The 43,652-nt window shown below is 69.7% G+C and carries 42 protein-coding genes and 1 pseudogene; 23 read left to right on the top strand and 20 right to left on the bottom strand.

Going from position 1 to position 43,652, the window contains the following annotated elements:
- Together CEY15_RS15765 and CEY15_RS15760 are read right to left on the bottom strand one after the other, a co-directional pair.
- A pseudogene (locus CEY15_RS15765) lies at positions 1-475 on the bottom strand (hypothetical protein); the annotation flags it as partial.
- Positions 476-585: 110 nt separating this feature from the next.
- Positions 586-984, bottom strand: a complete 399-nt coding sequence (locus CEY15_RS15760) for a DUF2784 domain-containing protein (protein WP_095719221.1) — start codon at positions 982-984, stop codon at positions 586-588.
- A 302-nt stretch (positions 985-1,286) separates the two neighbouring features.
- On the opposite strand from CEY15_RS15760, the gene CEY15_RS15755 reads away from it, so the two are divergent.
- The 3 genes from CEY15_RS15755 to CEY15_RS15745 are packed head-to-tail and all read left to right on the top strand — an operon-like array spanning position 1,287 to position 3,927.
- A complete protein-coding gene (locus CEY15_RS15755) occupies positions 1,287-2,360 on the top strand; it encodes a 3-deoxy-7-phosphoheptulonate synthase (protein ID WP_095719220.1) in 1,074 nt (357 codons plus the stop codon).
- A 59-nt stretch (positions 2,361-2,419) separates the two neighbouring features.
- A complete protein-coding gene (locus tag CEY15_RS15750; protein WP_017835504.1) occupies positions 2,420-3,187 on the top strand; it encodes an isoprenyl transferase in 768 nt (255 codons plus the stop codon).
- Entirely contained in the window at positions 3,187-3,927 is a 741-nt protein-coding gene (locus CEY15_RS15745) for an MOSC domain-containing protein (RefSeq protein ID WP_245847664.1), read from the top strand. Before CEY15_RS15750 ends, CEY15_RS15745 begins: the two co-directional genes overlap by 1 nt.
- A gap of 48 nt (positions 3,928-3,975) precedes the next feature.
- Here CEY15_RS15745 and CEY15_RS15740 read toward each other — a convergent pair whose 3' ends face one another.
- Together CEY15_RS15740 and CEY15_RS15735 are read right to left on the bottom strand one after the other, a co-directional pair.
- A complete protein-coding gene (locus CEY15_RS15740; protein WP_245847663.1) occupies positions 3,976-5,505 on the bottom strand; it encodes a PH domain-containing protein in 1,530 nt (509 codons plus the stop codon).
- A complete protein-coding gene (locus CEY15_RS15735) occupies positions 5,502-5,900 on the bottom strand; it encodes a PH domain-containing protein (RefSeq protein WP_176475148.1) in 399 nt (132 codons plus the stop codon). Before CEY15_RS15735 ends, CEY15_RS15740 begins: the two co-directional genes overlap by 4 nt.
- Positions 5,901-6,015: 115 nt before the next feature.
- On the opposite strand from CEY15_RS15735, the gene CEY15_RS15730 reads away from it, so the two are divergent.
- Positions 6,016-7,017: a tocopherol cyclase family protein gene (locus tag CEY15_RS15730; protein WP_245847665.1), complete on the top strand. Its 1,002-nt coding sequence runs from the start codon at positions 6,016-6,018 to the stop codon at positions 7,015-7,017.
- Between the two features lie 17 nt (positions 7,018-7,034).
- Here the strand turns inward: CEY15_RS15730 and coaA are convergent, their stop codons facing one another.
- Positions 7,035-7,967, bottom strand: coding sequence for a type I pantothenate kinase (gene coaA / locus CEY15_RS15725; RefSeq protein ID WP_095719219.1), 933 nt, complete (start codon positions 7,965-7,967; stop codon positions 7,035-7,037).
- Positions 7,968-8,102: 135 nt separating this feature from the next.
- On the opposite strand from coaA, the gene glyA reads away from it, so the two are divergent.
- Together glyA and CEY15_RS15715 are read left to right on the top strand one after the other, a co-directional pair.
- Positions 8,103-9,407 carry a serine hydroxymethyltransferase gene (gene glyA / locus CEY15_RS15720; RefSeq protein WP_095719218.1) on the top strand — a complete coding sequence of 435 codons (1,305 nt, stop codon included), beginning with the start codon at positions 8,103-8,105 and terminating at the stop codon, positions 9,405-9,407.
- A gap of 147 nt (positions 9,408-9,554) precedes the next feature.
- Entirely contained in the window at positions 9,555-10,166 is a 612-nt protein-coding gene (locus tag CEY15_RS15715; protein ID WP_017835497.1) for a TetR/AcrR family transcriptional regulator, read from the top strand.
- An 83-nt stretch (positions 10,167-10,249) separates the two neighbouring features.
- Here the strand turns inward: CEY15_RS15715 and CEY15_RS15710 are convergent, their stop codons facing one another.
- Entirely contained in the window at positions 10,250-10,717 is a 468-nt protein-coding gene (locus CEY15_RS15710) for a MaoC family dehydratase (RefSeq protein WP_095719217.1), read from the bottom strand.
- Between the two features lie 121 nt (positions 10,718-10,838).
- On the opposite strand from CEY15_RS15710, the gene CEY15_RS15705 reads away from it, so the two are divergent.
- Entirely contained in the window at positions 10,839-11,603 is a 765-nt protein-coding gene (locus tag CEY15_RS15705; protein WP_095719216.1) for a LysR family transcriptional regulator substrate-binding protein, read from the top strand.
- 23 nt (positions 11,604-11,626) lie between these two features.
- On the opposite strand, the gene CEY15_RS15700 is transcribed toward CEY15_RS15705, so the two are convergent.
- Positions 11,627-12,238: a TetR/AcrR family transcriptional regulator gene (locus CEY15_RS15700; protein WP_095719215.1), complete on the bottom strand. Its 612-nt coding sequence runs from the start codon at positions 12,236-12,238 to the stop codon at positions 11,627-11,629.
- A gap of 128 nt (positions 12,239-12,366) precedes the next feature.
- On the opposite strand from CEY15_RS15700, the gene CEY15_RS15695 reads away from it, so the two are divergent.
- The 6 genes from CEY15_RS15695 to CEY15_RS15670 all read left to right on the top strand — a co-directional run bounded on the left by CEY15_RS15695 (position 12,367) and on the right by CEY15_RS15670 (position 19,868).
- Complete coding sequence (locus CEY15_RS15695) at positions 12,367-14,028, top strand: class I adenylate-forming enzyme family protein (RefSeq protein ID WP_245847662.1); 1,662 nt, start codon at positions 12,367-12,369, stop codon at positions 14,026-14,028.
- A 65-nt stretch (positions 14,029-14,093) separates the two neighbouring features.
- Positions 14,094-15,437 (top strand): MFS transporter, encoded by a 1,344-nt coding sequence (locus CEY15_RS15690; RefSeq protein WP_017835492.1) that lies wholly within the window; start codon positions 14,094-14,096, stop codon positions 15,435-15,437.
- Between the two features lie 51 nt (positions 15,438-15,488).
- Entirely contained in the window at positions 15,489-16,559 is a 1,071-nt protein-coding gene (locus tag CEY15_RS15685) for a phosphotransferase family protein (RefSeq protein ID WP_176475147.1), read from the top strand.
- Positions 16,560-16,666: 107 nt separating this feature from the next.
- Positions 16,667-17,428: an SDR family NAD(P)-dependent oxidoreductase gene (locus tag CEY15_RS15680; protein ID WP_217987112.1), complete on the top strand. Its 762-nt coding sequence runs from the start codon at positions 16,667-16,669 to the stop codon at positions 17,426-17,428.
- 39 nt (positions 17,429-17,467) lie between these two features.
- Positions 17,468-18,673, top strand: coding sequence for an acyl-CoA dehydrogenase family protein (locus CEY15_RS15675; RefSeq protein ID WP_095719212.1), 1,206 nt, complete (start codon positions 17,468-17,470; stop codon positions 18,671-18,673).
- Positions 18,674-18,725: 52 nt separating this feature from the next.
- Positions 18,726-19,868: a thiolase family protein gene (locus CEY15_RS15670; protein ID WP_095719211.1), complete on the top strand. Its 1,143-nt coding sequence runs from the start codon at positions 18,726-18,728 to the stop codon at positions 19,866-19,868.
- 280 nt (positions 19,869-20,148) lie between these two features.
- On the opposite strand, the gene CEY15_RS15665 is transcribed toward CEY15_RS15670, so the two are convergent.
- Both CEY15_RS15665 and CEY15_RS15660 read right to left on the bottom strand, forming a co-directional pair.
- A complete protein-coding gene (locus CEY15_RS15665; protein ID WP_095719210.1) occupies positions 20,149-21,252 on the bottom strand; it encodes a zinc-binding dehydrogenase in 1,104 nt (367 codons plus the stop codon).
- 29 nt (positions 21,253-21,281) lie between these two features.
- Entirely contained in the window at positions 21,282-22,526 is a 1,245-nt protein-coding gene (locus tag CEY15_RS15660) for a CoA transferase (protein WP_095719209.1), read from the bottom strand.
- A 116-nt stretch (positions 22,527-22,642) separates the two neighbouring features.
- On the opposite strand from CEY15_RS15660, the gene CEY15_RS15655 reads away from it, so the two are divergent.
- Genes CEY15_RS15655 through fabG form a run of 3 tightly spaced genes read left to right on the top strand, consistent with a single transcriptional unit; the run spans position 22,643 to position 25,780 of the window.
- The gene (locus CEY15_RS15655; protein ID WP_245847661.1) at positions 22,643-23,875 is read left to right on the top strand and encodes an acyl-CoA dehydrogenase family protein; all 1,233 of its coding nucleotides are present in this window, start codon (positions 22,643-22,645) and stop codon (positions 23,873-23,875) included.
- Positions 23,872-25,059, top strand: a complete 1,188-nt coding sequence (locus CEY15_RS15650; protein ID WP_095719208.1) for a CaiB/BaiF CoA transferase family protein — start codon at positions 23,872-23,874, stop codon at positions 25,057-25,059. The genes CEY15_RS15655 and CEY15_RS15650 overlap by 4 nt, the downstream gene beginning before the upstream one ends.
- A complete protein-coding gene (gene fabG, locus CEY15_RS15645) occupies positions 25,040-25,780 on the top strand; it encodes a 3-oxoacyl-ACP reductase FabG (protein ID WP_095719207.1) in 741 nt (246 codons plus the stop codon). The genes CEY15_RS15650 and fabG overlap by 20 nt, the downstream gene beginning before the upstream one ends.
- A gap of 33 nt (positions 25,781-25,813) precedes the next feature.
- On the opposite strand, the gene CEY15_RS15640 is transcribed toward fabG, so the two are convergent.
- Positions 25,814-26,572, bottom strand: coding sequence for a FadR/GntR family transcriptional regulator (locus CEY15_RS15640; RefSeq protein ID WP_245847660.1), 759 nt, complete (start codon positions 26,570-26,572; stop codon positions 25,814-25,816).
- A 26-nt stretch (positions 26,573-26,598) separates the two neighbouring features.
- Positions 26,599-27,600 carry a MaoC family dehydratase gene (locus CEY15_RS15635; protein WP_095719224.1) on the bottom strand — a complete coding sequence of 334 codons (1,002 nt, stop codon included), beginning with the start codon at positions 27,598-27,600 and terminating at the stop codon, positions 26,599-26,601.
- A 117-nt stretch (positions 27,601-27,717) separates the two neighbouring features.
- Between CEY15_RS15635 and CEY15_RS15630 the strand changes: the two genes are divergently transcribed.
- The 3 genes from CEY15_RS15630 to CEY15_RS15620 all read left to right on the top strand — a co-directional run bounded on the left by CEY15_RS15630 (position 27,718) and on the right by CEY15_RS15620 (position 30,907).
- Entirely contained in the window at positions 27,718-28,872 is a 1,155-nt protein-coding gene (locus CEY15_RS15630) for an acyl-CoA dehydrogenase family protein (RefSeq protein ID WP_095719205.1), read from the top strand.
- Entirely contained in the window at positions 28,869-29,321 is a 453-nt protein-coding gene (locus CEY15_RS15625) for a MaoC family dehydratase (protein ID WP_095719204.1), read from the top strand. Before CEY15_RS15630 ends, CEY15_RS15625 begins: the two co-directional genes overlap by 4 nt.
- 230 nt (positions 29,322-29,551) lie before the next feature.
- Positions 29,552-30,907, top strand: a complete 1,356-nt coding sequence (locus CEY15_RS15620) for a PhoH family protein (protein ID WP_017835478.1) — start codon at positions 29,552-29,554, stop codon at positions 30,905-30,907.
- 67 nt (positions 30,908-30,974) lie between these two features.
- Here CEY15_RS15620 and CEY15_RS15615 read toward each other — a convergent pair whose 3' ends face one another.
- Together CEY15_RS15615 and glpX are read right to left on the bottom strand one after the other, a co-directional pair.
- On the bottom strand, positions 30,975-32,378 hold the full coding sequence (locus tag CEY15_RS15615; RefSeq protein WP_095719203.1) for a class II fumarate hydratase: 1,404 nt from the start codon (positions 32,376-32,378) through the stop codon (positions 30,975-30,977).
- 58 nt (positions 32,379-32,436) lie between these two features.
- Positions 32,437-33,447: a class II fructose-bisphosphatase gene (glpX, locus tag CEY15_RS15610; protein ID WP_017835476.1), complete on the bottom strand. Its 1,011-nt coding sequence runs from the start codon at positions 33,445-33,447 to the stop codon at positions 32,437-32,439.
- Positions 33,448-33,595: 148 nt separating this feature from the next.
- On the opposite strand from glpX, the gene CEY15_RS15605 reads away from it, so the two are divergent.
- Positions 33,596-34,159, top strand: coding sequence for a DUF4245 domain-containing protein (locus tag CEY15_RS15605; RefSeq protein ID WP_081615069.1), 564 nt, complete (start codon positions 33,596-33,598; stop codon positions 34,157-34,159).
- Between the two features lie 29 nt (positions 34,160-34,188).
- Here the strand turns inward: CEY15_RS15605 and CEY15_RS15600 are convergent, their stop codons facing one another.
- Genes CEY15_RS15600 through CEY15_RS15590 form a run of 3 tightly spaced genes read right to left on the bottom strand, consistent with a single transcriptional unit; the run spans position 34,189 to position 36,127 of the window.
- A complete protein-coding gene (locus CEY15_RS15600) occupies positions 34,189-34,416 on the bottom strand; it encodes an exodeoxyribonuclease VII small subunit (RefSeq protein WP_017835474.1) in 228 nt (75 codons plus the stop codon).
- Complete coding sequence (gene xseA / locus CEY15_RS15595) at positions 34,416-35,747, bottom strand: exodeoxyribonuclease VII large subunit (RefSeq protein ID WP_095719202.1); 1,332 nt, start codon at positions 35,745-35,747, stop codon at positions 34,416-34,418. Before xseA ends, CEY15_RS15600 begins: the two co-directional genes overlap by 1 nt.
- Positions 35,744-36,127, bottom strand: coding sequence for a hypothetical protein (locus tag CEY15_RS15590; protein WP_095719201.1), 384 nt, complete (start codon positions 36,125-36,127; stop codon positions 35,744-35,746). The genes xseA and CEY15_RS15590 overlap by 4 nt, the downstream gene beginning before the upstream one ends.
- A 72-nt stretch (positions 36,128-36,199) precedes the next feature.
- Here CEY15_RS15590 and CEY15_RS15585 point away from each other — a divergent pair, with 72 nt between their 5' ends.
- Positions 36,200-37,180, top strand: a complete 981-nt coding sequence (locus CEY15_RS15585; RefSeq protein WP_095719223.1) for a 4-hydroxy-3-methylbut-2-enyl diphosphate reductase — start codon at positions 36,200-36,202, stop codon at positions 37,178-37,180.
- Positions 37,181-37,193: 13 nt separating this feature from the next.
- On the opposite strand, the gene CEY15_RS15580 is transcribed toward CEY15_RS15585, so the two are convergent.
- Entirely contained in the window at positions 37,194-37,685 is a 492-nt protein-coding gene (locus CEY15_RS15580) for a DUF6542 domain-containing protein (RefSeq protein WP_017837175.1), read from the bottom strand.
- 11 nt (positions 37,686-37,696) lie between these two features.
- Positions 37,697-39,211: an AI-2E family transporter gene (locus CEY15_RS15575; protein WP_095719200.1), complete on the bottom strand. Its 1,515-nt coding sequence runs from the start codon at positions 39,209-39,211 to the stop codon at positions 37,697-37,699.
- A gap of 99 nt (positions 39,212-39,310) precedes the next feature.
- On the opposite strand from CEY15_RS15575, the gene ychF reads away from it, so the two are divergent.
- The gene (gene ychF / locus CEY15_RS15570) at positions 39,311-40,390 is read left to right on the top strand and encodes a redox-regulated ATPase YchF (protein ID WP_095719199.1); all 1,080 of its coding nucleotides are present in this window, start codon (positions 39,311-39,313) and stop codon (positions 40,388-40,390) included.
- Here the strand turns inward: ychF and CEY15_RS15565 are convergent.
- Complete coding sequence (locus CEY15_RS15565; protein ID WP_095719222.1) at positions 40,342-41,421, bottom strand: methionine synthase; 1,080 nt, start codon at positions 41,419-41,421, stop codon at positions 40,342-40,344. The genes ychF and CEY15_RS15565 overlap by 49 nt on opposite strands.
- A 20-nt stretch (positions 41,422-41,441) precedes the next feature.
- Positions 41,442-42,434, bottom strand: coding sequence for a putative oxygenase MesX (locus CEY15_RS15560; RefSeq protein ID WP_095719198.1), 993 nt, complete (start codon positions 42,432-42,434; stop codon positions 41,442-41,444).
- A gap of 125 nt (positions 42,435-42,559) precedes the next feature.
- Between CEY15_RS15560 and CEY15_RS15555 the strand changes: the two genes are divergently transcribed.
- Positions 42,560-43,507, top strand: coding sequence for a LysR family transcriptional regulator (locus tag CEY15_RS15555; RefSeq protein ID WP_095719197.1), 948 nt, complete (start codon positions 42,560-42,562; stop codon positions 43,505-43,507).
- The last annotated feature ends 145 nt before the right edge of the window (positions 43,508-43,652 follow it).

The following is a 43,652-nucleotide window of genomic DNA, read 5'->3' as shown; positions in this document are numbered from 1 at the left end:
GGTCCCGGGCCAGGGCGCCGACGACCTCCGATTCCACTGCCGCGATCAGCTCGTCGGGGATCTCGGCCAGTCGGCAGGCGGTGTCGATGGCCAGTTGTTCGGGCAGCAGGCCCCGGTCGACGGCCTTGCGCAGCAGGGGCAGGCGGGTGTGGATCTGGGTGCCGGCGGTGACCAGGCGTGCGGCGTGCCAGCAGGTCAGGGACATGGCCGCGGCCAGGTGGTCACGGGCCCGGTCGGCCGGGTCCAGGCGGGCGAACGCCGGCCGCGGGCTCGCCCCGTCATCGTGCGCCGCCTCATCCAGACGCGCCAACGCCTCGACGAGGTGATGCGCGGCCCGCAACCGGGTCGCCGCCGCGAGATTCTGCGCCAGCGTCGCCGACCGCGCCACCTCACTGAGCGCCTCGGCGCCCAGCGTGTCCAGAGCCTCCGGCACGGCGCGCAGCGCCCCGAACGCCGCCGAGCTCGTCGTCGTCATCGGAACCACTACCACCACACCCCCAGCCGTAAGTCGAACATACATGCGATTCTACAGTCGCCGGCAGTTTCGGACAAGAGTTCGAGCAATGGAGGCCGGTCCGTCCTCGTTCAGGACTGCTGCACCTGCGATGCGGGGCTGTCAGGCCGTGCGCGCGCTCGCCACTGCAGATACGCCAGACCCGCCCACGAGACGAGCACCGCGGCCGCGACGGCGACGTGGGCCGTCCACAGATGCTCCGCGGGGTAGATGACGCCGGTGAGGTAGTGGTCGATGAACCCTGAGGAGGGCAGCGTCTCCTCACCCGCGCGGGCGCGTCCCCAGTTCTCGACGTGGGTGAGTGGACAGACCCACCCCACCGTCGCGATCCCCAGTCCGTACGCGGCCGTCGCCAGGTGGGGCCAGAACGTCCACCGCCACCGCCACGCGAGGAAGCCGCCCACCACCATGTACACGAGGAACGCTGCATGGAGGATCATCGCGGCGTCAGCGACGAGTCGGTAACCCATGAGTCCAGGGTGCCAGCCGCAGCGCGGGGCGCGAGTGGCCTGACTCCCGCAGCCTCTGCTACGGTGACCGGCATGTCGATCGCTCGCGCATATTGGCGCTTTATGTGGGCTCCGGGTGGAGCCCGCGCCGCGAGCGCACGCGTCCGTTAACCGGACGTCCCGACACCCGGAGCCCAGAGGCGGTGACCACCATGGTCGCCGCCTCCCGCTATTTCCCACGGCGGATCCGGGTGCGACACAGGGCACCGACCAGGATCACGGCACCCGGCCCGCCACGACCACCGCATCAGGAGCACACTGCCGTGACCATCACCGCCGAGAACCCCACCCAGACCGCCGACCGGCGCGTCCTGTCCTACTCCCCGTTGCCGACGCCGACCGAGATCCTCGGAGAACTCCCGCTGGGCGAGGCCCGCGAGGCACTGGTCGACCGCAGCCGCAGCGAGATCGCCGATATCCTCGCCGGGCGCGACGACCGCCTGCTCGTGGTGGTGGGCCCCTGCTCGGTCCACGACCCCGAGGCCGCCCTCGACTACGCCGAGCGCCTCGCGGCCCTGGCCCGGGAGGTCTCGGAGGACCTGCTGATCGTCATGCGCGTCTACTTCGAGAAGCCGCGCACGACGGTCGGGTGGAAGGGCCTTATCAACGACCCCGCGCTCGACGGCAGCTACGACATCCCGCGCGGTCTGCGCACCGCCCGCAGGCTCCTACTGGACGTGCTGGACCTGGGACTTCCCGTCGGCTGTGAGTTCCTCGAGCCGACGAGCCCGCAGTACATCGCCGACGCCGTCTCCTGGGGGGCCATCGGGGCGCGGACCACCGAGAGCCAGGTGCATCGTCAGCTGGTCTCCGGTCTGTCCATGCCGGTGGGGTTCAAGAACGGCACCGACGGCGAGGTGCAGGTCGCGGTGGACGGATGCCGGTCCTCGGCGTCGCGCCACGTGTTCTTCGGCACCGACGCCGAGGGTCGGGCAGCCGTGGTGGAGACGGCCGGTAACACCGATTGCCACGTGATCCTGCGCGGTGGGACCCGCGGTCCGAACCACGACGCGGAGTCGGTGGCCTCCGCGGTGGCGTCGGTCGCCAAGGTGGGGCTGCCCGGCCTGGTGATGGTCGACGCGAGCCACGCCAACTCGGGCAAGTCCCACGAGCGCCAGGCCGTGGTGGTCGCCGAGCTCGCCGAGCGCATCGGAGCGGGGGAGCAGGGGATTTCCGGGCTAATGATCGAGAGCTTCCTCGAAGCCGGCTCCCAGTCGGTCGAGGCCGCGGAACTGGTCTACGGCAAGTCCGTCACCGACGCCTGCATCGACTGGGACACCACCGAGGACGGAGTGCGCGCGCTCGCCGCGGGGGTGCGCGACGGCCGACGCGGCTGAACCCCCACGGGTCAGGGGGACCCCCTGTGGAGGGGGCGTCGCGCGGTAACCTCTTCCGAGTGGACGCCTCCTCCCCGCTGTACTCGCTGTACGAGTCGCGACTCCGGTCGTCACTCGAGGGTGCCCGGCTCCCACGACATATCGCCGTGATGGCCGACGGCAACCGCCGCTGGGCCAAGGAGGCCGGGTTCGCGGACGTCTCGCACGGACACCGCGCGGGGGCGGTCAAGATCGCCGAGATGCTCGGCTGGTGTGACGAGCTGGGCGTGGACGTGGCCACCATCTACCTGCTCAGTACCGAGAACCTCGGTCGTGATGCCGACGAGCTCGACGAGCTCCTTCAGATCATCGCCGACGTGGTGGACGAGATCACCGGCCCGGACAAGAACTGGGATGTCCGGATAGTCGGCCGGCTCGAGGTGCTGCCCGAGTGGCTGGCCGAGAGGCTGCGGCATGCCGAGCGTGCGAGCTCCGGGCGCCGGGGGGTCAAGGTGAACGTCGCCGTGGGCTACGGCGGCCGGCAGGAGATCGCCGACGCGACCCGCGAGCTCGTCGCCCAGCTGATCGAGGACGGCCGGACCGGGCAGGACCTGGTCGACGGCATCACCGTCGAGGCCATCGGGGAGCACCTCTACACCTCGGGACAACCCGATCCCGACCTGGTGATCCGGACCTCCGGCGAGCAGCGGCTCTCCGGGTTCCTGCTCTGGCAGAGCGCGTACTCGGAGATCTGGTTCACCGAGGCGTACTGGCCCGCCTTCCGGCGCGTGGACTTCCTCCGCGCCCTGCGCGACTACGGTGCCCGCAACCGCAGGTTCGGCCACTGATGTCGGGCGCGGGAGACCCCGGGTCCGGGGCGTCGACGGCGGGATCCGGTGCGGCGGTGCCGGAGTCGTTCGCCGTACGGGCCGTCTGCGTGGTGGACCAGCTTCTCACGGTGCCGGGACGGGTCGGCGTGACGGCGATCGACAAGAGGCCTGTCGAGGGCCCCGTGCAGGTTCGTGAGTACGGCCTCCACGGTGACGTCCAGGCCGATCGCGAACATCACGGCGGCGTGTGGAAGGCCGTCTACCTGCTCTCCGACTCCGACGTCGCGCCGTGGGAACCCGAGTTCGGTGGGCCGATCCCGCCCGGATTTTTCGGCGAGAACCTACGCGTGACCGGCGTCGACACCTCTCAGCTGCAGATCGGCACGGTGCTGGAGGTCGGCCAGGCCCACGGCCGTCGGGCTCCGCTCCGCCTGGAGATCACCACCCCGCGCATCCCGTGCAAGACGTTCGGCGACCGCGTGGACAAGCCCAGGTGGGTGCGCCGGTTCACCGAGGCGGGGCGGCCGGGTGCCTATGCCCGCGTCCTGCGCGCGGGGCCTGTGGAGGCGGGCGACGAGATCCGTGTGGTCAGCGTGCCCACGCACGGTGTGACCATCGGGCGGGTGTTCGCCGGGGTCGACGACGACGAGGCCCGGCGCCTCCTCGATGAGTACGCGCTGGCCGACCTCGCGCCCAGTCTGGTCCGCAAGCTCGATCCCGCCACGGACGTCCGGCCCTCCGAGACGGACGCCGACTGAGCCGGACGCTGTCTGAACCGATCCAACCGGGTGCCCACCCGGCGGTGCTCACTCGGCGAGGTGGTCCCACACCGGTCCGGCGGTGCGCCACAGTGCGGGCGCCTGATCGCGACCCACGTCCGGCAACCGGAATGCCCCGCTGCCGCCCGCCGTGGTGGCCACGAGCGTCGCCAGGCCGGCTCGCCGCTGCAGTGGGGATCGCCGGATGTTCCAGCCGAGGATCCCGTCGCGCTCGAGAATGTCGGTGCGCCGCGTCAATGATCCCTTGCGGAGCGCGACCACCCCGTCGGTGACGGCGTGCCCGAGGCCCCGCACGTTGTCGAGCGCAGCCCAGATCGCGATGGCCGTGGACAGTCCGAGCGCGGCCAGCGGGACCCACCAGAGCCACGGCCACAGCACCGCGGGGACAAGCGTCACCCCCGTGGTCGCGACAACGGCCGCGCCCGCTCTCACGAGTCTCCGTCGACGCGCGGCGGACGGGTGGGCCAGGAGCGAGGTGGGCACCGGCTCACCGAGGATCGTCCCGGCCGCGCCGGTAGATACCGCCCGCGGCGAGGGGGGCACCAACGCCGGACTCTGCTTCTTCTTCCCCTCGTCGTCCTTACCGGTGCCGACCCCCGAGGCGACCACGTCGAGCCGCGCAGCTCCGAGAGCTCTGAACCCCGGGGGTTCGTGCAGCGTGACCCCGCGTATGCGACGCCCGTCGAAAGAGGTGTGCCGGCCCACGAGCAGTCCCCGCCGCAGCTCGAGCGAACCGTCCTCATGGCGCTCGAGCCGCAGGTTCCACCAGTTCTCCACGAAGAGCGCCACCGAGGCGACGGTGCCCACCACCAGGGCGAGAAGCACCACCCCGACGGCGATCACCGCGATCGGCAGGTCGCCGATCCGGGACCAGATCCAGTCGAGCATCTCGGGCACGGCCCTGAACCAGTCCGCGACCTGGAACACCACACCGATGCCCAGGAGGCCGAACAGGGGAGTCATGACGCTCGCGGGCGCGTAGCGGACCCACCGCGGGTCCAGGCGCACGAGTTCGGTGGTGTCGGCGGCGGCGCGCTCGGCGAGGAGCCGCCGCCGCAGCTCCTCGGCGACCTCGCGGTCCAGGGCGCCGAGGACGAGTCTGGACCCGTCGGTCTCGCCACTGGCCAGTCGCACCGTCGCGACGCCCATCCGGCGCTGCACCAGGTCCGCCCAGATCTCCACGGTGCGCACCCGGCCGGTCGACAGGCTGGTGGTGGAGCTGGAGAGGAAGCGGACGCGGCGTTCGATCCGGTGCGCGCCCACGCGATAGCTGGTCACGGCGAGCCGGGCGGTCTCGATGACCGCGGTGGCCGCGGCGCCGAGGATCGTGCCGCCGATGGTCCACAGCATCACCCATCCCAGGCCCACCCCGGCGAGAAGGAGCGCCGAGCCGGCGGGGACCGCGGTGACGGCGAGGGCCCCCGCGGCCACGATAGTGCTCGCGGCGACGGTCCGACGGTCGAGGCGTCGCCACCCGGGTGTGGGCACTCCGGGCTGGCCTGGCTGACCGGGTTCACCGTGCTCTTCCGGCGGATCGTGCTGCTCCGGCGTGGTCATGTCGCGTCCCGCTGGTCGTCCTGCGCCAGCAGCGTCAACCTGTCAGCCATCTCCTCGGCCTGCGCGGCGTCGAGGGCACTGATGCGGACCGCCCCCGACGAGGAGGCGGTGGTGACCACGACGGTGGCCAACCCGAAGTGCCGTTGCAGGGGACCACGGGTCTTGTCGACGGTCTGGACCCGGGACAGCGGCGCGGCCCGCCACTCCTCCCAGAACAGTCCACTACGGCTGTAGATGGCCGTGTTTGTGGCCTCCCACCGGTGGATCGCCCAGCGGATCCTCGGGACCGCGACCAGGGCCACGGCCGTCGCGACCGCCCATCCCGCCGCCGCGAGGAGGATCCACCGGGACAGGGCAAGGCCGAGGACGACGGCCACCACCAGCGGCCCGGCCATCCATAGCCCCACTTGGGCTGTCCACCAGCGGCGACACCGGGGGTCGACGCGGTGGCGTGGTGGTCTGAGCCCGATCGGTGAGGAGTACACGGTGTCCAACATAGGGCCCCTGGCCATGGAGGGGTACTTCCTGCGCGTGACCGACCGCGACCGGGGCCGCGCCCTCATCGCGCTCATCGGGATCAACCGGGGGCCGGACGGGCACTGGGCGACCCTCGGCCTGGCATCCGACGAGGTGCCACCCCGGTCCGGGGCGGCCGGTGATCCCCGGCCGGGTGACGGCGCGACGTCGTCGTCACTCCGCCTGTCCGCGGCTCCCGAGGGCTGGGCCGATCCCGACCGCCTGGGGGCCCGCTCGGGTGATCGGTTCGAGTACCGGCCCGACGGGGTCGACGTGGACATGGGCGAGGGGGCCCGCCTCCACGTGGAGATCAGCGATCCCGTGGAGTGGCCGCACCGGGCCGTCGGCGGGTCGAGCATCTTCCAGGCCGTCCCCGCCCTCAACCAGTACTGGCACCCGTGGTTGCTCGGAGGTCGGGCGCGGGGCTGGGCCGAGCTGGACGGCAGGCGCTGGGAATTCGACGGCGCCGACGTCTACGGGGAGAAGAACTGGGGCGCGGAGGGCTTCCCCGACTCTTGGTGGTGGGGACAGGCCCAGGGCTTCTCCGAGCCCGACACCTGCGTGGCGTTCGCCGGCGGGCAGATCCATTCGGGCCCGCTGCGCACCGAGGTCACCGCGGTGGTGGTGCGTCTGCCCGATGGTCGGGTGATCCGGTTGGGCAACCCCGTGGTCTCGCCGGTCCGCGCGGAGGTCGGTGACGACGTGTGGGCGCTCGAGGGGCGCGGGTACGGCTGGCTGGTCAAGGTGACCGGGCGGGCGCCGCTGGGTCGGGCGCACGTGCTGCCCGTGCCGTTGCCGTCGGAGAAGCGGAACTCGGCCGGCGCGATCGAACACCTGTCGGGCGAGCTCGAGGTGGAGGTGAGCCGCTTCGGGCGCCCTGTCTGGCGTGACTACAGTCCGCAGGCCGCGCTGGAGCACGGGGGACTGGACCGCGCGGAGGCCGAGTTGCGGCGCCGAGGGGTTCCGGTGGGGGAGACGGGCGCGGCGCCCGAGTGACTGAGTTCCCGAGCGCGTCAGATCTTGCGCAGACGCAGACGCTGAATGGAGTGGTCGGAGTTCTTGCGCAGCACCAGCGTGGCCCGGGGCCGGGTGGGCAGGATGTTCTCCACCAGGTTGGGTCGGTTGATGGAGTTCCAGATCTCGCGCGCCGCCAACCGGGCCGCCTGATCGGACAGATCGGCGTAGTGCGCGAAGTGTGAGTTGGGGTTGGAGAACGACGTACTGCGCAGTTCCAGGAACCGCTCGACGTACCACTTCTCGATGTCGTCGATCTTGGCGTCCACGTAGAGCGAGAAGTCGAACAGGTCCGAGACCATCAGCCGGGGGCCCGTCTGCAGGACGTTCAGTCCCTCGACGATGAGGATGTCCGGACGCTCGACCTCGATGAACTCGTGGGGCACGATGTCGTACTTGGTGTGCGAGTAGACCGGCGCGCGCACGACCGGGGCGCCCGACTTGACCTCCGTGACGAACCGCAGCAGCGCGCGACGGTCGTAGGACTCCGGGTAGCCCTTGCGGTGCATCAACCCGCGCCTCTGGAGCTCACGGTTGGGGTAGAGGAAACCGTCGGTCGTGATGAGGTCCACCCGGGGGTGGGAGTCCCAGCGGGTCAGCAGCGCGCGCAGCACACGCGCCGAGGTGGACTTGCCCACGGCCACCGACCCGGCCACGCCGATCACGAACGGCATGGGGGCGTCCACGGTCTCGCCGAGGAACAGGTTGGTGGACTGGAAGAGACGCTGCCGGGCCGAGACCTGGAGGTGGATGAGCCTGCTGAGTGGCAGGTAGATCTCGGCGATCTCGTCCAGGTCCAGGTGTTCACCCAGACCACGCAGTCCCTCGAGGTCCTGCTCGGTGAGCACCATCGGCATGGCTCGCCGCAGTCGGCGCCAGCTCCGGCGGTCGAACTCCACGTACGGCGTGTAGTCGCCGGCATGTCTGCTCACGATTGCTGATTGTGTCAGGTGCCCACGGGGAAGAGGCCTCCAGGTGCCCTGCCACTAGACTGACGACGACGACGAGACGAGCCGTGGCCGCACACGATTCGTACGAAGTGAGAAGCCCACGCGCGAGGAGCAACGATGACCGACCCGAACACCGATGTGTTCACCGCCTCCCTGTCCGATCTCGATCCGGAGGTCGCCGAGGCGATGGCCGGCGAGCTGGCTCGTCAGCGGGACACGCTCGAGATGATCGCGTCGGAGAACTTCGTCCCGCGCTCGGTCCTGCAGGCACAGGGGTCCGTCCTCACCAACAAGTACGCCGAGGGCTACCCGGGCCGTCGCTACTACGGCGGGTGCGAGCACGTCGACGTGGTGGAGAACCTCGCCCGTGACCGCGCCAAGGAGGTCTTCGGCGCCAAGTACGCCAACGTGCAGCCGCACGCGGGCGCCCAGGCCAACGCCGCGGTGCTCATGGCGCTCGCGACGCCGGGTTCCAAGATCATGGGCCTGTCACTGGCCCACGGTGGTCACCTCACCCACGGTATGAAGCTCAACTTCTCCGGCCAGTTGTACGAGGTCGCCGCCTACGAGGTGGACCCGGAGACCATGCTGGTCAACATGGACACCGTCCGTGAGATGGCGTTGGCGGAGCGGCCCGATGTGATCATCGCCGGGTGGTCGGCGTACCCGCGAACGCTGGACTTCGCGAGGTTCCGTGAGATCGCCGACGAGGTCGGCGCCAAGCTCTGGGTGGACATGGCCCACTTCGCGGGCCTCGTGGCCGCGGGCCTGCACCCGAGCCCCGTGCCCCATGCCGACGTCGTGTCCACCACGGTCCACAAGACCCTGGGCGGGCCGCGCTCCGGCATGATCCTCACCAACGATCTCGACCTGTTCAAGAAGCTCAACTCGTCGGTGTTCCCGGGTCAGCAGGGCGGCCCGCTCATGCACGCGATCGCCGCCAAGGCCACCGCCATGAAGATCGCCGGCACCGAGCAGTTCCGGGAGCGGCAGCAGCGCACGATCGAGGGCGCCAGGATCCTCGCCGAGCGCCTGACCGGCCAGGACTGCCAGGACGCCGGGGTGTCGGTGCTCACCGGGGGAACAGACGTGCACCTCGTGTTGGTGGACCTCCGTGAGTCCGAGCTCGACGGCCAGCAGGCCGAGGACCTCCTCCACGAGGTCGGGATCACCGTCAACCGCAACGCCGTGCCGTTCGACCCCCGTCCCCCGATGGTGACCTCGGGTCTGCGGATCGGTACGCCCGCGCTGGCCACCCGCGGTTTCGGGGCCGAGGACTTTCGCGAGGTCGCGGACATCATCGGCACCGCCCTCGCCGCGGGGAAGGGCGCCGACGTGATCGCCCTGCGTGAGCGGGTGTCCGCGCTGGCCGCGGCGAAGCCGTTGTACGAGGGCCTGGAGGACTGGACGATCCTGGGCTGAGGCCCCGCTCCGCGTAGAGCAGCAGACCCCCGCAGCGCCCGGCTGCGGGGGGCGCGGGGTCGGTGGTCGGTGGTCGGAATCGGTGTGAGCTGAACTCGATTTCGCTCTAGCCTGGATGCATCAGCTCTGCCAATGGGGGTACAGGCGATGGGGCCAACAACGACCGAGAGCCCGAGGTCCAAGAGGAACGTCATCCTCAAGGCGGCGGTGGAGAACTTCGGAAGCGTCGGTTACGAACACACCAAGTGGGCGACCATCGCGGGCGAGGTGGGGATCGGGCAGACCGCGTTGTACCACTACTTCGAGTCCAAGGCGCACTGCCTGCTCACCATCATGAGCGCCGAGCTCACCCGGTCCCACGAGCGCTTCACGGTGGCGGTCGAAGGGGTGGGCGACGCCGAGACCGCGCTCCGGGCGGCTATCGCCAGTGCTTACGGCATCACGGATACCGAAGCGCTCCAGGCGCGGATCCTGCGGAACCAGATCGGCATGCTCGCCACGCCGCGCTCATCCGAGCGGGAGGAGCAGGAGCGGGTCAGGGCCCGTGAACTCGTCCGGGTGGTGGAGAGCGACTGGACCGGCCTCCTCGAACGCGGGATGGATTCGGGGGAGTTCCCCCGGCGCGACCCGGTCGAACTCGGGCGCTTCGTGCTGGGGTTGATGAACTCCGTGTGGAATTGGTACCGACCCGGTGGCAGCCGAGCCTTATCCGAGGTCTCGGAGTCGGTCACGGGGGCGTGCGTCCGACTGGTCCACTGAGGCCCTGTGCCTGGCGGGCGGGTGACGGACGGATCGAAGCAGGTCTCCGTGCACTCCTCGGACACGGACGGACGCCGTCGGGGTCAACCCTCCGGCGGGAACGCCACCATGAGTGCCTCGGCGATACACGCAGGCTTCTCGCGGCCCTCGACCTCGATCACGTAGTGGACGCACGCCAGAACCCCGCCGGCCTGCGCCTCCCGGGTCCACGCCACCCGGCCGACAGCCCGGATCCTGTCGCCGGGTCGGACGAAGGAGGGGAACCGCACCTTGTCGAGCCCGTAGTTGATCGCGCGACCGATGCCCTGGAACGTGAACAACTCGGAGCTGAGGCGCGGGATCAGTGACAGCGTGAGGTAGCCGTGGGCGACGGTCGACCCGACGTCCGACGCCGCCGCCCGTTCCCGGTCCACGTGGATCCACTGCCAGTCCTCGGTGACATCGGCGAAGGAGTCGATGCGGTCCTGTGTGATCTCGAACCAGTCGCCGGCCCCGAGATCGAGGCCGGTGGCCGCTCGGAACTCGTCGACGCCGTGGAATACGTGGGTCATGGATTCTCCTTGATCAGGTAGGCGGCCGAGGGGCCGGCGTCTCGCACGGTATCGGGGAGGGGCGGGGCGTGGCGGCCGATTATCGAACTCGGTTCAGGGAGGTGGCGGCTACCGTTGAGGGGTGAACGACGAGAACGGTCCGGACCGACGTGGGCTGGCCATCGGTTATGTCCCCGGTGTGCAGCCCGACAAGTGGCTGACCCGGTGGCGCGAGCGGAATCCGGGCGTGCCGATCACGGCGCGACGGATGGGTGATCCTCTGGCCGGGCTGGTGCCGGTTCCGGGTGCGAGCGGCGTCGACGTGGTCTTCCTCCGAGAGGCCGAGGACGCCCCCCGCGCGGCCCCGACCGGCCTGCTGCGCATCCCGTTGTACACCGAGACCATGGCCGTGCTCGCTCCCCGGGACCACGAGCTCGGTGCCTACAACACCTTGTCCGCTGCGGACCTGGCGGGGGAGCGATGGCTCGACCCCGTCGACGTGATCTCCGCGTCGCCGGACGAGGTGTCCGCCGCCGTGGACCTGGTCGCTGCAGGGGCCGGGTTACTGGTCCTGCCCCAGCCGTACGCCCGATCGCTCAGCCGCCGGGACATCGTCGAACGGCCGCTGGAGGGGGTGCCCGCCACCCGTATGGGCGTCGCCTGGTCGTCGCGTCGCGAGGGGGACGTGGTGATCGACGAGTTCGTGGGTATCGTCCGCGGGCGGACCGCCGCCACCTCACGCAACGCCGGGGACGCGCCACGGGAGAAGCTGACCGCCCGGCAGAAGACGGCCGCGAAGGCACGCGCACGGGGTGGGCAGGCACGGGGTGGGCTGTCACGGGGTGAGCCTCCACGCGGCCGGCGTCAGGAGCCGAGGGGGAAGGGTCGGTCCGCGCGGGGCCGGTGACGGGTCGGCGATCCCCGCGTCCGTCAGCGTCCCCTGCGTCCCGGGCCCGCGCCGACCATTCCGCGGGCGAAGTGCAGATGACGTGCCACCACGTCGTCGGCGGTCAGTGGGCCGTCGGGGCGATACCAGGACGAGATCGAGACGCACAGCGACGAGATCGCGCGGGCCGCGTCCTCGGGGTGCTCGCAGGCGAAATCGCCCGAATCGACGCCGGCCCGGATGGTGTCCTCGAGCATGGCCTGCTGCGAGTCGCGCTGGGCGATGTGGTGGTCGCGGACACCCGGATCCATGCTCCTCATCTCCGTGGAAGCCACGAACGCCTGGTCGCTCCTCGCCATGTGGAACCGGGCCAGGGATTCGACGAGGTTCTCGAAGCGGGCGACTGGATCGCCCCCGGCGTCCTCGACGGCCGCTTCGGAGTGCTCGAACAGCTCGTCCATCGCGGTGTCCACCAGAGCCGCGAGGATCGCCTGCTTGGAGCGATAGTGGTGGTAGAGGCCCGGAACCGACAGTCCCGCCTCCTCGGCGATCATCCTGATCGAGGCGCCGTGATACCCGTGTCGCGCGAAGACGACCAGTGCGGCACGTAACGGGGGAGACAGGGTATCGGGCCCGAAATCTCGCCAATCGCTCATCGGTGGACTCTCCTCGGTCATCGAAAAACCCTAGCTGTCGCTCACTTGACACGTGATGTGGTGTGGGTAACACTACAGCTAACCGAGCGATCGATCGGTCGGTCGGGCCGGCAGAGACGGAGGCGATGATGAGCGGACCGAACCCCCGTCCGTGGCGGGAGAAGTACCGGACGGGCCTCGACGAGAGTCTCGTGGACTCGCGCTCGACGCTCGTCGACGCCTGGCGCAACCGGGTCGACTCCGCTCCCGAGCGCACCGCCGTCGCGTACTTCGACACCACCCTCTCCGCGGGCGAGGTCGATCGCATGTCGGACGCCCTCGGCGCGGCGCTGCAGGATCGAGGGGTGCAGGGCGGCGACCGCGTCGGGATCCACCTGCAGAACATCCCGCAGTACGCCCTCTCCCTGCTCGCCCTGTGGAAGATCGGGGCCGCCGCCGTGGTCCTCAACCCCATGTACTTCAATCGCGAACTCCAGCTGCCCGTCGAGGATTCCGGCGCGGTCGGGATCATCGCGACGGACAGGGACGTCGCCGCGATCCGCGAGAGCGTGGAGGGCACCGACGTCGGGTGGATCCTCAGCACCAGCGAACAGGACCTGCAGACCCGGAACGATCCCCGGGTGTTCGGCGACGCGGACCCCGTCGCGCCCTCGGAGGACGGCGATCTCCTGCGGGTGATGGCCGACTTCTCCGGCCGGACCCCCGCTCCCGTCGCGGTGTCCCCGGACGATCTGGCGCTGCTGACCTACACGTCCGGGACCACCGGCCCACCCAAGGGTGCGATGAACTCGCACGCGAACGTCGTGGCCGTGGCCCGGAGCTTCGCCGACTTCGTGGGTGTCGTGCCGGGGGACGTGGTGCTGGCGATCGCCCCGCTGTTCCACATCACCGGAGCGGTGATCAACGCGACCCTCGGTCTGCTGGGGGACACCACCCTGGTCTTCGCCGGGCGCTTCCGGCCCGAGGTCGTCCTGGACGCCTTCCGCGAACACCGCGTCACCTACACGATCGGGTCCATCACGGCGTTCAACGCCCTGATGCGCCTGGATGAGGCCGGCCCGGAGCACTTCGCGTCCGTCAAGACCCTCTACAGCGGGGGAGCGCCGATCCCGCCATCGACGGTCGAGCGCTTCCGAGAGCGGTTCGGGCACTACATCCACAACGCCTACGGCATGACAGAGACGACCTCGGGGGTCCTCGCCGTCCCGCCCGGGCTCCACGCCCCGGTCGACGAGTCCAGCGGCACGCTCTCCGTCGGGGTCCCGCTCCCGGGTGTCGACGCGAGCGTGGTGGGGGTCGACGACCGGCCCGTCGCGGCCGGGCAGCAGGGCGAGCTGGTCCTCAGCGGACCGCAGATCGTCTCCGGCTACTGGCGCAACGACGCGGCCACCGCCGTGACGATGCCCGGCGGCCGGTTGCACACCGGTGATGTGGCCGTCATGGACTCCGCCGGCTGGGTCTACCTCGTCGACAGGCTCAAGGACCAGATCAACGCCTCCGGGTACAAGGTGTGGCCGCGAGAGGTCGAGGACGTCCTGTACGAGCACGACGCGGTCTTCGAGGCCGCCGTCGTCGGCCTTCCTGACGAGTACCGCGGCGAGAAGGTGGTCGCGTTCGTCTCCCTCAAGGCGGGACGCACCGCTTCCGAGGCGGAGTTGATCTCATTCGCCGCCTCGCGCCTGGCCGCGTACAAGCGGCCCTCCGAGGTCCACGTGGTGGGCGAACTCCCCAAGACGCAGACCGGCAAGATCCGCCGCCGCGAACTCCGCGACGAGCACACCCCCTCCTGACGCTCCGTCCCCCTCAACCATCCCCCTCACACCATCCCCCTCACCCCGATCCGAAGGGACACGACATGGCCGAGGCCACGATCCACCCCGACCTCCCCTCAGAGGCCACCCCGACGCAGTCCGCCTCGGGCAACCGGAACGCCAAGAAGTCGCTCGCCGCGAGCACCACCGGTCAGTTGTTCGAGTGGTACGAGTGGACCGCCTACGCGGTGTTCGCCCCGTTCATCGCGGCGGCGATGTTCAACAACGAGAACCCCGTCTCGGCGCTGCTGGCCACGTTCGCCGTGTTCGCCGTGGGCTTCCTGGTCCGGCCGCTCGGCGGGATCGTCTTCGGCCGGATAGCCGACGTCAAGGGCCGCAAGTGGGTCCTCATCACCACCATGCTCATGATGGCGGGCGCGAGCCTGCTGATCGGCCTGCTGCCGAGCTACGAGACGCTGGGTGTCTTCGCCTCCGTGCTGCTCCTGCTGTGCCGGATCGTCCAGGGTTTCGCGCACGGTGGTGAGTCCGCGACCGCGTACAGCTACGTCGCCGAGATCGCGCCGCCCCACCGTCGCGGGATGTGGGGGAGCCTGGTCTTCGTCGCCATCATGGGCGGCACCGTGATCGCCTACGGCGTGGGCGGCACCATCACCGCCGTGCTGTCCGAGTCGGCCGTCGGCGAGTGGGGCTGGCGCATCCCGTTCCTGCTCGGCGCCGTGTTCGCCCTGTTCGTGCTGTACCTGCGGGCCGGTATGGAGGAGTCCGACGTCTTCGACAAGGCCGCCGAGGCGGCCGCGGCCGACCCGACCTCACCGGTCGTCACCTTTTCCAAGGGCCGTCTCGCCCGGGCGATCGCGCTGGTCGTGACCATGGTCTCCGGCGTCACCGTCGCCCACTACACCTGGAGCTCGTACGCCTCCACGTTCGCCATCACCCAGCGCGACATGGATGCGGGCGCCGCCTTCTGGATGATCTTCGGCAGCCAGCTGGTCGCCCTGTGCACCCTTCCGTTCTGGGGCCTGCTGTCGGACAAGATCGGCCGTCGTCCGGTGATCTTCATCTTCGCGGTCGGCACCATCGTCACCACCCCGTTCCTGATGGGGATGATCGACGACCGGCCGTGGACCCTGTTCCTCACCTCGCTCATCGCCATGACGCTGGTCGCCGCCGCCGGCTCCATCCTCTCGTCGTTCATGTCCGAGGCGTTCCCCACCAAGATGCGCACGGCCGGCATCGGGTTCGCCTACTCGCTGTCCGTCGCGGTCTTCGGCGGCAGCGCGCCGTACCTCAACGCGCAGTTCATCGAGTGGGACGTGTACTGGATGATCAACGCCTACATCATCGCCCTCTGCGTCTGCACCATCATCGCCACGGCGATCATGAAGGAGACCCGGGGTAACGACCTTCACACGGTCGGCCACGACTAGTCCGCCGGCGTTCCGTCCATGCGACCGCCCACCAACCGCGAGGATCACCCCATGACTCCACCAGCATCCACCGACGGCCTGCCGATCGACACACTGCTCCGCCCCGACGTCGTGGGGCCCAGGATCGCCGAGGCCTCGGGCGAGGACGCCTGGACGGATTTCTCCGCCGAGCTGATCGCGGGGGGCAAGTCCAACCTCACCTTCACCCTCCGCTCGGACGCGGGGGAGCTCATCCTGCGTCGACCGCCCACGGGTGAGCTACTTCCGAGTGCTCACGACATGGGACGCGAGGCGCGCATCCAGCTGGGGCTGGCCTCGACGGATGTCCCGGTGGCCGGGATCGTGCTCAACGAGACCACCGGCGAGGACCTGGGGGTCCCGTACTACGTGATGGAGAAGGTGGTCGGTCACGTGATCCGTGACGCGCTGCCGCCGGGTTACGCCGAATCCGACGACGACAAGGCGGCCATGGCCGACGCACAGATCGACGCGATGGTCGCTCTCCACGCAGTGGATCAGGACGCCGTCGGCCTGGGGGATCTGGGGCGGCCGGAGGGGTATCTGGAACGGCAGCTACGCCGGTGGCTGGGACAGTCCGAGAAGGCGAGCGCGAGCGTCCGCGCGGACCGCCTGCCCGAGCTGGCCGCGCGTCTCGGACAGGACCTGCCCACCTCGCCGTCGTCGCGCATCATCCACGGTGACTACCGCATGGACAACTGTGTGGTCGACGCCGACGATCCGGGGCGGATCAAGGCGATCCTCGACTGGGAGCTGTCGACCCTCGGCGACCCGGTGGCCGACCTCGCCCAGACCGTTCTGTACTGGGGCGACCCCGACGGACCCGAGGTCCCGCTGATCCCGAGCCTGACCACGGGCCCCGGATGGCCCGGACCGCAGCGGTTGCTGGACAGGTACTGCTCCGCGACCGGCACGGACCCCGCGCACATGCCCTGGTACCTGGCGTTCGCGACGTTCAAGTTCGCGGCGATCGCCCAGGGTGTGGCCACCCGCTCGGAGGCCGGTGACATGGCCGGGCAGGACTTCGGCGACATCGGCCCGCAGATCCGCGAGCTGGTGGAGTACGGCCACTCGATCCTCGACTCCCGGAAGGGCACCCGCTGATGGCTGATCGCGCGTCAACCTCACCCGCACCCGTCGACACCGCTTCTGACTCACCCGACCGGGCCGTGCGCGGTCCGGTCGACCCCCGCACGGGTCCGCAGACGGCACTGCCCGTGCTCGACCGATTCCGCCTGGACGGGCGCGTCGCGGTGATCACCGGAGCGTCGTCCGGTCTCGGCGCCGGGTTCGCCCGCGCCCTGTCCTCCGCCGGCGCGACGGTCGTCCTGGCCGCGCGCCGGCGGGAGCGCCTCGACGCCCTCGCCGAGGAGCTCCGCGCGGCCGGCGGCGTGGCGTCGACGGTGGCCTGCGACGTCGCGGACCCCGAGGCGTGTGCCGCTATGGTCCGCGACGCGATGGACTCTCACGGGCGGATCGACGTGCTGGTCAACAACGCCGGCATCGGCACCGCGGTTCCCGCGCTCAAGGAGACGCCCGAGCAGTTCCGGGGCGTGGTGGACGTGAACCTCCACGGCGCCTACTGGGCGGCCAAGGAGTGCGCGGCCGTCATGGAGCCCGGGTCGAGCATCGTCAACGTGGCCAGCGTGCTCGGCTTGACCGCGGGATTCGCCCCGCAGGCCGCCTACTCCGCCTCCAAAGCCGCCGTGCTGGGGCTCACCCGGGACCTGGCCGCGCAGTGGGGGAGTCGGCGGGGGATCCGCGTCAACGCCCTCGCCCCCGGGTACTTCGCCTCGGAGATGACCGACGAGATCCCCGAGACGATGCTCGCCGACATCACCGGACGCACGATCTTCGGTCGGCTCGGTCTGCAGCCGGAGCTCGACTCCGCTCTTATCTTCCTCGCCTCCGACGCCTCGTCGTTCATCACCGGGTCGACCCTCACCGTCGACGGCGGCATGACCCTTCACTAGTCCACTACCTCACTAGTTCTCGACCCAGGAGACATCACCATGGAATTCGCGCACAGCCAGCGCAGCGTCGAGCTGCAGGAGAACATGTGGGAGTTCATGCGCGAGCATGTGTTCCCCGCCGAGCCGGTGTGGGCCGAGTACCTGCGGACGCACGGCGACCACGAGCACCCGCCCGTCATGGAGGACCTCAAGGCGGAGGCGCGGCGTCGCGGGCTGTGGAACCTCTTCCTGCCCGAGTGGTCCGGCATCTCCAATCTCGAGTTCGCCGCGGTCTCGGAGATTTCCGGTTGGTCGCCGGTGATCGCCCCTGAAGCCATCAACTCGCAGGCGCCCGACACCGGGAACATGGAGACCTTCCACCTGTTCGGGACCGACGAGCAGAAGGCTGCGTACCTCGAGCCGCTCAAGGAGGGCAGGATCCGGTCGGCCTACGCCATGACCGAGCCCGACGTGGCCTCCTCCGACGCGACGAACATCCAGACCGTCATCCGCCGCGAAGGCGACGAGTACGTGATCAACGGTCGCAAGTGGTGGATCACTGGCGTGGCCGACGAGCGCTGCGAGATCTTCATCGTCATGGGAAAGACGGACGAGTCCGCCGAGACCCACCGTCAGCAGTCGATGGTCCTGGTCCCGCGCGGTACCCCGGGGCTCACCATCGAGCGCAACCTGCCGCTGTTCGGCTACCGGGACCAGCACGGCCACTGTGAGCTCGTGTTCTCGGACGTCCGGGTGCCGACGTCAAACCTGCTCGGCGAGGAGGGGGCCGGCTTCGCGATCGCCCAGGCGCGTCTGGGCCCGGGCCGGATCCACCACGCCATGCGCGCCATCGGGATGGCGGAGAGGGCGTTGGCGCTCATGGTCGACCGGGCCAAGTCGCGCCACGCATTCGGCGGGTATCTGTCCGAGCAGGGCGTGGTGCAGGAGCACATCGCCAACTCCCGCATCGAGATCGACCAGGCACGCCTGCAGGTCCAACACTGCGCGTGGATGATCGACACCGTCGGGGCCAAGGAGGCCCGGTTCGAGATCTCTGCCATCAAGGTGATCGCGCCGCAGGTCGCCTGCACCGTGATCGACCGGGCGATCGAGATCTTCGGTGGCGCGGGCGTCTCCGATGACACGCCACTGGCGTACTTCTACGCCTGGGCGCGGGCCCTGAGGATCGTCGACGGCCCGGACGCCGTGCACCGCCGCACCATCGCGCGCGGCGAACTCAGGCGCACCCCGCCGTTCATCGGGTAACACTAGGTTTTCCCACCAGTTCCAGGTGGACCGAGTTGGAGGAATGCAGGATATGGGAGCAGTAATCGTCGAGGCCGTGCGCAGCGCGGTCGGCAAACGTAATGGTGGTCTGGCCGGGGTGCATCCGGCCGACCTGTCGGGCACGGTCCTCAACGCTCTGGTCGAGCGCGCCGGAATCGACCCCGGGATCGTGGAGGACGTGATCTGGGGGTGCGTGACCCAGGCCGGCGAGCAGACCGGTGACATCGCGCGCACTGCCGTCCTCTCGGCCGGCTGGCCCGAGACGGTGACGGGTGTGACCATCGACCGCCAGTGCGGCTCGTCTCAACAGGCGCTGAGCTTCGCCGTCGCGGTGGTCGAGTCCGGCTACCACGACGTGGTGGTGGCTGGCGGCGTCGAATCCATGACCCGTCAGCCGATGGGCAGCTCCATCACCGGCGAGGGGATCCCGTATGGGCAGGACTTCCTCGGTCGATACGACGGCACCTTGCCCAACCAGGGCGTCGGCGCCGAGATGATCGCCGAGCGGTGGGGCCTGTCCCGCACGCAGCTCGACGAGTTCGCCGTGGCCTCGCACGAGAAGGCCGCCGCCGCCCAGGACGCAGGGTTCTTCGCCGGACACATCGTCCCGGTGACCACCCCGGACGGCGTCTTCGACACCGATCAGGGCATCCGACGCGGGAGCACGGTGGAGGGGTTGGCCGGGCTCAAGACCCCGTTCAAGTCCGACGGCGTGATCCACGCCGGCAACGCCTCGCAGATCTCGGACGGCTCGGCGGCGATCCTGGTGATGAGCGAGGAGGCGGCCGCCAGGTACGGCTGCACCCCGATCGCCCGGGTCCACACCGCCACCCTGGCGGGCGACGATCCGGTCATCATGCTCACGGCCCCGATCCCGGCCACCGCCAAGGCCCTCGAGCGTTCGGGCCTGACGGTCGACGACATCGGTGTGTTCGAGGTCAACGAGGCCTTCGCCTCGGTGCCGATGGCGTGGCTCGCCGAGACCGGAGCCGACCCGGCCAAGCTCAACCCCAACGGTGGCGCGATCGCGCTCGGCCATCCGCTCGGCGGCTCGGGTGCCCGGATCTTCGCCGACCTCGTCCACCATATGAAGAACCAGGGCATCAAGTACGGCCTGCAGACGATGTGCGAGGGCGGTGGCCAGGCCAACGCCACGATCATCGAGCTGCTCTGACGGCCTAGCATCCTCAGCCGGCGTGCATCTGCGCGAGCGGCTGCCCGGGGACTCACAGCCGCCCCCCGCGATGAACTCCGGCCTGCGCATCTGCGCACGCCAGACGCCATCGTCGGGGGCGGCTGTGTTGTGGGAGTACTGGCGCGCGTGCGGATGCCCGGCGAGGGGCGCCGCGTCGGGGGCGGCTGTGTTGTGGGCGTACGGGCGCGCGTGCGGATGCCCGGCGAGGGAGCGGGTGCCGGGTGTGGGAGGGCCGGCGGGTGAGGGGGGTCGGGGCGGGTCAGGCCCCGGTGAGCACGACGGCGCGGCCGAGGACCTCCCCGCGGTCGAGCGCCTGGTAGGTCGCCGGCGCCTCCTCGAGCCCGACACGCCGGGAGATCACGCTGCTCAGATCGAGTCTCCCGGCGGCGAGCAGCCGGACGAGTGCTGGTACGTCCTGCCGGGCGCGTGCGCCGTAGGAGCCCTTGATCTGGATCTTGCGGCGGACTACCCGCGCGAGGTCGACGTCCAGCACCGTTCCGGCCGGCGGGATCCCCACCACCACGACCCTGCCGCCCTCGCGCGCGATGTCTGTGGCCTGGCGGGTGGTGGCCGCTGACCCCAGGGCCTCGAAGGCGGTGTCGACACCCCTGCCCCCGGTGATCTCCATGACCGCCTCGGTCGCATCGACCTGCCGCGAGTTGATCGTGTGGGTGGCGCCCATGCGCCGCGCCAGGGCCAGCTTCTCGTCGTCCACGTCGATGGCGATGACCGACTCCGCGCCGCTCACCGCTGCGAGCTGGACGATGTTCTGCCCGACGCCTCCCACGGCCACGACCGCGACCGACTCGCCGGTCCGCACGTCACCGACGTTCCGCACCGCACCGTATGCGGTGAACAGCGAGCACCCCAGGATCGCCGAATCCGCGAGGTCCAGTTCTTCCGGGAGTGCGAACACCGCGGTGGCGGGGGTGACGCTGTACTCGGCGAGGCCGCCCATGGAATACATGGAGAGCGGCTGACCGTCCGCCCGGTGGAGCCTGGTCTCCCCGTCGTAGAGCGTCCCGCGAAGACGGTTGTACTCGAAGAACGTGGAGCACAGATCCTCCATCCCGCGGGCACAGTTCTCGCACCACCCGCACGGCATGATGAACGAGCCCACCACGCGGTCGCCCGGGCGGACCGCCGTCACGCCACGGCCGACCTCGGCGACGACCCCGGAGACCTCGTGTCCCAGTACTCCGGGCAGGGGGAACCGCACCTCCCCCTTCATCACGTGCAGGTCGGTGTGGCACACCCCGCAGGCGGTGTTGTGGATCAGGACCTCACCCTCTGCCGGTTCGGGGATCGGGATGTCCTCGATCGCCAGGGGGGATTCCGTGTCGACGCACACCGCAGCCTTCATGGTGGCGACTGTACGCAGTGACGAGCGTCTCAGCGCCCTTCGGCGGTGAGGCGTTCGGTGTCCACCCCCAGAGCCGGTGCGGGCCCGGTGGACAGGTGCCTGCCGTCGAAGGTCGCGGGGTGCGCGGCCGCGAGGTAAGACCCGATCCCGGGTTGCTCCACGGGCGAGAAGAGCGGATTGGCCTCGAGATCGCCCTCCGCGACCACCTGGTCGAAGGTGCGGTACCGCTCGTGCAGCACCGACGAGTCCGCCAGCGCCCGGGTGACCTCGTCGGTGGTGTGCGCGGCGAACCACCGGGCGAACAGCGCGGACAGGACCTCGCGGTACGAGTACCTGTCGGCCTCGGTGTCGAAGTCGGCGCCGGTCGCCGACTCCAGGGCGTCGACGGCATCCCGGGTACCGGTCACCCGCGCCAGGTCGTGGAAGTGTCTGGTGGTCAGGGCGACGACCATCACGCGGCCCCCGTCGGCGGTGGTGAAGTCTCTGCCGAAGGTGCCGTAGACGTAGTTGCCCACGGCAGGACGCGAGGAGCCGTCGATCTGAGGTTCGGTGAGGTAGCCCAGCGTGCCGGCGGTGGCCAGCGCGACGTCGTCGAGAGGCAGGACGATCCGTCGGCCCCGGCCTGTCCTCTCGCGGTCACGGACTGCGGACACCACGGCCAGGGCGGCATGCAGGCCCGCCGCGACGTCCCAGGCGGGCAGGACGTGGTTGACCACCTGCCCACCACCCGGCCCACCACCCGGCCCACCACCCGGCCCACGACCCGGCCCACCACCCGGCCCACGACCCGGCCCACCACCCGGCCCACCGTTCTGCCCGGTGATCGCGGGAAATCCGAGGGCGGCGTTGACGGTGTAGTCCACCCCGGGGCGGCCGTCGCGGCGTCCGAGCAGTTCGAGGGTGATGACGTCGGGCCGCTCCGCCGCCAGGCACTCATGGCTCATCCAGTCGCGACCGCCGGAGTTGGTCACGAGGATGCCGCCGCCCTCCCCGGGGGCGGTGACGAGGTCCCGCAGCGCCCGCCGACCGCGGTCGGAACGCAAGTCGAGGATCACCGAGGACTTACCCCGGTTGAGTCCGGTCCAGTAGATCGACGTGCCGTCCGGGGCGACCGGCCAGCGGTGCACGTCGGCCGCTCCACCCACCGGATCGACCCGGATGACCTCTGCGCCGAGCTGCGCGAGCGTGAGCCCGCACAGGGGAGAGGCCACGAAGCTGGACAGTTCGACCACGCGGATCCCGCTGAGGGGTCGCGGCTCGCTCGGGTCGGTCATCGGTGGCTCCCGTGGGTCCGGTGGTGGCTATTGCCCTGCTCTCTAATTGATGATAATGGTTTAGGCATCGCTGCACCGGTTCCCGGTCCGGCGAGGTTCACGACGAAGGGCGCAACATGAGCGTGCAGGCGGACACCGCGCGGTCAGGTCTCGGAGCGGGGTCGGAAGCCGCGGTGGGGCCCGGGGTCGACGCGGAGGACTTCGCTGCGATCCTCGCCGCGACCCGTGACTACATCCGGACGGTGGTGATCCCGCGTGAGCGGGAGATCGCCGACGCCGACGCCGTCCCGGACGACATCCGGACCGCGCTGGCCGAGATGGGGATGTTCGGATACGCGATCCCGCAGGAGTGGGGCGGTCTCGGGGTGAACCTGTCCCAGGACGTCGAGTTGGCGATGGAGTTCGGGTACACCAGCCTGGCCATGCGGTCGCTGTTCGGCACCAACAACGGGATCGCCGGGCAGGTCCTGGTGGGCTTCGGTACCGACGAGCAGAAGGCCGAGTGGCTGGAGCGGATCGCCTCGGGTGAGGTCATCTCGTCCTTCGCCCTGACCGAGGACGGAGCGGGGTCCAACCCGGCGGGACTGGCGACCAGGGCCGTCCGGGACGGAGGGGACTGGGTGATCGACGGAACCAAGCGGTTCATTACCAATGCCCCGGTGGCGGACCTGTTCGTGGTGTTCGCCCGGACCCGGCCCGCCGACCAGCGGGGTCCGGGCATCGCCGTGTTCCTCGTCCCCGCCGACGCGCCCGGGGTCACCGTGGGGCCGAAGGACCGGAAGATGGGGCAGGAGGGGTCCTCGACCTCCGAGGTGGTGTTCAGTGGGGTGCGGGTCCCGGCCTCGGCGCTGGTGGGCGGAGACGAGGACGCCGGGTACCGCGCGGCGATGACGTCCCTGGCCCGCGGCCGCGTGCACATCGCCGCCGTCGCCGTGGGATCGGCGCAGAGAGCGCTCGACGAGTCTCTGTCCCACGCGGCCACCACCACGCAGGGGGGCACCGTCGTCGGCGACTTCCAGTTGGTGCAGGCGATGATCGCCGACCAGCAGGTGGGGGTGATGTCCGGTCGGGCCCTCGTGCGGGAGGTGGCGGCCAAGTACGTCTCGGGAGAGGACCGACGGATCGCCCCGTCCGTCGCCAAGCTGTACTGCACCGAGATGGCCGGGAAGGTCGCGGACCTGGCCGTGCAGATCCACGGCGGCACCGGGTACATGCGCGGTGTCGCGGTCGAGCGGATCTACCGGGACATCCGCCTGCTGCGCCTCTACGAGGGGACGAGTGAGATCCAGAAGCTCATCATCGGCGGCGGGCTGATGCGTGGTGCGACCCGCGAGGCCGGCGGGCGATGAGCGGTGACGGACCGCTCCCTCTCGAGGGGATCACGGTCCTGGCGGTCGAACAGGCCGTCGCCGGCCCGCTGGCCACCCGTCATCTCGCCGACCTCGGGGCCCGCGTCATCAAGGTCGAGCGCCCTGGTGAGGGTGACTTCGCGCGGTCCTACGACGACGCCGTCCACGGGCAGGCCTCCCACTTCGTCTGGCTCAACAGGGGAAAGGAATCGATCGCACTCGACCTGGCCTCAGACCACGGTCGCCGGGTCGCGCTCGACCTGGCCGACCGCGCGGACGTGGTCCTGAGCAACCTGGCTCCCGGCGCGATGGAGCGGTTGGGCCTCGGAGCCGCCGCCCTGCGGGAGCGTAGGGACGAGCTCGTCGTCGTCACCCTGTCCGGTTACGGCGACGGGGGGCCGTACTCCGGCCGCAAGGCCTACGACATGCTCATCCAGGCCGAGTCGGGCCTGTGTTCGATCACCGGCACCCCCGAGAGCCCCTCCAAGTCGGGCGTCCCGGTCTCCGATATCGCGACCGGGATGTACGCGCTGTCGGCCGTCCAGTCGGCGTTGTTTCGGCGGGAACGGACCGGGCGGGGCGCCACGATCGAGGTGTCCATGTTCGAGGCGACGGCCGAATGGATGGGGCACCCGATGTACGTCCGGATGTACGAGGGCCGGCAGCTCGGTCGCATGGGGTTGTCGCACGCCTCGATCTGTCCGTACGACGCCTTTCCCACCAGGGACGCCTCGGTGCTCATCGGCGTACAGAACGACCGTGGCTGGGCGGCGCTGGTGCGCGAGGTGTTCGGACGACCGGACCTCGTCGACGACGAGCGGTACGCCACCAACATCGCCCGCGTCTCCCGCCGCGCGGAGGTGGACGCGCTGATCAGCTCCCTGTCCGGCGAGTACGGGTCCGAGGAGTTGGCGGACCGGCTCGACGCCGCCGGCGTCCCGGCGGCCAGGCTCAACGATGTCGGGGGGCTGGTCGACCACCCGCAGCTCGACGCGCGGGACCGGTGGAGACAGGTCGACACCCCCGCAGGGCCCGTACGCGGACTGCGCCCGCCCGTCGACTACGCAGACGTAGAGCTGCCGATGGGGCCGGTGCCCGCACTCGGGCAACACACGGACGCGATCCTGGCCGAACTGGCCGGTCGGACACGAGGAGAGGACACCCATGGCACTGCTCGAGGGTAGGACGGCGGTCGTCACCGGCGCCGCGCGCGGGATCGGGCTGGAGATCGCCCGGACCTTCGTCGACAACGGCGCGCGCGTCGTTGTGGGAGACATCGACGACGAGGCGGGCGCGGCCGCGGTCGACGAGCTGGGCGGACAGGACAGGGCACGCTACGCAAACTGCGACGTCCGCGAGGGCGCGGCGGTCGAGCACCTGATCGACGTGGCCGAGGACGCGTTCGGGCCGCTCGGGGTGTTCGTCAACAACGCCGGGGTCACCCGCGACGCCACGATGCGCACGATGACCGAGCAGCAGTTCGACGACATCATCGCGATCCACCTCAAGGGCACGTGGAACGGCACCCGCGCCGCCGCCGGACGGATGCGCGAGCACGGGGGAGGATCGATCGTCAACGTCTCCTCGATCTCCGGGAAGGTCGGACTCAAGGGTCAGACCAACTACTCCGCCGCCAAGGCCGGGATCGTCGGGCTGACCAAGGCCGCCGCCAAGGAGGTCGCCTTCAAGAACGTGCGGGTCAACGCCATCCAGCCCGGTCTCATCCGGACCGCGATGACCCTGGCGATGCCGCAGCACGTGTGGGACGAGAAGATGGCCGAGATCCCCATGGGCCGGGCCGGCGAGCCCTCCGAGGTGGCGCAGGTGGTGCTCTTCCTGGCCAGCGACATGTCGAGCTACATGACCGGCACGGTCCTCGAGATCACCGGTGGCCGCCACATCTGAGCCGCGCGGCCGGGTCGGGAACGCCCGGCCGGGTCAGCCGTCGAGGTCCCACCGTATCGGCCGTGCGAGTGCCTTGTGGAACCGCTTCTCCAGATAGGTGGTGTGCTCGGTGATGTGGGCCGACATCAGGTGGGACGCCGTGTCCCCGTCGCCGTCCGCGATGGCGGCGTAGATCTCCTCGTGGATTTCGCAGGTCAATTCGCGCTGTCGCCTGGGATAGGTGATGCCCATCGAAGCGCCGGCGATCAACCCGCTCAGTGCGTCGAAGAGATAACCGAAGAGCGCGTTCCCGGAGCTCCAGGCCACGAGCTCGTGGAAGCGCTCGGAGTTCGCGGAGAAGGCGGCCTGGTCGGTCAGCTGCTCCCGGGTCAGGCGGAGGTTCTCGGCGAGTCGGGCCAGGCCGGCATCGTCGATCCTCGCGGTGGCCAGACGGGCGATGGTGGGCTCCAACGCCGTGCGGGCCTCCATGATCGTGGAGAACGGTGCGTTCTCGAACTGCAGGAGCAGGCTCAGGGTGGCGGCGAGCGTCCCACCGTCCGGTTGCTGCACGATCGGTCCGCCACCCGGGCCGGGCTTGAGCATGAGGACGCCCTGCAACTCCAGGTAGCGCAGCGATTCCCGCAGCGTCCCGCGGCCGACCCCGTAGTGCTCGAGCATGAGGTGTTCCGGCGGCAACCGGTCACCGACGGTGTTGCCGCGACGGGAGATGTCCTCGACGATCTGCTGGGCCACCAGGAGGGCGGTCTTCTTGGGACGACCCATCCCCGGACGAGCGCCGCCTCCTGAACTCATGACAACCATTATCCCCGTTTCGATCGTCAGGGCATGAGAACGGTGAACGACCAGTCCAGGACGGGAGCGTCGACGTCGTCGCGGTGGGCGGTGACGAGTGACCGGAGGTCGAGCGCCGTCCCGCCGCCGGGGAGGTCGTCAGCTGCCCCCACCACGAGGTCGCTGCTCAGGGTGTCGCCCTCGCGAACCGGTCCCAGGTGGTCACACGAGTGCCAGCCGAGCACGGTGAGCATCGTCGGCAGTGCGCGGGTGGCCTGGGCCAGTGCGAGCCCGATGGTGTGGCCGCCGTAGACCAACCGGCCGGAGTCCGAGGCGCGGGCGTCGTGGTGCGTCTGGGCGATGTTGGTGGTGAGCCGGGCCAGCTCCGGGGCACCGGAGACTACGTCGGCCCCCGGTCGCAGGACGGTTCCCTCGGCCGGGAGGGGGTCGCCGGCCCCGGGGACCGCGGCGCGGTACGCGGCCACGTCCCACCCCGCTGGCGCGGCCCACGGCGGGGTGGGGGCGACTCCGATCGTCGTCAGGTCGTCGGCGTGCTCGCACGACGCCGGATCGATGCCCGGCGTCAGCGGCAACATGGCGCACCGGTGGAAGTCCAGGACGGTCCGCGCGTCCTGGTCGGTGGTGGTCACCCTCAGGACGGCCAGTCCGGTGGGGGCGCGACCCGGTGAAGCGCGGGTGGTCCTCAGCCCGATGACCTCGGTCCTGGTGGACAGGGTGTCCCCGATCGCGGGCGCCGTGTGCAGACGCAGACCGCGGTAGAAGAGGTTGGCCTTGACGCGCTGGGTGAGGACGGAGGACTGACCGACCGCCACGTCGACGACCAGGCCGGGGTGGGCCACCGTGCCGCCCGTGACGGTCTGGGCGAGATGGCGGTCCAGGGGGAGCCTCAGGCGATCGCCGAGGATCGCCTGATGGCTGGCGGCGAGCCCGTCCGTGAGGGTGACGGCCGGGGCGTCGACGATGACCTGACCCACCGCCAGCTGATCGAAGTGGGGTCCGCCGACGGGGAGGTGGCCGCGACTGTCCATGACCGCCATCCTAGGCAATCCATGAGCATGATTATTGACGGATGTGCGGCGGGTTGGGACGATGGGCCGACGTCCACCCGGGCGGACGACCGAGCGACGACGACGAGGTGCTGCGCGGTGCCGGACCTGAACGAGGACGAGGCCTACCTGGTCGCGACCGTGCGCCGTTTCATCGACCGTGAGGTCAGGCCGTCCGTCCGTGCGACCGAACACGCGGACTCCTACCCCGAACGCTGGATCGAGCAGATGAAGCAGATCGGGATCTACGGTCTGGCCGTACCCGAGGAGTACGGCGGGATGCCGGTCTCGATGCCCTGCTTCGTGCACGTGACCGAGGAGCTCGCCCGCGGGTGGATGTCGCTCGCCGGTGCCATGGGCGGGCACACCGTGGTGGCCACGCTGCTCACCCGGTTCGGGACCGAGGAGCAGAAATCCGCCTACCTGCCGAGGATGGCGACGGGGGAGGTGCGGGCGACCATGGCGCTCACCGAGCCGGGAGGGGGATCGGACCTCCAGGCCATGGGAACCACCGCCCTTCGCGACGGCGACGACCTCGTGATCACCGGCGCCAAGACGTGGATCTCCAACGCGCGCCGTTCCGGCCTCATCGCGCTGCTCTGCAAGACGGATCCCGCGGCCACTCCCGCGCACAGGGGGATCTCGATCGTCCTGGTCGAACACGGGCCCGGTCTGACCGTCTCCAGGGACCTGTCCAAGCTGGGGTACAAGGGCGTCGAGACGTGTGAGTTGGCGTTCGACGCCTATCGCACGCCCGTCACGCAGATCCTCGGCGGGGAGCCGGGGCGGGGGTTCGCCCAGATGATGACGGGCCTGGAGACCGGACGGATCCAGGTCGCGGGCCGTGCCCTCGGGGTCGCGGCGGCCGCCCTGGAGGACTCGCTCGCCTACGCGCAGCAACGGGAGTCATTCGGCCAACCGATCTGGAAGCACCAGGCGATCGGCCATCGCCTGGCCGACATGGCCACCAGGCTCTCCGCCGCGCGCCGGCTCACGCTCCACGCGGCGGAGCGTGCCGATGCCGGCGAGCGCTGCGACATGGAGGCGGGGATGGCCAAGCTCTTCGCCTCCGAGGCCGCCATGGAGATCGCGCTCGACGCGGTACGGATCCACGGCGGCTACGGGTACTCCACGGAGTACGACGTCGAGCGGTACTTCCGGGACGCCCCGCTCATGATCGTGGGCGAGGGGACCAACGAGATCCAACGCAACGTCATCGCATCGCAACTGGTGCAGCGAGGAGGACTGTCATGAGGGTGTTCGAGGGGCTGGAGCAGCTCGAAGCCGAACTCGGCCGACACGTGGGGTACAGCGACTGGATGGAGATCACGCAGGACCGGATCGACGCGTTCGCCGAGGCCACCGGGGATCACCAGTGGATCCACGTGGATCCCGTCCGCGCCGCGCAGGGGCCGTACGGCGCCACCATCGCCCACGGGTACCTGACGCTGTCCCTGCTGCCGGTGCTGGGGGCGGAGGTTCTGGACATCCGGGGATTCCGGATGATGATCAACTACGGCGTCGACAAGGTCCGGTTCCCGGCCCCGGTCCCGGTGGGCTCGCGGATCCGTGCGGGCGTCGAACTCACCTCGCTCCAGCGCAAGTCCGCCGGAGTCCAGCTCAACAGTCTGGTGACCGTGGAGGTCGAGGGCTCCGACCGTCCGGCGGTCGTGGCCGAGACCGTGCGGATGATGGTCGAGTGAGGCGGGGGACGAGTCCGACGAATTCACGATGAGTTAACTCACAGTCGTGTGATTCGGGCGTAGCGTGACTCTCAACGGTCGGTGGGGAAGCCGACCGTCGGGAGGTCCCAGCCGATGATCGACGCACTCGATCGGGAGGGGGCCGGCACCCGGCCCCGTCACCACCAGGTGACCTGAGCCGACCGGTCCACCCCCAGCTCGCCCGCGGTGCCGCGGGCCAGGAGTCCGCCGTGACCGACACCGTACGCACCTACGTCCTCGACACCTCGGTTCTGCTCTCTGACCCGTGGGCCGTCACCCGCTTCGCCGAGCACCGCGTGGTGCTGCCCATCGCGGTGATCGGGGAGCTGGAGGGCAAGCGACACCATCCCGAGCTCGGCTACTTCGCCCGAGAGGCCCTCCGACTCCTCGAGGACCTGCGCCTGCGCCACGGACGGCTCGACGGCGACCTGCCCATCACCGACGAGGGCGGCACCCTGCGGGTGGAGCTCAACCACACCGACCAGACGATCCTGCCGACCGGCTTCCGGAACACCGGCGAGGATTCCCGGATCCTGGCGTGCGCGCTCAACCTCCGCGCGGAGGGCCAGGACACCGTCCTCGTCTCCAAGGACGTGCCGCTGCGCGTCAAGGCCGGATCAGTGGGTCTGCCCGCAGACGAGTACCACGCCCAGGACGTGGTGCTGACCGGGTACAGCGGGGTGGCCGACCTGCCCGCCACCCAGGATCTCGTGGACACCCTGTTCTCCGACGGTGGGGCGTCGCCGCTCGCGGCCCGCGCGGCCGGGCTGGACGTACAGGCCCCGGTCCACTGCGGTATCCGGGTCCAGACCGAGTCGTCGTCGGCACTGGCCCGCGTCACCGACGGCGGCGGATTGAAGCTGGTCCGCGGGGATGTCGAGGTGTTCGGCCTGCGGGGCCGTTCCGCCGAGCAGCGCATCGCCATCGACTGTCTGCTCGACGAGTCGATCGGGATCGTCTCGCTCGGGGGCCGGGCGGGAACGGGCAAGTCCGCGCTCGCCCTGTGCGCCGGGCTCGAGTCCGTCCTCGAGCGGCGCCGCCACCGCAAGATCGTCGTGTTCCGGCCCCTCTACGCCGTGGGCGGACAGGAGCTCGGCTACCTCCCGGGCAGCGAGAGCGAGAAGATGTCGCCGTGGTCCCAGGCGGTCTTCGACACCCTCGAGGGACTGGTCAGCGAGAACGTGATCGACGAGGTGATGGACCGGGACATCCTGGAGGTGCTCCCGCTTACCCACATCCGGGGCCGGAGCCTGCACGACTCGTTCGTGATCGTCGACGAGGCGCAGTCACTCGAGCGCAACGTGCTGCTCACCGTGCTCTCCAGGCTGGGAACGGGTTCACGGGTCGTGCTCACCCACGACGTGGCCCAGCGTGACAACCTGCGGGTCGGTCGCCACGACGGCATCCAGGCGGTGGTGGAGAAGCTCAAGGGTCATCCGTTGTTCGCGCACGTGACCCTCAACCGCTCGGAGCGGTCGGCGATCGCCGAGTTGGTCACCACGATGCTCGAGGAGTTCCACCCGGACGCCCTGCCCGGGGAGTTGCGCCGGATTCACGCCGCCTGACCGGCGCGCTGCGTGCCCGGGCGTTCCCGGGCCGGGCACGCAGCGCTCCAGGGTGAGAGAGCCGGCGTCACCGCTCGCGGTCGAGCCCCGTCATCCCCAGCACGTCGAGGCGGCGGTCCAGCTCGTCCTCGCTCAGTGGGTCGGGGACGAACCCCAGGGCGATCACGGCTTCGCGGATCGTCATCCCCTCCGCCAGCGCGTGCTTGGCCACCCGGGCGGCCTCCTCGTAGCCGATGGCGGAGTTCAGCGGGGTGACGATCGAGGGCGAGGACTCGGCGTAGCGGCGCATCCTGTCGACGTCGGGCTCGATCCCGTCGATGCAGCGCTCGGCGAACAGCGTGGTGGACGTGGTGAGGATCCGAGCGGACTCCAGGACGTTTCGCGCCATCACCGGGATCGCGGTGTTGAGCTCGAAGGCCCCTGTCGCGCCGGCCCAGGCCACGGCCGCGTCGTTACCCACGACCTGGGCGGCGACCTGGGAGATGGTCTCGCAGAGTACGGGGTTGACCTTGCCGGGCATGATCGACGACCCGGGCTGCAGGTCCGGCAGGTGGACCTCGGACAAGCCCGTCATGGGACCGGATCCCATCCAGCGGACGTCGTTGGCGATCTTCGTCAGCGAGACGGCGATCGTCCGCATCGCCCCCGAGAGCTCCACCAGACCGTCGCGGGCGGACTGAGCCTCGAACGGGTCCGCGGCCAGGCGCAGCTCCTCGAGCCCGGTGAGGGCGCGCAGTTCCTCGACCACCGCGGAGCCGAACCCGTCCGGTGCGTTGAGGCCGGTGCCCGCGGCCGTGCCGCCGATCGGGAGCTCGCCCACCCGGGGCAGGGTGGCGCAGACACGCTCGGCCCCGGCCCGGAGCTGGCGGGCATACCCCCCGAACTCCTGGCCCAGGGTCACGGGGACCGCGTCCATGAGATGAGTGCGGCCGGACTTGACCACGTCCCGCCACTCGACGGACTTCCGCTCGAACGACTCGGCCAGCCCGCTCAGTGCGGGGGCGAGTTCGGTCAGCGCCACCTCCGTCGCGGCGACATGGGTCGCGGTGGGGAAGGTGTCGTTGGAGGACTGCGACATGTTGACGTCGTCGTTCGGGTGCACGGTGACACCCTCGGCCGCGCACAGCGACGCGATGACCTCGTTGGCGTTCATGTTGGAACTGGTCCCGGACCCGGTCTGGAACACGTCCACGGGGAAGTGCTCGTCGACCTCCCCGTCGGCGATCCGACCGGCCGCGGACACGATGGCGTCCACCTTGGTCTGCTCGAGGAGCCCGAGACGACCGTTGACCGTCGCGCAGGCGGACTTGAGGAGGCCGAGGGCGCGGATCTGTGCGCGCTCGAGGCCGCTACCGGAGACCGGAAAGTTCTCCACCGCCCGCTGCGTCTGGGCCCGCCACAGCGCATCGACCGGTACTCGGACCTCGCCCATGGTGTCGTGCTCGATACGGAATTCACTCTGGTCAGCCATACGGGCCAGAGTAGGCGTGGCCGCCGCGACGTGCAGCCGCTCCGCGGTCCCGGGCGGGTCAGCTGTCGCGGGACCCCTGACCGTAGTCGACCGCCGAGAACTCGCGGAGTTTCTCCATACGGTGGCGGGCCTCGACGTGCCGCACGGTACCCGACTTGGACCGCATGACCAGGGACCTGGTGACCGCGCCGTTGGAGCGGTAGCTCACGCCGCGGACCATGTCGCCGTTGGTGATGCCGGTCGCCGCGAAGAAGCAGTTGTCGCCCTTGACCAGGTCGTCGGTGCCGAGGAACGCGTCGACGTCGAGACCGGCGTCGACCGCCTTCTGGCGTTCGGCGTCGTCCTGGGGCCAGAGCTGCCCCTGGATCTCGCCGCCCATGCACTTCATGGCGCAGGCGGTGATGATCCCCTCCGGGGTGCCGCCGATACCCATGAGCATGTCCACCGAGCTGTCGTCGGAGGCGGCGGCCACGCCGCCGGCCACGTCCCCGTCCATGATCAACCGGACCTTGGCGCCGGCCGCACGGATCTCCGCGATGAGCTCGGCGTGCCGGGGGCGGTCGAGGACGCACACCGTCATGTCCCCGACGTCGATGTTCTTGGCCTTGGCCACGGAGACGATGTTCCACTCGGTGGACTTGGACAGGTCGATGTGGCCGACCGCATCCGGTCCCACGGCGATCTTGCGCATGTAGAACACCGCGGAGGGGTCGAACATCGCGCCCCGCTCCGCGACGGCGATGACGGCGATGGAGTTGGGGCGGCCCTCGGCCATGAGGCGCGTGCCGTCGATCGGATCCACCGCCACGTCGACGGCGGGTCCGTGCCCGGTGCCGACCTTCTCGCCGTTGAACAGCATCGGCGCCTCGTCCTTCTCGCCCTCGCCGATCACCACGACGCCGTCCATGTCCACGGTGCCGATGAGCTCGCGCATGGCGTCCACGGCCGCGCCGTCACCCCCGAGCTTGTCGCCCCGGCCCACCCACCGGCCGGCCGCGAGCGCGGCGGCCTCGGTGACTCGGACGAGCTCCATGGCGAGGTTACGGTCGGGACGTAGGGCGTCTGACATGTGGCGTCGGGCTCCTCGGATAGCTGCAGGCGGACGGGCAGGGGCGGCTCGCCGCGCGATGGGGTGTCGGCGCTCATTGTTGCACCTGTCGGCCTTCGCCGGGGGCCAGGCGCCCGACATGCCCCGGCCGGGTGGGATACTCGACGCCGTGGCCGAGCCGAAACCGAGAATCCTGCAGGGTAACCGCGACATGTTCTGGTCGGTGGTGGTTCTCATGGTGATCGTCGGACTTTTCGCCGGAGTGTCCGGGCAGTGCACGTTCAGCCCGTCGGGACCCCAGCAGGGCGCGATCCCGGAGTTCGACGCCGAGGCCTCCCTGCGTCAGGACGCGAGGAGTCTGGACTTCCCGGTCCGTTCCCCGGACGTTCCGGAGGGATGGACCTCCAACTCCGGGCGCGTCGAGAGCTTCGCCGACACCACCTCGAGCCACGTGGGATGGGTGACGGGGGAGCGTAGCTTCGTCGAACTGGTCCAGTCCGACGCCCCGGAGGACGCGTTCCGGTCGCTGAACGGTGGCCCGAGGCCGAACCGGACGATCGTGCCGGTGACCGGGCGGGAGTGGACCGTGTTCACTGGTGACGACGTCCGCCCGGTGTGGGTCCTGGACCTGGACGACGTGCGGGTGGCGGTGACCGGGTCGGCCACCACCTCGGACTTCGAGGCGCTGGCCGCGGCGGTCCAGGACGCCGAACCGCTTCCCGACAGTCGATAGGCCTCGGCGACGACTAGGTGTGATCTCGACTAGGTGCGGTCGCCCGAGTCGTCGTCGCCCAGAACGGCGTCGATCCGGTCGCGTGCTCCGTCGAGATGCTCGGTGCACCGCGCGGCGAGTTCCTCGCCGCGCTCCCAGAGCGCCAGGGAGGCGTCCAGGTCCTGCCCACCGGCCTCGAGGATGCGGACCACCTCGATCAGCTCGTCGCGGGCCTCCTCGTAGCCGAGCTGGGAGACGGGGGTCTGCTCGTCGGACATCAGGACTGCTCCTCGGTTGAGTCAGGCTCGGGTGTGGCGGGCGCGGGTGTGGCGGGCGCGGGTGTCGTGGCGGCGGTCCGGCCCGCGGCGGGGGTGGAGCCCAGGACCGCGGCGGACAGGGCCCCGTCCGAGACCCGGATACGCAGCTGGGACCCGGGTGGCGCGTGGGCGATCGAGGAGACCACCCGGCCGTCGTGGTCCCCCGCGACGGACTGGACCACCGCGTACCCGCGGGCCAGGGTGGCAGCGGGTCCGAGCGTGGTGAGCCGCGCCGCGAGGTGGCCGAGTGACGTGGACTCGGTCTGGATGATCCGGGTGATGTCGCGGCGGGCCGCCCGGAGAGCCTCGGCCACCACTTCGGCCCGCGAGTCCACGAGCCCGTGCGGGTTCGCCATGACGGGTCGGGAGCGGATCGCGGCGAGCTGTGCGCGCTCCCGCTCCACCCATCCTCGCAGTGCGCGCGCGGTCCTCGCGCGGGCGTCGGCGATCCTGCGCCGCTCCTCGACGACGTCCGGGACCACCCGTTTGGCGGCGTCGGTGGGGGTGGCCGCGCGCAGGTCGGCGACCAGATCGGACAGGGGGGAGTCCGGTTCGTGCCCGATCGCGCTGACCACGGGTGTGCGACATCGCGAGATCGCCCGGACCAGGGCCTCGTCCGAGAACGGGAGCAGGTCCTCGACCGAACCCCCGCCGCGGGCGAGGATGATCACGTCGACGACGGGGTCGGCGTCGAGTTCGGCCAGCGCCTCCAGGATCTGGGGGACGGCCGACGGCCCCTGCACCGCGGTGTTGCGGACGGCGAACCGCACGTCCGGCCACCGCCCGCGGGACACCTCGACCACGTCCCGCTCGGCCGCACTCGCGCGTCCGGTGACCAGTCCCACGCAGGTGGGGAGGAACGGCAGCGGTCGCTTGAGCCGCGGATCGAACAGGCCCTCGGCGGCGAGGGCCTGCTTGAGCCGCTCGATGCGGGCGAGGAGCTCGCCTATGCCCACCGGACGGATCTCGGAGACCTGGAGCGAGAACGACCCACGACCGGTGTAGAAGCGGGGGGTTCCGCGGATCACGACCCGGCTGCCCTCGGTCACCGGCACCGGAGCCTCGGAGATGAGCCGGGGCGGGCAGGTGAGGGTCAGAGAATTGTCCACCGAGGGGTCGCGCAGGGTGAGGAACGCGGTCCGGGTGCCGGGGCGCAGGCTCAACTGGGTGATCTGGCCCTCGACCCAGACGGCGCCGAGCCGGTGGATCCAGTTGGCGATCTGGTCCGAGACCACCCGGACCGGCCACGGCTGTTCGGGGGTGCTGGGGCTCCTCGAGGATCCGGCGGTCACGTGGAGCGCGGGGTGACGCGGCCGGTCGGGACATCGGGGTCGTCACCGTCGACACCCGCGCCGCCGTCCGCGCTCGCCGCGGTGCCGTACCGGGCGCTGCCCCCGGGTGTGTCGAGATCCTCGTCGAACGTCGCCCATTCCGGTTGATCCGATCGGGCGGGGAACACCGCCGCGATCACCCGGTCCCCCTTGACCGCGAGCTCCGCGACGGCCTGACCGGCGTGGAGATACGTCTGCACCAGGTTGCCGGCGACCTTCACCGGGACCGTGGGAAGCGAGACCGCCGCCTGGACCGCACGCCCGGGGAGCTCCGCGGCATATTCGACCGCGGAGGCGGCCACGCCGATGGAGACGCGGGTGAGGAAGAAGGGTCGGAGCATGGGAACCTCTCTGCCGGGGGGCGTCCGGGAGGCGTGATGGTCGGAATCCAGTATGAACCGTACCCTGGTGCCATGACCGAGCAGACCGACATGATCGCCGAACCGGCAACCAAGCGAGTGCTTCTCGCGGAACCGCGTGGCTATTGCGCCGGCGTCGACCGGGCCGTCGAGACGGTCGAGAAGGCCCTGGCCAAGCACGGTGCACCGCTGTACGTGCGCAAGGAGATCGTCCACAACAAGCACGTGGTGGAGTCGTTCACCGACCAGGGCGTGATCTTTGTCGACGAGACGGACGAGGTCCCGCACGGGTCGAACCTGGTGTTCTCGGCCCACGGGGTCTCCCCGGCCGTCCGCGAGAGCGCCCTGCAACTGGAGTTGACCACGTTCGACGCGACCTGCCCGCTCGTCACCAAGGTCCACACCGAGGTCAAGCGCTTCGCCCGGGAGGGGTATTTGATCCTGCTGGTCGGCCACGAGGGCCACGAGGAGGTCGAGGGGACCGCGGGAGAGGCACCCGACGTGGTGACCCTGGTCGACGGCCCTGAGTCCGTCGACGCCCTGGACATCCCCGTCGACACCGAGAAGCTCATCTGGCTCTCGCAGACGACTCTCAGCGTCGACGAGACCATGGAGACGGTCCGCCGGCTCAAGGAGAAGTACCCGACGCTGATCGACCCGCCGTCGGACGACATCTGCTACGCGACGCAGAACCGGCAGGTCGCGGTCAAGACCATGGCACCGCAATGCGACCTGGTGATCGTGGTGGGGTCGAAGAACTCGTCCAACTCGGTCCGGCTCGTCGAGGTGGCCCTGCAGGCCGGTGCGCGCGACGCCCACCTGGTCGACTACGCCAAGGAGATCGACACCTCGTGGCTCGAGGGTGTCACCACGGTGGGCGTGACCTCGGGCGCGTCCGTCCCCGAGTTGCTGGTGCGCGGGGTGGTGGACCTGCTGGGCGACCACGGTTACAACGACGTCTCCTCGGTGCGGACCGCGCAGGAGACCATCACGTTCTCCCTGCCCCGCGAGCTCCGGGTTCCCAAGAAGGTCTAGAGCGACCGGCGCCTCACCGGCGAGCGTGCGCCGGGGCCGCCCGCCGCCGGTGGGCCGGCGCCGGGCGGGTGCGGCGGGGCTCGAGGACGAACGCCCGGATCAGGGCGATCGCGACCACCACGAGAGTGGTGGTGAGCATCAGCGGGAACCTGGTCGCCAACGGCAGGACCATCGAGAGCATCTGGGACCGGGAGAAGGCCGCCGCGGTCAGGCCCGCCCCCGCGATCACCGAGGCCAGCGGGACGAGCACCGCCATGATGATCGGCGGTTGGATTCCGGCGACGAACAACGCGCGCCGCGAGACCGCCAGCACCGCGATCAGGCACCCGAGGAAGTAACCCACGGTGAAGCCGGTCCCGAGGCCCCCGGAGAGCGAGTCGATCGCCACGCCGGTGAGCGTGACGGCGACCGCGAGCAGGACCGCCGACCAGGCGGGGAGGCCTCGGACGGTCGAGACGACGGACCTCTCGTCCGCCGGGACCCGTCCGCTCCTGCGTGTGTTCACGGGATGAGACTCTAACTGTCGAGACGGCGAGCGAGGAATCTGCCGAAGCGCCGGAGGGCGTTGGGCTTTGTCTCCGACGGCGAGGGCCGGTTGCCGTACACGGCGTCGGGATCGACCGGACCCGTCGGTGGATTCGCGTGGTCGGTCGACGGGTCCTCGGCATCCGGGTCGGGCGGGACCACCTCGTCGTCGTCGATCGGCAGGGTTCCCACCACCGACGTGCCCTCACCTGTCGCCTCGACCGACCCGCTGTCAGGAGCCCCGTGGACGTGTCCCGGCCGGGTGTCCTTGATCCCCGCCATGATGGCGCTGCTGCTCTTGCGCAGAGGCGCGAACCTCGAACTCGACATCTCGCCGAGCCAGGCCGTCAGGCGACCTTCGTCGGTGGCGGACGCGAGGTCGGAGGCGGTCACGTCCCCGGTCCGCAAGTCGATCTGCTCGCCCAGGTATCGGAGCATCACGGCGACCACCGCCAGGATCGGCACCGCGAGGAACGCCCCGATGATGCCGAACAGGGTGCCACCGGCGGCGACGCCGAGCAGGATCACCACGGGGTGCAGGTTCATCGCCTTCGACTGGAGGATCGGCTGGAGGATGTTGCTCTCGAGTTGCTGCACCGCGATGATCACGACCAGCACGATGATCGCTGTGGTCAGGCCGTTGGCCACCAGAGCGATGAGCACCGCCAGTGCGCCGGCTGTGAACGCACCGACGATCGGGATGAACCCGGCCAGGAACGTGATGACCGCGAGCGCCCACGCCAGCGGCACACCCAGGATGACCAGTGCCAGGCCGATGAAGAAGGCGTCGACGAACGAGACGATCGCCTGTGCGCGGATGTACCCGCCGAGGGTGTTCCAGCTGCGGGTGAGGACCTCGGTGAGGTGGCGTCCGGCGTTGCGGCCGGCGATCCGGCGCACGAACGGCAGGAAACGGGGGCCGTCCTTGATGAAGAAGAACGTGAGCACGAGGACCAGGACGAAGGTGATGAGGAGCGAACCCACCGCGGTGACACCGGTGAACACACCGTTGGCGATCTGGTCGCCCCGATCCTGCAGCGTCGAACTGAGCTGGCCCAGCACGCTGTCGAGCTGTTCGTCCCGGATGTTCAGGGGCGGGCCCCGGAGCCAGTCCTGGACCTCGACGATCGCCTCCGAGGCCTGGTCCGCCAGCTGGACGCTCTGATCGATGATCGACGGGGCGATCAGCGCGAGAACGCCCGCGACGGCCCCGAGGGATCCGAGGAGTGAGATGAGCGCGGCAAGCGCTTTGGGGACGCCGTGGCGGGTCATCCAGCCCGTCGGGGGCCAGAGGACCGTCGCCACGATGAGCGCGAGCAGGATCGGCAGGATGCCCACCCACAGCGCGCCACCGATCCGGCTGAGCAACCATCCCGCGATGAGCAGGATGGCCAGACGCAGCGCCCAGTCGGTGACCCAGCGCCCGCCGAGGCCGATGAGGACGGACCGGTCGACGTGCTCCTCTTCTGTCCCGACTGGGTGAGGCGGTTTCGGCTCGTCGCTCATGGCACACATCCTGTCAGAGGTCACGCCGACGCGCTCCCTGTGACCTCCAGGGGTGGCGGACAGCGGGGACGCGGGGTGTGGGCCGTAGACTCTGGCCTCGTGAGTCTCACCCTCGGAATCGTCGGACTGCCCAATGTCGGTAAGTCGACCCTGTTCAACGCCCTGACGAACAACGACGCGCTGGCCGCGAACTACCCGTTCGCGACGATCGAGCCGAACATCGGGGTCGTGGATCTGCCGGACCCCCGGCTGGCCCGCCTGGCCGAGATCTTCGGCTCCGAGCGGATCCTGCCCGCGGTCGTGTCCTTCGTGGACATCGCCGGGATCGTCAAGGGCGCCAGCACCGGTGAGGGGATGGGCAACAAGTTCCTCGCCAACATCCGCGAGGCCGAGGCCATCTGTCAGGTCGTGCGGGTCTTCGACGACCCGGATGTGATCCACGTCGACGGCCGGGTCGACCCGATGGCCGACATCGAGGTGATCGCCACCGAGCTGATCCTCGCGGACATGGAGACCCTGGAGAAGGCCGTCCCGCGCCTGGAGAAGGAGTCCCGCAAGGACAAGTCCCTCGTGCCGCAGCTCGAGGAGATCCGCAAGGCCCAGGGCGTGCTCGAGGACGGACGGACCCTGTTCCAGGCGCAGGACGAGGTGGACCGCACGCTACTGCGGGACCTGCACCTGATGACCGCGAAGCCCTTTCTCTACGTCTTCAACGCCGACGAGTCCGTGCTCACCGACGCCGGGCGTCAGGCCGAGCTGCGCGCCGCGGTGGCCCCCGCCGACTGCGTGTTCCTCGACGCCAAGGTCGAGTCCGAGCTCCGCGAGCTGGACGAGGCCGACGCCATGGAGCTGCTCGAGTCGATCGGCCAGGAGGAGCCGGGCCTGAACGCGCTCGCCCGCGCCGGCTTCCACACCCTGGGCCTGCAGACCTACCTCACCGCCGGGCCCAAGGAGTCGCGCGCCTGGACGATCCGCAAGGGCGACACCGCCCCCAAGGCCGCCGGCGTGATCCACACCGACTTCGAGAAGGGCTTCATCAAGGCCGAGATCGTGTCCTTTGACGACCTCGACGCCGCCGGGTCCATGGCCGCCGCCAAGGCCGCCGGCAAGGTGCGCATGGAGGGCAAGGACTACGTGATGGCCGACGGGGACGTGGTGGAGTTCAGGTTCAACGTCTGAGTCGCGGGCGAGAGCTCCTCACGAACGATGCGGGCACCCGCGCTGAGCGAGCTCAACTTCGCCAGAGCGAGGTCCCGGGAGAAGGGCGCCATGCCGCAGTTGGTGCTGGGGAGGAGTTTGTCCTCGTCGACGAACTGCAGGGCGTTGCGGAGCGTGGCGGCGACCTCCTCCGGAGTCTCGACCTTCTCGCTGGCCACGTCTATCGCCCCGAGCATGACCTTCTTGCCGCGGACCAGTCCGACGAGGTCTATCGGCACACGGGAGTTGTGGCACTCCAGGGAGATGATGTCGATGCTGGACTGCTGCAGGAGGGGGAACGACTCCTCGTACTGGCGCCATTCCGAACCGAGGGTGGCCTTCCAGTCGGTGTTCGCCTTGATCCCGTAGCCGTAGCAGATGTGCACCGCGGTCTCCGCGCGCAATCCCGCTGTCGCCCTTTCGAGCGTCGCCACGCCCCAGTCCTTCATCTCATCGAAGTAGACGTTGAACGCGGGCTCGTCGAACTGGATGATGTCGACCCCCGCCGCCTCGAGGTCTCGTGCCTCCTGGTTGAGGATCGTCGCGAACTCCCACGCCAGCTTCTCGCGGCTGGCGTAGTGGCCGTCGTAGAGCGTGTCGATCATCGTCATGGGGCCGGGTAGTGCCCACTTGATCGGTTGATCGGTCTGCTGTCGAAGGAATCTGGCGTCGTCGACGAAAATCGGCTTCGATCGGCGCACGTCACCGACCACGGTGGGCACACTGGCGTCGTAACGATCGCGGATCCGAACCGTCGCGCGCTGCTCGAAGTCGACCCCGTCGAGATGCTCGATGAACGTCGTCACGAAGTGCTGGCGGGTCTGCTCGCCGTCACTGACGATGTCGATCCCGCGATCGCTCTGCTCCTTCACGACGATACGCAGCGCGTCCTGCTTTCCCTCGACCAACTCATCGCCCTGCAACCTCCAGGGAGCCCAGAGGGTTTCAGGCTGGGCGAGCCACGAGGGCTTGGGCAGGCTGCCGACGATGGACGTGGGCAGGATCTGGTTCATGGTCGACTTTCCTCCGGTGGTCATCCGACGAGAACGGGGTAGCGGGCGGCCCACCGCTCGAGGAGTTCGCGGTGGGGCTTCACCAGGTGATCCTCCGTGTACTTGCCCTGCTTCGTCGCGAGCTGACTGCGCTCGACCCGGTCGTAGATGATCGGGGTGGGCGAATAGTCCTGCTCTTCCAGGGTTGGTCGGTAGATCTCTGCGGCGGGGGAGGTCGCGTTGTAGATCTCCGGCCGATAGATCCGCTGGAAGGTCTCCATCACGCTCACCGTCCCGATGAGCTGCAGGTCGGTGTAGTCACTGAGCAGATCGCCGCGGAAGTAGAACGCGAGCGGGGCGACACCGCCGGGCGGCAGGAAGAACCTGACACGGAGCCCCATCTTGCGGAAGTACTCGTCGGTCAACGAATAGTCGTCCTGCTGGTACTCGACGCCGAGGGTCGGATGGTGGTGTCCGGTCCGGTGGTAGGTCCGGCTCGTGGAGACGCTGATGCAGATCACGGGATCCATCTCGAAGCGCTCCCGGTAGGCCTCGGAGTCGAGGAAGTGCTGGAACAACTTGCCGTGCAGGTCGCCGAAGTCGCCGGGCACGGAGAACTGGGAGCGTCCCTCGTTGACCGCGGGCAGCCGAACGCTGAAGTCGAAATCGCGGACGTAGGACGAGAAGTTGTTCCCGACGATCCCGGGGATGCGGGCTCCGGTGTCCCGGTCGACGATCTGGATATCCAGTACCTCGATCAGGGGGAACCGGTGGTCCGCGCCCTCCGAGGTGAACTGCAGCTCGGCGGAGACGATCTCGAGCTCGACGGAGTAGCGGTCCCCGGTCGGATTGTCCCGGCGTGCGAGGTCATTGAACCGATGGGTGATCATCGACAGGGTTCGGCGGAGATTCTGCTGACGGTGCTCGCCTCGGGCCAGGTTCGCGAAGTTCGTGGTGGTTCGAGAATTCTCCGACGGTGAGTAGTTCTCGTCGAAGCGGGTGGTGGTGATGCGATACGTGAGTTCGTTCGACATGTGCGTCCCATTCGGGTCGTGATCGGCCGGGCTCGGCGCTGCGAAAAGTCTGTGCCCCTATCCTGCAGTCGCAGCTCAGTTATCGGGTAACTACCATTTGTGATGGATTTGTATAGCCTGAGGCTATGCGTCGAGAATCCAGGGGAATCACCCTCCAGCAGCTGCACTACTACATCGAGGTCGCGGCGGAAGGGTCGATCACCGGCGCCGCGGAGCTGCTCTACGTCGCCCAGCCGACCATGTCCGCCTCCATGAAGGACCTGGAGAACCGAGTGGGTCGCACCCTCCTCGTCCGATCCGCCCGGGGAGTGACGCTGACCGATGAGGGTGCGGAGTTCCTCGGTTACGCCAGGCAGGTGGTCGAGCAGATGTCGCTACTGGAGCAGCGCTACCTCGGTCAACCGCCGTCCCGCCGACTGCTCGGGGTGTCGGCGCAGCACTACTCGTTCGTGGTCGAGGCGTTCATCCGGATGGTGCGATCCGGCGAGGCGGAACAGTACGAGTTCTCGCTTCGTGAGACGCGAACCTGGGACATCATCGAGGACGTCCGGACCCTCCGCAGCGAGGTGGGTGTGCTCTACCGGAACGACTTCAACCGGAAGGTCATCGACAAGCTCCTGCGTGATTCCGGCCTGGTCTTCCACCCGCTCTTCGCCGCGGTGCCGCACATCTTCGTCTCCAGACAGAACCCGTTGGCATCCCGGGAACGCGTCACCCTCGACGACCTCGCCGACCTGCCCAGGCTCACCTTCGACCAGGGAGCGAACAATTCGTTCTACTTCGCCGAGGAGATCCTCTCCACCCGGTCGAGCAAGAGAGAGATCAGGGTGTCCGACCGCGCCACCATCTTCAACCTCATGATCGGTCTCGACGGGTACACGATCTCCACCGGGATCATCAGCGACGACCTCGACCCGGAGATCGTCGCCATCCCGCTCGACGTGGATGAGAGCATCGAGATCGGCTGGATCAGCCATTCCGGAATTCCGCTCACTGCACAGGCGCAGCGCTACCTCTCCGAGGTGCGGGCCGTCGTCGCCGACTACGGAATCGAACTGCTCGAGTCCCCGTGAATCGGGCCGCCGTGCCCTACACCGTTTCCGACGAACTTCCGAGGTTTCGCACAGGCGAGGATCATTCGCCATCGTTGTCCACAGATCGACCTGGAGGGCTTACCGGATCCCGCGTTGCGGTTGAATGTGTCAAGGGCCATTGAGT

It is taken from the genome of Dietzia natronolimnaea (assembly GCF_002289575.1).
GTDB lineage: Bacteria > Actinomycetota > Actinomycetes > Mycobacteriales > Mycobacteriaceae > Dietzia > Dietzia natronolimnaea_A.
This window is presented reverse-complemented; position numbering and strand designations above follow the sequence as displayed.

What these genes read in the sequence shown, in the direction of transcription:
- CEY15_RS15760 (WP_095719221.1), bottom strand. Translation starts at nt 984, where the DNA reads ATGGGTTACCGACTCGTCGCTGACGCCGCGATGATCCTCCATGCAGCG.
- CEY15_RS15745 (WP_245847664.1), top strand. Translation starts at nt 3,187, where the DNA reads ATGTCGGGCGCGGGAGACCCCGGGTCCGGGGCGTCGACGGCGGGATCC.
- CEY15_RS15740 (WP_245847663.1), bottom strand. Translation starts at nt 5,505, where the DNA reads ATGACCACGCCGGAGCAGCACGATCCGCCGGAAGAGCACGGTGAACCC.
- CEY15_RS15735 (WP_176475148.1), bottom strand. Translation starts at nt 5,900, where the DNA reads ATGGCCGGGCCGCTGGTGGTGGCCGTCGTCCTCGGCCTTGCCCTGTCC.
- CEY15_RS15730 (WP_245847665.1), top strand. Translation starts at nt 6,016, where the DNA reads ATGGAGGGGTACTTCCTGCGCGTGACCGACCGCGACCGGGGCCGCGCC.
- glyA (WP_095719218.1), top strand. Translation starts at nt 8,103, where the DNA reads ATGACCGACCCGAACACCGATGTGTTCACCGCCTCCCTGTCCGATCTC.
- CEY15_RS15715 (WP_017835497.1), top strand. Translation starts at nt 9,555, where the DNA reads ATGGGGCCAACAACGACCGAGAGCCCGAGGTCCAAGAGGAACGTCATC.
- CEY15_RS15710 (WP_095719217.1), bottom strand. Translation starts at nt 10,717, where the DNA reads ATGACCCACGTATTCCACGGCGTCGACGAGTTCCGAGCGGCCACCGGC.
- CEY15_RS15700 (WP_095719215.1), bottom strand. Translation starts at nt 12,238, where the DNA reads ATGAGCGATTGGCGAGATTTCGGGCCCGATACCCTGTCTCCCCCGTTA.
- CEY15_RS15695 (WP_245847662.1), top strand. Translation starts at nt 12,367, where the DNA reads ATGAGCGGACCGAACCCCCGTCCGTGGCGGGAGAAGTACCGGACGGGC.
- CEY15_RS15690 (WP_017835492.1), top strand. Translation starts at nt 14,094, where the DNA reads ATGGCCGAGGCCACGATCCACCCCGACCTCCCCTCAGAGGCCACCCCG.
- CEY15_RS15685 (WP_176475147.1), top strand. Translation starts at nt 15,489, where the DNA reads ATGACTCCACCAGCATCCACCGACGGCCTGCCGATCGACACACTGCTC.
- CEY15_RS15675 (WP_095719212.1), top strand. Translation starts at nt 17,468, where the DNA reads ATGGAATTCGCGCACAGCCAGCGCAGCGTCGAGCTGCAGGAGAACATG.
- CEY15_RS15670 (WP_095719211.1), top strand. Translation starts at nt 18,726, where the DNA reads ATGGGAGCAGTAATCGTCGAGGCCGTGCGCAGCGCGGTCGGCAAACGT.
- CEY15_RS15665 (WP_095719210.1), bottom strand. Translation starts at nt 21,252, where the DNA reads ATGAAGGCTGCGGTGTGCGTCGACACGGAATCCCCCCTGGCGATCGAG.
- CEY15_RS15660 (WP_095719209.1), bottom strand. Translation starts at nt 22,526, where the DNA reads ATGACCGACCCGAGCGAGCCGCGACCCCTCAGCGGGATCCGCGTGGTC.
- CEY15_RS15655 (WP_245847661.1), top strand. Translation starts at nt 22,643, where the DNA reads ATGAGCGTGCAGGCGGACACCGCGCGGTCAGGTCTCGGAGCGGGGTCG.
- CEY15_RS15650 (WP_095719208.1), top strand. Translation starts at nt 23,872, where the DNA reads ATGAGCGGTGACGGACCGCTCCCTCTCGAGGGGATCACGGTCCTGGCG.
- fabG (WP_095719207.1), top strand. Translation starts at nt 25,040, where the DNA reads ATGGCACTGCTCGAGGGTAGGACGGCGGTCGTCACCGGCGCCGCGCGC.
- CEY15_RS15640 (WP_245847660.1), bottom strand. Translation starts at nt 26,572, where the DNA reads ATGAGTTCAGGAGGCGGCGCTCGTCCGGGGATGGGTCGTCCCAAGAAG.
- CEY15_RS15635 (WP_095719224.1), bottom strand. Translation starts at nt 27,600, where the DNA reads ATGGACAGTCGCGGCCACCTCCCCGTCGGCGGACCCCACTTCGATCAG.
- CEY15_RS15625 (WP_095719204.1), top strand. Translation starts at nt 28,869, where the DNA reads ATGAGGGTGTTCGAGGGGCTGGAGCAGCTCGAAGCCGAACTCGGCCGA.
- CEY15_RS15615 (WP_095719203.1), bottom strand. Translation starts at nt 32,378, where the DNA reads ATGGCTGACCAGAGTGAATTCCGTATCGAGCACGACACCATGGGCGAG.
- glpX (WP_017835476.1), bottom strand. Translation starts at nt 33,447, where the DNA reads ATGTCAGACGCCCTACGTCCCGACCGTAACCTCGCCATGGAGCTCGTC.
- CEY15_RS15600 (WP_017835474.1), bottom strand. Translation starts at nt 34,416, where the DNA reads ATGTCCGACGAGCAGACCCCCGTCTCCCAGCTCGGCTACGAGGAGGCC.
- CEY15_RS15590 (WP_095719201.1), bottom strand. Translation starts at nt 36,127, where the DNA reads ATGCTCCGACCCTTCTTCCTCACCCGCGTCTCCATCGGCGTGGCCGCC.
- CEY15_RS15585 (WP_095719223.1), top strand. Translation starts at nt 36,200, where the DNA reads ATGACCGAGCAGACCGACATGATCGCCGAACCGGCAACCAAGCGAGTG.
- CEY15_RS15575 (WP_095719200.1), bottom strand. Translation starts at nt 39,211, where the DNA reads ATGAGCGACGAGCCGAAACCGCCTCACCCAGTCGGGACAGAAGAGGAG.
- CEY15_RS15565 (WP_095719222.1), bottom strand. Translation starts at nt 41,421, where the DNA reads ATGAACCAGATCCTGCCCACGTCCATCGTCGGCAGCCTGCCCAAGCCC.
- CEY15_RS15560 (WP_095719198.1), bottom strand. Translation starts at nt 42,434, where the DNA reads ATGTCGAACGAACTCACGTATCGCATCACCACCACCCGCTTCGACGAG.
- CEY15_RS15555 (WP_095719197.1), top strand. Translation starts at nt 42,560, where the DNA reads ATGCGTCGAGAATCCAGGGGAATCACCCTCCAGCAGCTGCACTACTAC.